The organism is Tistrella bauzanensis (assembly GCF_014636235.1).
Taxonomy (GTDB): Bacteria; Pseudomonadota; Alphaproteobacteria; order Tistrellales; family Tistrellaceae; genus Tistrella; species Tistrella bauzanensis.
In genome coordinates, this window is the sequence record NZ_BMDZ01000025.1 from 1 (window position 1) to 57671 (window position 57671).

Below are 57671 nucleotides of genomic sequence, written 5' to 3' on the forward strand. Positions count from 1 at the left end.
GCATCATCTCCCCCTAACAAAGCTCCACGCGATCGAATCACGCCGGATAAAATGAGGGAAGGATTTTTCCGCAGCCTGCTAGACAGCCGGCGGGCATTCGATGCTGACAAGGGGGCATATGACGGGCTGATCGTGGGCGACTCCTTCACCGCCGACGCGCTGGATCCCGCCAGGATCGGAGAGATTGCCGATGTCTCGCTGTTCAACCACGCTGTCTATAATTCGGCCATGGGGGAGCAGCGCCTGATCCTCAAGGACAAGTTGAGCGATGGCTGGCGGCCCGACCTGGTGATCATCGGGCTTGGACCACTCCTGTTCGTGCGTGATGATGAGCCCACCAATTTCGGGCTGGAATTTCTCGCAGCGCCGCTGGTGCGCCTGGAGGGGATCTGGGCGGCGGTTGCGGCGGGCGATCTGGCGGCGCCGTTTGCGAGCGGTCGGCACCGGTCGACATTGCCCGGTTTGGCGCGGGTGATCATGGGCCGCAAGCCTGCTGCGGGTCGTGGGCTCGATATCGGCCGCGTCGAGGCGGGCTACATCGAGAACCGCTATGATTTCGGCGGCACGTCCGAGGAGCTTCTTGAGGACGGTGAGGTGTTCCGCGGCCAGATCCAGCAGTTTCCGGGGCCGCGCCCGGCGCAGGTCGCCTATCTGGAAGAGACGATCGAACTGGCGCGGGATGCCGGCGCTCGCGTGGTGCTGGTCATTCCCCCGGTCAGTCCGCCGCAGGTCGCGGCAATCGCCGGGATCCCCTATATGACCGCCTTCATGCAGATGGCCCGCGACATGGCGCAGCGATACGACCTGCCCCTGATCCAGGGGTTCGATCCGGCGGTTGTGGCACAGCTGTCGCCGGAGCAGTATTTCGATGCCGAGCACATGTGCGCCGAGGCAGCCCGCAGGTTCTCAACCATTGTCGGTGAGGCCCTGGTGGCTGATGGCATCGTCGCGGCCAAAGCCGATGGTGATGACATGCCCCCCGCTGTCTGCCATCCCAGACCCTGACGCAGCGGATCAGGCCAGACCTGACGAAGCGGATCAGGATCGGGGGATCAATCCGTCAACAGCCGGGCCAGCCCGTCTTCCACCGGCACACGCGCGGTGAAGCCGAACGCGGCCTCCGCGCGGGCAGTTGTCCCCAGGCTCTCGCGGATGTCGCCGGTCCGGGCAGGCCCATGTTCAACAGCATGGGGGTTGCCGGCCAGACGGTTGATGGTGTGAGCCAGATCCAGGATGCTGGTCGGCCGGCCGGTCGCGATATTGGCGACCGTCGCACCGGCGCGGCCGGTGGCCATCGCCCGCAGCAGAGCCGCCACCGCATCGTCGACATGCACGAAATCGCGGATCTGGCCGCCATCGCCGTTCACGGTCAGCGGCAGCCCGGCCTGGGCGCGGCCGATGAACCGGGCGATCACCCCGGCATAGGGCGATCGCGGATCCTGGCGGGGGCCATAGACATTGAAGAAGCGCAGGCCCACGGCATCCAGGCCATGAACCTCGGCGCCGGCCGCCGCATGCAGCTCGCAGCCCAGCTTGTCGGCGCCATAGGGCGATAGCGGCCGTGTGGGCTGGTCTTCATCCACCGGCAGGGTGGTGGCCCGGCCATAGACCGCGGCCGATGATGCATAGACCACTCGGGCGTGGGCGTGGGCTGCGGCATTGAACACCGTGACCGTGCCGCCCAGATTGACCCGATGCACGCCGGCCCAATCGGCATTCGCCCGCTCGACCGAGGCGATCGCCGCCAGATGATAGCAGCCGGTGACCCCGGCCATGGCGGCGGTCACCGCCGCCGCGTCGGTGACGCTGCCGCGGATCAGCTCTACCCCGGCCGGCAGGTTGGCGGCATTGCCGCTCGACAGGTCATCCAGCACCCGTACCTGCTGGCCGCCGGCGAGCAGCGCTTCCGCCAGATGCGATCCGATGAAGCCGGCACCGCCGGTGATCAGCCACGCCGCCATCAGTCCCGCCCAACCTCGGTCTTGCCCGCGCGGGTCTTGAACCGTGCCCGCAACTCGGCCGCCCGGCCCGGCTTCGCCACCTGCCGGCCGCGGGCAATGGCCAGCGCATCGGCGGCGACGTTTTCGGTGATCACCGATCCGGTCGCGATATAGGCACCGTCGCCGATCGTCACCGGTGCCACCAGGCAACTGTCGGAGCCGATGAAGGCATCGCTGCCGATCACCGTCCGCCATTTGCCGAAGCCGTCGTAATTGCAGGTGATGGTGCCGGCGCCGATATTGCTGCGGGCACCGATCGTGGCATCCCCCACATAGGACAGGTGGTTGACCTTGGCACCGGGGCCGATATCGGCCTGCTTGATCTCGACGAAATTGCCGATATGGGCACCTTCGGCCAGAACCGCGCCCGGCCGCAGCCGCGCGAACGGGCCGATGGTGGCGCCATCGGCGATGCGGGCGCCTTCGATGTGGCTGAAGCCGCGGATGATCACGCCGTCGCCGATATGCACGCCCGGCCCGATGATCACGTTCGGCTCGATCAGCACATCACGGCCGATCACGGTATCGGCCGACAGGAACACGGTGTCCGGGGCGACCAGCGTGGCGCCATTCTCCATGGCCGCCAGCCGCAGCCGGGCCTGAAACGCCGCCTCGGCCATGGCAAGTTCGGCGCGCGCGTTCACGCCCAGCACCTCGTCGGCCGAGGCTGCCTCCATCACCACGGCATCCAGCCCATGGGCGCGCGCGATCGCCACTGCGTCGGTCAGGTAGTACTCACCCTTGGCGTTGTCGTTGCCGATCCGGTCCAGGATCGACAGCGCATGCGTGCCATTCAGGCACATCACGCCGGAATTGCAGAGCCCGATCGCCCGTTCCTCGGCGCTCGCCTCCTTGAACTCCACGATCGCCGCCAGCCGGCCCTGCTCATCCAGCTTCAGCCGGCCATAGGCACCCGGATCGGCGGGGCGGAAGCCCAGAACCGCCACGGCGGCACCACTGTCGCGCCGCGCCGCCACCAGCCCTGCCAGGGTTTCGGGGCGGATCAGCGGCGTGTCGCCATACAGGATCACCACGTCGCCGCTGGTGACGGCGTCGTCATCGGCCAGCAGCGCCCGTGCCGCCAGCACCGCATGGGCGGTGCCAAGCTGTTCGGTCTGGGTGTGGATCGACACATCCGGCGCCGCTTGGCTCAGAACCGCCGCCACCGCCTCCGCTCCGGCGCCGACCACCACGCCGATCCGGTCCGGCGACAGGCCGCGGGCGCCATCGATGGCATGCAGCACCATCGGCCGCCCGGCGACCGCGTGCAGCACCTTCGGCATGTCCGATCGCATGCGGGTGCCTTTGCCGGCGGCGAGCACGATGCAGACGGTGCGGGTCATGAGACGGATCACTCCGGTTGGGGGGCGGCGGTATGCGGTCGGGCCACCGATTCGAGCTGATTGACAGTGGCATCCAGCATGGCCTGCTGGGTGAACATGGAACCATAGCGCATCCGCCCGGCGGCACCGAGCGCGATGCCCTGTCCGGGGCTGGCGGCCAGCCGGTCTAGCGCCGCGGCAAGCTCGGTCGCGTCGTCGACGATCACCCCGGTTTCGCCGTCGACCACGGTTTCCACCGACCCGCCCGACCGGCGTGCCACGATCGGCCGCGACAGGGCCATGGCCTCGACCAGCACATGCGGCAGCCCTTCGTAGTCGGAATTCAGCACCACCACATCAGCCGCCGCTATCGCCTGCAAGGCGTGGTCGCGCGCCACGGCGCCGTGAAACCGGATTCGTGCCGCGCCATTGCCGCCACGCGCCAGCGCTTCCAGTGCCCGGCGCTCCGGCCCGTCGCCGACCACATCCAGCGTCCAGCCGGGGCGGTCCGCCACCAGCGACACGATCTCATCGACATGCTTCCATGCGACCAGCCGGCAGACCGTCACCAGCCGCAGGCGACCATGTGTGGGCTGCGGCGCTGCTACGGCCATGCCGTCCGGCAGGTCGATGCCGTTGTGGATGACCACCACCGGCGGCAGTGCCGGATGCCAGCCGGCAACCATGGTCGACAGATAGGCGCTGGGCACGATGATCCGGTCATAGCCGATCAGCGCCCGGCCGCGGGCATGGCGGACCATGCGCGCATAAGGGCTGCGCAGCCGGTCGGTCTGGAAACGGTCGACATCGGCCCGATAGCGGTTCTGATTGCGTAGCCGCTCCCACGCCCAGTCGCCGACGATTTTGGCGACCGTCGGGCGGTGCGCCAGCCGGCGGATCGGCTTCAACTCTTCGAACAGGCCGTTGGCATAGACCAGGTCGGCGGCACGAACCAGCGGCAGCAGCCGCCAGCTTGCCGCCAGCTTGCGGCGCATGACGGTGTGGCGGCGCTCGATCCGCACCAGACGGCCGAAGCTCTCGGTGCTGGAGCCGGCGCCATCGGCCATCGTCGCCACCGTCACCTCATGACCGCGCGCGGCCAGTGCCTGTGCGATCTTGGGGACGTAGGAGGCGGGTCCGCCGATATCGGGCGGATAGATGGCGGTGGTGATCAGAATACGCATGCGGGTCCGCGGTTGGCCGGTCGGCCCATGGCCGGTGGAGGTCCCGGCCTGTGGACGTCTCAGCCGGGCGACAGTGCCGGAAGCGGCGATCGATGGGTGGCCGTTACGCCGGACCATAGCCTGAGCCGGGGCTCTGGCGCCAGCGTCCTTGATGCGCTATCACCATCTCCATGACCGACACCGCGCGACCAACCGAGACTACGGCCCCCGTCACCCCGATCCTACGGGGAGCAACGCTGTTCGTGGGCCAGGCTTATGATCCCGGCGATCCGTTGCTGGCCGGCACCATTGCCTGGGTGGACCGGTTCCACGCCCATTGCCCGGACGGCGTGGTGGGGGTGTTCCAGCGGGTCGACCGGACACTTGCGGCGCTCAATGGGTTCGAAGCGATGTCTGCCGGCCATGGCCGATCCTGGACGACCCTGCGGGCATTCTATTCCGCGGTCTGGCAAGCGCACCGGCGCCATCGATTCGTGCGCGCCTTCGTGTATATGGATGGGCCGTTCGTGCCGTTGCTCTGGCCGCTCGCCAAGCTCCTGGGGTTCAGATTGTATCAATGGCGGGCACATCCGGTGGTGCCGCTCCGTGACCGGATCGCCGCACGCTATCTGGTCGACCGCATCTATACCTCGGTGCCATCAGCGCTGCCGGTCGAGACTCGGCGCCGGGTCCTGGTGGCGACGGGGGTTGACCTGCGGCGCTTCCGGCCCGACCCGATGCGCCGCCCGGATGCGGACTTCATCTTCGTGGGCCGGATTTCGCCGGCGAAGCGGGTGCGTGAGGCGGTGGGCATCATCCGACGGCTGCGCGATGAACACGGGCTGGGTGCCCGGCTGCTGGTGGTGGGCGGTCCGGCGACCGCCCATGACCAGGCCTATATGAACCAGGTGCGTGCTGACGTGGCGGCGGCGGGGTTGGATGACGCCGTCACCCTGCTGGGCGCGCGTCGCCAGGATGAACTTCCGGCACTGCTGGGACGAGCCCGCTTCTATCTAAATGTTGCGCGCACGGCGGTTGATCGCAGCCTGGTCGAGGCGATGCATTGCGGCCTGCCGCCGGTCAACGCCAATCGCAGCGTGCATGAAATGCTCGACGGCCTGATCCCTGCGGGCATGAGCATGCCGGACGCGGACGATGACGCGGTCGTCGCCATGGCCGCCGCCGCCCTGCGCCAGCGGCCCGACGATTATGCGGCGCTGTCTGATATGGTCGCGGACCTTGCCGCCAGGCGCTTCACCCTGGACGCGCTTGTGGCGCGCATCGCCACTGATATCGCGGCCTATGAGGCGCGCTGACCGTTCGCCAGCGCCCGCCCGGCCATGATGGCGAGCGCGAGCGAATAGGCAGACCATGTAGCTGTGAAGGCAATGGCAAGGCCGCTTGCGCCCGCGGCGTCGGTCATCGGCACTGCCAGGGCCAGGAATCCCACACCCAATGCGCCGTTGGCGACTGTGTAGCTGTGCAGCCTGTGCAGGTTAAGCAGCAGAGGCTGCGCCCAGAACAGGCAGATCGCCACGGCCGGCGACGGCAGCAGCAGGGCCAGCAGCAAAGCGGCCGGTGCTGCCTCGGCACCGAATATGGCGGTGATCACAGGTTCTGCCATCAGGCCGACCGCCAGCAGATAGCCGGCGGTCGCGGCAAGCCCGAGGGTCAGGCTGGCGCGCCACAACTCGCCGCCCAGCGCCGTGGTGGTGCCGGCTGCCACCCGGGCCGCCAGATCCTGGAAGGTGATGTTGGTCAGCGCGGTCGCGAAACTCCAGACGATCTGCATCAGGCTCCTTGCCAGCCGATAGGCACCGACCTCGGCATCGCTGCGCATCACCCCCAGAATCAGCAGATCGGCGCTGCGGGTGATGGCATTGATGACATTGGCGAACCAGCCGGCTGCGGCGAACCGGATGAAGCGACGGCTGGTGTCAGCATCGATACGCCAGCCTCCCGGCTCGTTTGCCAGCAGCCGCGAAAGGTGGACCAGCTTCAGCGCCGACAGGATGATGGCGGCCATGCTCGCGTTGATGGCAAGTGTGGTGAGGGTCAGCCATCCTCCGGTCCAGAGCAGGCCGAGCCCCGCCAGTTGCAGCACAGCCGGCGCCGGATTGGCGGCGGCGATCAGGTGATAGCGGTCACGCCTGCGGCACGCGGCGAACCATGCGGACTCAGTGAAGGCAGCGATCAGGCTGGCGGCATAGATCGTCATTGGCACGATCAATCCCGGACCATTGACCATCATGTTCGAGATCATGGGGGCCAATACGACGAGGCCGCCCGCCGCGACCAGCCGCGACGCAGTCTCGATCGCTGTCGCGAGGGCATAGTAGCCGCGGGCGCGGGCACGGTCGTTCTCGATGAATACGGCCAGAGCGTCACTGACCCGGAACCGACAGAGCGTCACCGCCGTGATCCCGGCCGCGGCCACCAGCCCCCAGCGCCCGAACCCGTCGAGGCCGAGCAGGCGGGTCAACAGGACGGTCTGTGTGAATGCGATCAACGCCGCGACGATGGTGCCGCCGAACAGCGTGCCGCTGCGGCGCAGCAGCAGAAACAGGCTGTTCGGTGTATTGTGGCCTCGGGGCACGACGGGCCTAGGCCGTGGCGTGGCGTGTCTCGGCCCGGAAGAAGAACAGGACATCTCTGGATGAGCGGCGGGTATCGAGGCAGAAACCGCGGCCCAGAATGGACGCGATCATCGCCGAGACCGGCGCAGGGCCGGCCTTGTGGGGATGAACCTCGATCAGGATCCGGTCAATCGACGACAGATCCATGGCGGGTACGAGATCGACCTCGCCACCCTCAATATCCATGATCAGATAGCTAGGACGCAAATGCGTCAGGACATCGCTGATCGGCTGCTGTCTCACCGTGACTTTCTCGGCCGACTGTCCGTGATCGACCGTCGTCGACGAGAAGAAATTTGGACTGACATAGAACGTGATGTCGCATTCACTCAGTCCGAGTGGGAAGGGATGGAAGTTTGGCTTCACCCCATTCGCCTCGTAGACCCGCCGGATGTCAGCCTCCAGCTTAGGGTTGGCCTCATAGCTGTGAACGTTCTTGCCACTGCCCAGGATCAGCGCGGCGAGCGTGCTGATCACGCCGAGACCGGTTCCCAGCTCCAGGACGACGTCGTCGGGCTGCAAGGTGGCGGCGAGGAGCGACCGTTCCTCGCGTTCGTACTCGCCCAGCCAGAAGCCGTGGCGCGCATCGGCTGTCATTGCCATGACGTTCATCGGAACGACCATCCGGTCGAGCCGGATCGTGGCCGGGCGGCTGATCCGGCGCCAGACATAGAGCGCATCGCGATTGACGATGCCTGTAAGGCGCTTGAATTCGTTCATCATCGGAGTTGCTGCCCAGTCATCGCGCGAGCTATGTCCGGCATTCACGCCGGATGAAGCGAAAGTGCGATAGCGCCACGTCAAATGCAAGTCGCCATGGTTATGGGGGGCGAAGGCCGCTTCCGATCAACAGCATTGGCCATCCGCCCGCGCGGGCATCTTTGCTGTCAGCAGCAGCGCCCACCATATCAGGGCATAGATCGCCTGTGTGGTGGCATAGCAGACGGCGAGCAGCAGGGGGTTGGCGGTGCCGACAAGTGTGGCTGGAAGGCCGGCGCTCAGGCAGAGCGCCAGAAGGATCAGATTGCGCCGGCCGAAACGCCCGCCTGCGATCACCCAGAACGGCGCCCAGCCTGCAAGAACCTGCACTGACGCCTGGCCCAGAATCAGCACGGCTAATGGCGTGGCAGCGGACGCGAAGCCTGGGCCATAGGCATATCCCAGGAACCATGGTGCCAGATGCAGTGTCGCTGTCACCGATAAGACTGCGACCGCCAGCATCGGCGCCATGACCCGGATGGTGAGACGCAGAAGCCCCTGCCGGTCATGATCGTACAGCCTTGCAAGCCATTCTGGTCGCGCGGCCTTCCAGAAGGGCTCGAACACATCGCCGCCCAGTCGGGCAAGCGTTTTGGCGATGCGATAGACGGCGACGGCTGCCGGGGTTCCCAGCAGTGACAGAATGATGATGTCGATCGATTGATAAAGCGATGTCAGGCCGGCGCCGAGAAAGGACTGAAGCTGCGATGTGTCCTTGCCTTTGTCCTTTGCCGCCGGATCCCGGGCATCCGAGACGAAATTGCACACGGGTGTGCGCCTGAGAACCGTTCGGGCAGTGACCGTGACGGCAAGGTTGCGCACCAGTGCCGCGATCACATAGCCGACGATGGCGCCCCAGGCACCTGCCAGCACTGCGCCGCATAGCGTCGCGGCGATGCCACCGATGCCGCCGGCTACTTCGGCACGGGCCAGCGCCTTGAAGTCGGCGGACAACAAGATGACGCTCTTGGCCAGCCCATAGCCATAGAGCGCGGGCACCGCCAGTCCCGCCAGCGCGATCGCGGCAGCGATCTCGGGGTCGATGAACCAGCCATAGGCCGCGGCTGCGGCCAGCGACAGACCCCAGGCCCCCAACGTCCAGACGGCTTCCGCGCTGCGGGCTTCCCGCTCAAGGCGGCCAAGCGTCAATGTCTCTCCGCTGGCGAACCGGCGTGGCAGCCGGTTCTGATGGATCTCGCCGGACCGGGCCACCGAGGCCGCTTCAATGACGCTGGCAACCGCCAGCGCTGCGGCATAGACGCCGAAGGCATCGATGCCGAGCAGACGAGCGAGTGCCAGCTGCGTGAGCAGGCGCAACATCTGCACTGTGCCGGTCGACCCGGCAAGGAGACCGAGCCGGGCAAGAAAGATACGGCCCGAAAGGCTGGACAAGGGTATCAGGACTCCAGGCAGGGCGGTGCCGACAGGCGTCAGCGGACTTGTTGCGGCGGCAGCGGTCGGCTAAACCATCGCATCGGGTATAAACCCCGCAGCGCCGGCCGGCAATCGGCTGCAACCGGCGTCAGTGCAATGGAAACCGGATCGCTCATGCGCATGCTCATGACCAGCCTGGCCGGAGACGGTCTCAGCGATGCCAGCTCCGGCACGATGGATCGCCAGCGCGACTATGCGCGCGCGGCCGGTGCCGCTGTCGAAATTGTCGCCCTCACCAGCCCGGCTCGTGCCGTGGCAGCCGCCGCCGCCGGCGATGCTGTGGCGGATGCGGCCGGGCGCGTGCGGGTGATACCTGTTGCGGGGGCATCAATGCTGCGGGCGGTGCCAGGGCTGATCCGGGTGGCGCGGGCGCGGGCGGCTGTGTTCCAGCCTGCCCTGATCTATACTCAGGATCCGTTTTTCAGCGGATTGGCGGGGCTGGCGGCAAGCCGTGCGGCACCGGGTGCGGTGCTGCTGGTTGGCAACCATTCGACGATCTTTTCAGGAGACCGCTGGATCGCGGAGAAGCCGGCGCGCAACTGCTTATTGAAGCGGCTGGCGGCCCATGTCTTCCGGCATGCCGATGCGGCGCGGGTGGTCAACGTGGATGAGGCGGCAGCGCTGGCCCTGGCCTGCGATCTTGAGCCGGCACGGATCGACGCCATCCCGATGCCGTTCGCGATCGAGCCCTTCGCCCGCCCGGTCGACTCTGCCGAGCGCATCCGTGCCCGTGCCATGCTGGGTGCGGGACCGGATGATCCGCTGTTGCTGTGGGTGGGGCGGCCGGTGCCGTTCAAGCGATTGCCGGTGGTGATCGATGCCGCCGGCAAGGTGCTGCGGGCGCGACCGGATGCCCGCTTCGCGATGGTCGGCGACCGACGTCTCGCGCGTGAGGATCTTGACGCCATGATCACCGCCACCGGTGCCGCCGACCGGATAACCTGGCTGGATCAGGGGCTGCCCCATGATGCGTTGCCAGCGGTGTTCGCGGCGGCCGATGTGTTCCTGATGGGCTCGCATTACGAGGGATTTGGCGGCGTTCTGGTCGAGGCCGCCGCCGCCGGTCTGCCTGCGGTCTCGACGGCCGCCGATGGACCGCGGGCGGTGATCGAGGACGGTGTCACCGGCTGGCTGGTGCCGGTGGATGATGCGGCGGCGCTGGCGCACAACACGTTGGTTCTGCTGGCTGATCCTGAGATGCGGGTGCGGATGGGGGCCACCGCCCGTGCCCGCGCCCTGGACCGCTTCGGCTATCGGGCCACCCTCGATCGGGTCGTGGAGAGCTGGCAGCGTCAGCTCGCCCTCGGTCACCGCAATCGGAGCTGATGCCATGCGTGTCGTTCATCTGATCACCACCCTGGGCCGCGGCGGCGCCGAAACCCAGTTGCTGATGATGATCCGCCATCAGATCCGCGAGCAGGGCATCGAGGTGCATCTTCGGGTGCTGTATGGATCGATGGCCTTCGAGCCGGCTTTCCGCGAGGCCGGTGTCGCCTCGATCGAACGCCTGTCGGGGGACAGGCTGGACGGCCGCGTGGCATTTCGGCGCCTGCGCCATGAGCTGACGGTCCTGAAGCCGGACGTCCTGCACACCCATCTGATGAAGGCGAATGCGATCGGCGGTCTTGCCGGCTGGCGGGCGCGGGTGCCGGCGGTGGTGGCCCATAAGCATAATGACGAGGAGCACATGCGCCGGCGCCCGGTGGCGCTGGCCCATGACCTGCTGTCACGGCTGACCGACGACGCGGTGGTCTATCTGTCGGACCATGTCGCCCGCTTCTTTCGCGACAAGGGGACATGGCCGCATCCGAACGGCCATGTCGTGCCCTATGGCTTCGAACCCGCGATCTATGGTCGGGCACGTGATCTGCGCGCCGAGCTTGGTCTTCGCGAGGATGACATCCTGTTTGGCACAGTGGCGCGGATCGCGCCGCAAAAGGGTATGGACGTGCTGATCCGCGCCTTCGAGGCCGTGGCCGATCGTGAGACGCGGGCACATCTGGCGATTGTCGGCGGCCCGGGATTCGATGCGGCGCATGTGGCGCTGATCGAAGGGCTGGCCCGGGACAGTCGTCATGCCGGCCGCATCCACTTGACCGGCCAGATCCAGACACCGATGGATGCCTTCGCGGCCCTGGATGTCTTCATGCTCGCCTCGCGCTGGGAGGGCTTCGGCCTTGTCCTGCTGGAAGCGATGGCCGCCGGCTGCACGATCATCGCGACCCGCGTGTCGGCGATCCCCGAGGTCGTGCGCGACGGGGTTGACGGGCAACTGGTGCCTGCGGAAGATCCCGCCGCGCTGGCTGATGCCATGACCGCACTGATCGCGGTCGGTCGGCCTGTGAAGCGCCCCAATGCCGGGCGACTGGCGGATTTTTCGCCCCAAGCCAGTTTTGGGCGCATCCGCGCCCTTTATGACAGCCTGCTGGAGCCCAGACCCCGATGACCGGTGTGCAGTTCGACCGCCCCTTGCGCATTCTTCAGGTCACCGAGGCGGCGCTGGGTGGCGCCGGGCGCAATGTCATCGACCTGTGCGACGGCATGGCGGCACGTGGCCATCATGTGACGCTGGTCTGGTCGGCCGATCGGGCCGACGGGCCGTTTCTGGCCGGCCTGCGCGATCTGGGCGGCCGGGTCGAGGCGATCGAACTGACCATGCGCCGCAACCCGCGGCCGGGCGATTACGGCGACCTGATGGCGCTGCGCCGGATCATTGCCGCGCGCGCGCCGCTGGATGTGCTGCATGCCCATTGCAGCAAGGCGGGGCTGCTGGCGCGGCTTGCGCGGCTGCGCCAGACCGTGAGGTCGGTGGTCTATACCCCCCACGGGCTGGTGACGCTCAACCCCGATCGCGGCCGGCTGGGCCGGATGGTCTATGGGGTGATCGAGCGCGCGGCGGCGCCGCTGGCCGACAAGATCATCGCGGTCTCGGAAGATGAACGGGTGCATGCCCGCGAGGCGCTGAGCATCGACCGCAGGCGTCTGGAGCGGGTGGCCAACGGCATCGCGCCGCTGGAGCCGGTCGGCCGTAACCAGACCCGCCAGGAACTGGGGCTGCCGCAGGACGCGCTGGTGGTGGGCTTCGTGGGCCGGCTGGTGTTCGAAAAGGCGCCGGAACGGCTGCCGGCGCTGGCGGCTGCGGTACGCGAGATGGGCCATGACCCGGTCTGGGCGATCATCGGCGACGGTCCCTATGGCGACGATGTCAAGGCCGAGGCGCGACGTCTGGGGCTGGACCGGATGCTGTGGCTGGGCGTGCAGGATGGCGCCCGCGCCATGGCCGGTTTCGACATTCTGGCGATGCCCAGCCGCAAGGAAGGCCTGCCCTATACGCTGATCGAGGCGCTGTACCGCCATCTGCCGACGGTGGCCATGGATGTCGGCGGCGCGCGTGAACTTTATGGCGATGGCCGCGCCGGGCTGGTGACGCCGCCGGGCGACATCCAGGCCATGGCGACAGCCATTGCCGGCCTGCTGGCCGACGAGGCCGCCCGCGCAGCGATGGCCGAGGCGGCGGGGCGGCTCGCCCGCGACTATTCGGTGGACATGATGGTGGAGCGCACGCTGGGCGTCTATGCGCGTGCGCTCGCCGGCGGCTGATCACAGACCGGTCTTCACCATCACATGGCGCACGGTGGTGTAATCCTCCAGCGCATACATGCTCATATCCTTGCCATAGCCCGACTGCTTCACGCCGCCATGGGGCATTTCATTGGCCAGCATGAAGTGGCAGTTCACCCAGGTGCAGCCATAGCGCAGCCGCGCCGCCGTGGCCATGGCGGTGCTGATATCCTTCGACCAGACCGACGAGGCCAGCCCGTAATCGCTGTCATTGGCCCAGTTGACCGCGTCGTCGACATCGCTGAACCGGGTGACCGACACGACCGGGCCGAACACCTCGCGGCGGACGATCTCGTCGTCCTGGCGGGCGCCGGCCACAACGGTCGGCTCATAGAAGAAGCCGTTTCCTGCCGCCTGACGGCCCCCGGTCGTGATCTCGATATGCTCAAGCTCGCTGGCGCGTTCCACGAAGGACGACACGCGGGCGCGCTGGCGGGCGGAAATCAGCGGGCCGATATCGTTCAGACTGTCGTCGTCCTGGCCGAAATTCAGCGTCTTCACCGCGCCCGACAGGTCGGCGACCAGCTTGTCGTAGATCTTCGGGCCGGCATAGATCCGGCAGGCGGCGGTGCAGTCCTGGCCGGCATTGTAATAGCCGAAGATCTTCACGCCCTCGACCACCGCCGCCAGATCGGCATCGTCGAATACGATCACCGGTGCCTTGCCGCCCAGTTCCAGATGGGTGCGCTTCACCGACCGCGCGGCGGCGGTCAGCACCTTCTTGCCGGTGGCGATGTCGCCGGTCAGCGAGACCATCGCGACTTTTGGGTGGTCGATCAGCCGCTGGCCGACCGTCTCGCCGCGGCCGACCACGACATTGACCACGCCTTCGGGGAAGATCTCGGCGATGATGCCGGCCAGCTTCAGCATGGTCAGCGGCGTCTGTTCCGATGGCTTGATCACCACGGTGTTGCCGCCGGCCAGTGCCGGCGCCAGCTTCCACGCGGCCATCATCAGCGGATAGTTCCAGGGCGCGATCGAGGCGACGACCCCCACCGGATCACGCCGGATCATCGAGGTATGGCCGGCCAGATATTCACCGGCCACCGCGCCATGCATGCAGCGCGCGGCGCCGGCGAAGAACCGGAAGCAGTCGACGATCGCCGGGATCTCGTCGGCCAGCACCGCGTGGCGGGGCTTGCCGCAATTCAGCGCCTCCAATGCGGCGAAGCCTTCGGCCTCGCGCTCGATCCGGTCGGCGAGGCGCAGCAGCAGGATCGAGCGTTCGGCCGGCGTGGTGCGCGACCAGTGGCTGAAGGCGGTCTCGGCCGCGGTCACCGCCTGATCGATCTGGTCGGGCGATGCCTCGGGCAGCTCCAGGATGGTCGCTTCCGTCCTGGGGTTCAGGATGACCTCGGCCGTCTCGGTGCCGGCAACGAAGTCCGGGCCGATCAGCATCCGCGTATCCATGGGGGCTGTATTGTCCATCAGAAGGTGTCTCCTATTTCCCGGAGCCTTCGACCGCCTCGCCGCCACGGGTGAGGTAATAGGCGGCAAGGATCGGCAGGAAGGTGGCGATGATCACCAGCACGGCCACGACATTGGTCACCGGCCGCTGACGGGGGCGAACCAGTTCCTGCAACATCCAGATCGGCAGGGTCGATTGCTGGCCGGCGGTGAAGGTGGTGACGATCACCTCGTCGAACGACAGCGCGAAGGCCAGCATGCCGCCGGCGAGCAGGGCGGTTGCGGTGTTCGGCAGGATGACGTGAAAGAAGGTCTGGAAGGCATTGCCGCCCAGATCCATCGACGCCTCGATCAGCGACGGGTTCAGCCGGCGCAGCCGGGCGACGGCGTTGTTGTAGACCACGACGATGCAGAAGGTGGCGTGGCCCAGCACGATCGTCCAGAACGAGAACGGGATGTCGGCGACCCCGAAGGCGGTGCGCAGCGCCATGCCGGTGACGATGCCGGGCAGCGCGATCGGCAGGATCAGCAGCAGGGTCACCGGCTCGCGCCCGAAGAACCGGAACCGCGACAGCGCGCCGGCGGCGAGCGTGCCCAGCACCAGCGCCGCGACGGTGGCGATGGCCGCGACTTGCAACGACAGACCCAGCGCATCGCGGATGTCCTGCCGTTCCCAGGCCACCGCGAACCATTTCAGCGTCAGCCCCGGCGGCGGAAAGGCATAGGACCGTTCCTCGGTGGTGAAGGCATAGAGGATGATGAAACCCAGCGGCAGATGCATGAACAGGATGCCGAAGCCGGCGCCCAGCTTCAGCGGCAACGACGCCCGATTGGGATCGGATCGTTTCGGGTCAGACCGCATCGAAGGCCCCCACACGCTTGGCGACCGTCAGGAAGATCACCATCACCACGATCGGCACCACCGCGAAGGCGGCGGCCAGCGGCAGATTGCCGGCAACCCCCTGCTGCATATAGACCGCCTGTCCCAGCACCAGCGCCGAGGTGCCGATGACCTGCGGCACGATGTAATCGCCAAGCGTCAGCGAGAAGGTGAAGATGGCACCCGCCACCACCCCCGGCATCGCCAGCGGCAGCACCACGGTGCGGAAGGTCTGGCCCGGCCGCGCGCCCAGATCGGAGGATGCCTCCAGCATGCTGGCCGGCACCCGTTCCAGCGCCGCCTGGATCGGCAGGATCATGAACGGCAGCCACAGATACAGAAACACCAGCACCATGCCGGTATAGCTGACCGACAGCGACGGCCCACCGACCAGCGGCAGCGACAGCCAGGCATCGATCACACCGCCCAGCCCCAGCCGGGCCGCGACCCAGCCGATGGCGCCTTCCTTGGCCAGCAGCAGCTTCCAGGCATAGAGCTTGACCAGATAGCTGGACCAGAGCGGCATCATCACCGCCAGATAGAACAGCGCCTTGGCGCGGCCCCGGGCATAGCGGGCGGCATACCATGCGACTGGAAAGCCGATCACGGCGGCCAGCAGCGTGACCACGGTCGCAAGCCCCACCGTGCGCAGCACGATGTCGAGATTGGCCGGGCGCAGCAATTCGCCGAACGTCTTCAGGGTCGGCTGATAGATGATCGTGCCCGCGAACTCGTCGATCGAGAACAGGCTGTGGGCCAGCAGGGTGAACAGGGCGCCCAGATAGATGATGCCCAGCCACAACAGCGGCGGGATCAGCAGGCAGGCGAGCAGCAGCCCGCGCCGGCGAAGGATGATGTCCGACAGCCGCCGGGCGATGCCGTGCCGCCCGGGCGGGGGTGGCAGCGCGCGCCGGTCGATGGCGGCCGCGGTCATGCCTCCTCCATCGCGCCAAGGGCGCCGGCCGGAAACACCAGGCGCACGGCGCTGCCCTCAGGCGGGATGCCGGCCGAGGCGGGCACCGAGACCGAGATCGGGGCACCGGCCGCGCTGCGGACGGTCAGCCGGCGCATCGCACCCTGATACAGCGCATCGGCCAGCACGCCATCCAGGTGCAGATGGCCGTCGGGCACGGCGGCGCCGGCCGCCAGCAGCGCGATCTTTTCAGGACGCAGCGAGGCAAGCCGCGCCGGCGCGCCGGCGGCCGCGGCAAGTGCCGGGTCGAGGACGTTGGCGCCGCCCACGAAGCCGGCGACAAACCGGGTGCGCGGGCGTTCATACACGGCTTCGGGCGTGTCGACCTGCACGATCCGGCCCTGGTTGAACACGGCCACCCGGTCGGCCATCGACAGGGCCTCGCCCTGATCGTGGGTGACGAACACGAAGGTCAGGCCCAAACGGCGTTGGAGGGCCTTCAGCTCCACCTGCATCTCTTCACGCAGCTTCAGGTCCAGCGCGCCCAGCGGTTCATCCAGCAGCAGCACCCGTGGCTCCAGCACCAGGGCGCGGGCCAACGCCACCCGCTGGCGCTGGCCGCCCGACAATTGCGCCGGCTTGCGGTCGCCGAAGCCGTCGAGCCGCACCAGCGCCAGGGCGGCATCGGCGCGCTCGCCGCGCTGGCGGCGGTCCATACCACGCATCCGCAGACCATAGGCGACGTTGTCGCGCACGCTCAGATGCGGGAACAGGGCATAGTCCTGAAACACGGTATTTACCGCGCGGGCATAGGGGGGCACGCCGTCGACGGTGTCGCCGAAGATCTCGATATGGCCGGTGGTCGGCTGCTCGAAACCGGCGATCAGCCGCAGGCAGGTGGTCTTGCCCGAGCCCGACGGCCCCAGCATCGCGAAGAATTCGCCGGCGATGATGTCGAGGTCGACCGCATCCACCGCCCGGACCGCGCCGAAATGGCGCGACACGGCGGTGAAACGCACGGCCGGCATGGCCGGTGCTGCGGCGGTGGCGACCGCGCTGTCCGGGATCAATGGCATCGTCAGCATCAGCCGTTCACGGATGGACGGAGAAGGATGGGGCAGGGATGTGGGGCATGCGCAGCCGGAGACGGGTGCACACGCCCGACGATGGCCCGGTCAGCGGCCGCCCAGCACCGCGATATAGTCCGACACCCAGCGGTAATAGGGCACGCAGCCCTCGGCCTGGCTTTCGCATTTCGACACAGGGGTGCGCCAGAAGCTGATCCGCTCGAAATTGCCCATGCCGTTGGTGGCGCAGCCCTCGTCGCCCAGCAGCGCATTACCGGTGCAGGCCGCCGGCACCGACGGCACCGATCCGAACCATGCAGCAAGATCGCCCTGAACCTTGGGGGCCAGCGAATGCTCCATCCACAGATAGGCGCAAGTGGGATGGGCCGCGTCGGCATGCATCATGGTGGTGTCGGCCCAGCCCGTGGCGCCTTCCTCGGGGATGGTCGAGGCGATCGGCTTGCCCTGCCCCTTCAGAAGATTGACCTGGAACGGCCATGACGATGACGCGACGACGCCCTCATTGGTGAAATCGTCGATCTGAACCATGGCGTCGTGCCAATAGCGCTGGACGATCTTGCGCTGGCCGCGCAGCAGGTCGAGTGCCGCCTTATACTGCACCTCGGTCAGCTCATACGGATCCTTGATGCCCAGATCCGGCTGATGAGCCATCAGATAGAGCGCCGCGTCGGCGATATAGATCGGCCCGTCGAAGGCCTGGATGCGGCCCTTGTTGGATTTGCCGTCGGGCAGGGTGGTTTCCTCGAACACCACCTTCCACGACGTCGGCGCCTCGTTGAAGACCTCGGTCGAATACATCAGCACGTTGGAGCCCCATTGATAGGGCGTGCCGTAATGGACCCCGTCGACCGTATGCCAGGGCGCGCTCTTCAGCCGGTCGTCGACCGTGTTCCAGCTCGGGATCAGGTCGGTGTTGATCGGCTGGACCTTCTTGCCGGCGATCAGGCGCAGGCTGGCATCGCCCGACGCGGTCACCAGATCGAAGCCGCCCTCGTTCATCAGCGCCACCATCTCGTCGGATGTGCCGGCGGTCTTGATGGTGACCTTGCAGCCGGTCGCGGCCTCGAAGCCGCTGACCCAGTCGTAATCCTTGTCGGTTTCACCGCGTTCGATATAGCCGGGCCAGGCGACGATATCGACCTGCCCCTCGCCCGCGCCGAGCGCCGTCATCATGCCGGCGGCGGCGGCGCCACCGGCCCCCGCCAACTGGCCCGCGACCAATGCGGTGCCGACGGCACCGGCGACCAAAGCCTTGATGCGCATGGTTGTCTCCCTCAAGGTCTGTGCCGGCCGCACAGGTGGGGCTTTCAGCCCTCGAACCCGTCTCCCTGCGGCCCATGTCCCTGAGGGTCAGTGTGCGCGTGGCCGGCGACCCTGCGCCACACCAAAGCATCGAAGGTTGGCTATCGGAAAAACCGATGGGCTCTGCGCGGTCGCTCAGCGCGGCCCCAGGATCTCGTCATTATGCTCGCCCAGCCGTGGCGCGCGGTTGCGGATGCCGGGGCGTTCCCCGCCCAGCGACACTGGCAGACCAACCACGTCCAAGTCGGTATCCGGAATGCGCGCGACCAGATCGAGGGCTGCCAACTGGGCATCGGCCGCGATTTCGGCCAGCGAATGGATCGGCGAACAGGGAATACCCACGGCTTCAAGGCGCGCCGCCCATTCGGCCTTGCCGCGGGTGCGCATGATCGCCTCCAGCTCGGGCAGCAGGGTCGCCTTGTTGGCCACCCGCAATCCGTTGGTGGCATAGCGCGGATCGTCCGCCCAGTCGGGTCGGCCGACCTCGCGGGCGAGCTTGGCGAACAGCCGGTCATTGGCGGCCGCGACCACGATCTCGCCGTCGGATGTCGGCAGCGACTGGAAAACCACGACATTGGGGTTGCCGCTGGCATGACGTTGCGGCTGGCGGCCGGTGACCTTGAAGGCGGCGAAATAGATCGCGAGCCAGCCCATGGCGGTTTCCAGCAGCGACACGTCGACCGTGATGCCCCGGCCGGTGGTGCCGCGCTGAAGCAGAGCCGCCAGGCAACCCAGCGCCGCCCAGACCCCTGTGCCCAGATCCAGCACCTGCATACCCACCCGCGAGGGCGGGCCTTCGGGTGTGCCGTTGACGCTGAAGATGCCGGCGAATGCCTGGATGATCGGTTCATAGCCCGGCTTCAGGCGCATCGGCCCCGTGGCGCCGAATGCCCAGAGCGAGCAATAGATCAGGCGTGGATTGAGCGCGGCGAGGCTGTCGGCGTCGAGGCCGATCTGTTCCATCATGCCCGGGCGCATGTTCTGGACCAGGATATCGGCGTCGGCCAGCAGATCCCGCAATCTGGCAAGGCCGGCCGGATCCTTCAGATCCAGCGTGATGCCGCGCTTGTTGCGGTTCATGGCGTGGAAGGTGACGGCGGTGTCGCCGGCGAACGGAGGGCCCCAGCCGCGGGCATCGTCGCCGCCATCGGGCCGTTCCACCTTGATCACGTCGGCGCCGAGGGACGCCAGGATTTCGCCGGCATGGGGGCCGGCGAGATTCTGGGCGATCTCGATCACCTTGATACCGTTGAGGGGCAGCATGACGGTTGGGGTCTCCTTCAGCGGCCGGTGAATGCGGGGGCGCGGCGTTCCACGAAATGGGCGACGCCCTCGCGGAAATCCTCGGTGGCGAAACACTTCACCTGTTCGGTGTCGGCAAGGTGGGTGGCGGTCGCCAGATCCTGGAACAGGCCGGCATAGAGCTGGCGCTTGATGATCCGCATCGACCGGGGCGATGACAGCTCGGCCAGTTCGGCGGTGATCGTATGGACCGCCTCGACGAAGCCCAAGGCGGGCAGGGCGCGCACCAGCCCCAGCGCCGCCGCCTCGCGGCCGGTCAGCACCCGGCCCGACAGCAGCAGGTCGGCGGCGGCCATCGGCCCGATCAGCCGGGGCAGGATCCAGGCGCTGCCATGTTCGGCGATCAGCCCACGCCTGGCGAAGGCGGTGGTCAGCTTGGCGTCCTCGACCATATAGCGCAGGTCGCAATACAGCGTGATGCACAGGCCGACACCGGCGGCGGCGCCGTTGATCGCGGCCACGATCGGCTTCGGCACGTCGAGCAGCCAGGAATAGCGCTGGCCGAAATTCTCAAGGGTAAAGTCGCGCGCGGCGGCCGGGGCGGGCTTGTCCTCGCCGGGGGCCGCCGGGGTCAACCGGCCCATATCGGCACCGGCGCAGAAGCCGCGGCCGGCGCCGGTGACCATGATCGCGCGCACCACCTCGTCGGCGACCGCCCGATCCATGGCGGCGCGGAACCCGGTCTCCATGCCCGGCGTCCAGGCGTTCATCTTGTCGGGCCGGTTCAGGGTGATGGTGGCAACCCGTCCGGTCACCGCATACAGCACCGCCTGTGCATCCGACATCCTGCATCCTCCCTCAACGCGTCGCTGGTTCTGTCCGTTTTTGGGATAACAGGGTGGCAGGGCCTGTGGAAGACGGTTCATCCATCTGGAATTCAGATACACATACATGGATTTGAACAAGCGCGCGGCGCGACTGATTTCCATGGATCTGAAAAAACATCCAGATATGTGGAAAAACAAAACACATCTGCGAAACGGTCGCCGCTCCTCCGGGCTTCTGACTATACTTCCGGCGCTGAAAGGCGGGAGGAACGCCGGGGCATGCTGTCCCGCAGCCGGAGCAAGAACAGGCGGAACCCCAGGGTATCTGCCGAGGAAAACGGGCAGGTACAACCATGTCGACCGCACGCAAGGGAGACGTTCACGTCTCGACCCACGGCCATGTCACGGTTCTCGAAATCAGGCGGCCGCCAAACAATTTCTTCGACCTGGAGCTGATCGGCGATCTGTCCTCGCTGGTCGAGGGGTTGGACGATGATGTCGACTGCCGCGCGATCGTGCTGGCATCCGAGGGCAAGGCATTCTGCGCCGGCGCGGATTTCCAGCGCCGGCCGGCGGAACTCGCCGGTGCGCTTGAGGATCGCAACCCGCTCTATTCCGAGGCGGTGCGCCTGTTCCGAAACCGCAAGCCGATCGTGGCGGCGGTGCAGGGGCCGGCGATCGGGGGTGGTTTCGGCTTGTCGCTGGTGGCGGATTTCCGGGTGGCCGCACCTGAAGCGCGCTTCGGTGCCAATTTCGTCAAGCTCGGCATCCATCCGGGCTTCGGCCTGACCCACACCCTGCCGCGACTGGTGGGTGTGCAGAAGGCCAACTGGATGTTCATGACCGGCCGTCGGCTGACGGGTGAGGAGGCGGCGGCGATCGGTCTGGTCGATCTGTTGGTGCCCGCCGAACGCCTGCGCGACGCAGCGATGGCACTGGCTCAGGAGATCGCCGAGGGCGCTCCCCTGGCCGTGCAGTCGACCCGCGCGACACTCCGGCGCGGCCTCGCCGATGCGGTCCAGGCCCAGACCGATCATGAATTCGTCGAACAGAAATGGCTGGCCCGGACCGAGGACCACCGCGAGGGCATTCTTGCCGTGTCGGAGCGCCGCGCGGGCCGTTTCGTGGCCCGCTGACCGGCAGGGCCGATGCACAGGACGGACGGTCCGGATATCCAGGCGACACCAAGATCGCGGGCCGGGCCGGCATGGGACATCAGAAACATCAGACGGGAGGAGAAGACGGATGATCAATCGCCGCAATTTCGTGAAGCTCGCCGCCGCCGGCGCTGCCGTCGGCACCTTCGGAGCCCCCTGGATCGCCCGCGCGGCCAAGCCGATCACGTTCAAACTGGCCGATTCGCTGCCCACCACCCATTACTCGATGCCGATCATCAAGCATTGGATCGCCCAGATCGAAGACGGCACGCAGGGTCGGGTCAAGTTCGAGCACTATCCGGCCGAACAATTGGCCAGCGCCCGCGACCTGCTCGACGCGGTTCAGACCCGCATCGCCGATATCGCCTATATCCCGTCCCAGTACTTCTCCGAGAAGCTGCCGATGGCGACAGTGGGCAGCCTGCCGATCCCCGAGATCAAGGCCGACATCTATGCCCTGGAAGCGGCCTATTACGAGATCGGCCTTGGGATTCTGGACGAGGTCGAGTTCAAGGATGCCGGCATCCGCGCGCTCAGGGCCTCATCGACCGAGGCGTACAACCTGCATATGGTCGACCGCAAGATCGTCACCCTCGACGATCTGTCGGGCCAGAAGATCCGGGTTGGCGGCAATGTTCAGCAGCAGGCGATCACGGCGCTCGGCGGCATCCCGGTGACCGTCACCCCGCCCGAAATCTACAATGCGATGCAGAACGGCACGCTCAACGGCACCGTCTTTCACATTCCCAGCATTCATTCCTACAAGCTGAACGATCTGGTGCGCTACAGCACCGACAATCTCAATCTGGGTGTGTTCAACAGCTATTACGCGATGAACCGCGACCTCTGGGACGATCTGCCCCCCGATATCCAGGCGGTCTTCGACCGCGCCGGCCGCGATCTGATCAGGTTCGAGGGGGATACCATCGCGCGTGCCTCCAACACCTGGCGGGCGGATTTCCGCAAACAAGGCATCGATGTCTATGACCTCGACCCGGCGGTGATCGACGAGGCGGCGCGGCGGTTGACCCCGATCCGCCAGAAATGGGTCGATCTCTACCAGAACCGCAACCTGCCGGCGCAGCGCGTGGTCGATGCCTGGGTCACCGCCCTCAAGACCCATGCCGCGGCCTGAGGAGACGATGTCTTGGAGACGCTCGACCGCCTGATCGGCCGGCTGGAAGCCGTGTTCGAATATGTCGCCGTGGCCTTGCTCGCGGTCATGATGCTGCTGATCGCCATGGATGCCGGCGGCCGCTATCTCTTCGCGTCCCCGGTCTTCGGCACCCATGAATTCGTCGAGACCTATCTGATGGTGGGGGTGGTGTTCCTCGGCATCGCCCAGCTTCAGGCAAAGCGCGGCCATGTGGCGGTCGAGTTCGTCTCCAGGCATTTTCCGGCCGGTATCCGCCGGCTGCTGGAGGCGCTGTTCCTGGCGTTGACGCTGTTCGCCGTGTCTCTGATCGCCTGGATGGCGGTGGAACAGATCTGGACCAACATCATCCGCGACCGGGTGATCGCGACACCGTTTCCGTTCACGCAGGTGCCGATGCCGGTCTATCCGTCATGGGTGCTGCTGGCGGCGGGCGTGATCCTGCTCTGGCTGCGCATGGCGCTGCAATTGCTGCGCTGTCTGCTGGACCCCGAGCCGCCGCGCGCGTCGAGCGACGTCGTCCACTGACCCTCGCGGAGACCTTGAAGTCATGTTCGACGTCGCTTTTCCGATCGTGCTGTTCCTGGTCACCCTGGTGCTGGGCATGCCGATCGGCTTCTCGCTGATCGTGGCCGGCGCCACGGGCGTGTGGATGAATGCCGGCTGGATGCCGCTGCTGGGTATTCTGCGCGCGGAACCCTATCGTCACGCCTCGTCCTTTCTGCTCACCACCATTCCGCTGTTCATCCTGATGGCGGAACTGCTGGCCCGGGGCACGGTGGTGCAGGCGATGTTCCGCTGCGCCTATGCCTTTGTCGGCCATCTGCGCGGCGGTCTGGCGCTTGCCGCCGTTGGTGCCAATGCCGGCTTCGCGGCGCTCAGCGGCTCCAGCACCGCCGCTGCCGCCGCCATGGCGCGGATCTCGGTGCCCGAGATGCGCCGCTTCGGTTATGACGACCGGCTGTCGCTGGGCACGGTGGCGATCGCCGGCACGCTGGCGATCATGATCCCGCCCAGCCTGGGGCTGATCATCTATGGCATCCTGACCGAAAGCTCGATCGGGCGGCTGTTCGTGGCCGGCATCGTGCCCGGGCTGCTGTCGGCCCTGGGTTTCGTGGTCTCGATCATGATCTGGGTGCGGCGCGACCCGTCGATCGCGCCGCAGGTGATGCGCACCGCCTGGCCGGAACGCCTGCGCAGCCTGACCGCGATCGGGCCGGCCATGCTGCTGGTGATCTTCGTCGCGGGCTCGATCTATTCCGGCGCCGCGACGCCGACCGAGGCCGCGGCCATCGGCGCGCTGGCGGCGCTGGTGATCAGCATCACCCTCGGCGGCCTGCGCCGCGCCGAGATGCTGGCCGCCTTCCGGTCGTCGATCCGCAGCACGGCGCTGATCTTCACCATCATCATCGGCGCCATGATCTTCGGCAAATATCTGGCCATCACAAGGCTGCCGCAGGATCTGCTGGCGGTGATCGTGGCGCTCGACGTGCCCGGATGGGTGATCATCGCCATCCTGGTCGTGATCTATCTGATCATGGGCTGCTTTCTCGACCAGCTTGCTGTGATGCTGCTGACCCTGCCGCTGACCTTCCCGCTGGTGATGGGGCTTGGCTATGATCCGATCTGGTGGGGCATCGTGCTGACCAAGACGTCGGAGATCGGCATGGTGACGCCCCCTCTGGGCCTGAACAGTTTCGTGGTGTCGGCCTCGGCGAATGCGCCGCTTGAAAAGACATTCGCCGGCGTGTGGCGGCTGCTGATCGGCGACCTGATCGTGCTGTTGCTGCTGCTGCTGTTCCCTGCCATCTCGCTCGTCCTGCCCGGCTGGTGGTACGGTCCGTGACATCACGCTTGATGCCAGGAGGAGACAGGTCATGTCGACGGCCGCGATCAAGACCGCCCGGCGGGTGTTCGAGGTGCTGGAATATTTCGACGAGGTGCGCCGCCCGCTGACCCTGCGTGAGGTCGCGACCCATTTCGGCTATCCGGTATCCAGCACCGCCGCCCTGCTCAAGAGCCTGCTGCAACTGGGCTATGTTGATTTCAACCGGCCGACCCGCACCTATATGCCGACCATGCGCATCGCCATGCTCGGCGAGTGGGTGCAGGCCTCGCTGTTCGGCGAGGGGCGCATCCTCAGGCTGATGCAGCACCTGAAGGACACGACCGGCGAGATGGTCAGCCTGGGCACCCAGTCCGACATCTATATGCAGTATGTCCATGTTCTGTATTCCGAAGAGGGGCTGCAATACCGCATCCGGCCGGGCAGCGTGCGCTCGATGACCCGGTCAGGCTTCGGCTGGCTGCTGTTCAGCGCCATGCCCGATGCCGAGATCGACAAGCTGCTGCGGCGGGTGAACATCGACGAAGACGATCCCGGACGCCGGATGACGTTCGATGAGCTGATGGTGCAGGTCAACGAGGTGCGCCGGCTTGGCCATGTCTATTCCCGCCACACCGTCACCCGTGGCGCCGGGGTGATCGGCATGCTGCTGCCGGCGCAGAGCTATGGCCGGCGCTTCACCATCGGTGTCGGCGGGCCGGTGGAGCGGCTGGAGGAAAAGCACGACATGATCCTGGCCACGATGCGCGAGGCGATTCCGCGCTTTCTGCCGGCGTAAGCCCGCCGTTCAGCGCCGGCCGGCCGGCCGGGTCGCCGCAACCGACACGAAGCCCGCGGCGGCGGCCGATAGCGGCGATCCGCGCCGCCAGGCGGTGGCCACCTGGATCGCCGGCAGATCTTCGACCACGCCGCGCGCCTCGATCTTGTCGCCTTCCAATGACCAGGGGCGATAGGTGAGATCGGGCAGGATGGCGACGCCGGTGCCGGTCGCCACCAGGCTGCGCACCGCCTCGACCGATCGGGTGCGGAAGGCGACCGGCGGGCGGATGCCCAGCCGGCGCCAGACCACTTCCGATGCCTCGGCGATCTCGTCGATGGTCAACAGCACATGGGGCTCGGTCGCCAGATCGCGCAGGCTGACGCGTTCGCCCGCTGCCGCCGGATGGCCCAGCGGCAGCCACACCCGATAGGGCGAGATGTCGACCACTTCGATCTGAAGCGCCGAGCTGCCGCGACCGGGGGCCAACACCATCACAGCCACATCCAGTTCGCCGCCGACCAGCAGATGTTCCAGATAGTCGCCATTGTCCTCGACCGTCTGGACGTCGACATCGGGAAAGGCGCGGCGGAAGCGGGCCAGAAGATCGGCCAGCACATAGCCTGCCACCAGCGGCGTCACCCCCAGGGCCAGCCGTCCGGCCAGGGCCTGGGCCTCGCCGCGGATCGCGCGCCGGGCATCGGCGACATCGGCCAGGATGCGGCGGGCATGGGCCAGGAACTGATGGCCCTTCAAGGTGGGGGCGACGCCACGGGCATGGCGTTCCACCAGCGGAAAGCCCAGATCGATCTCCAGTCCGCGCAGTGCCTCGGTGACGGTGGATTGCGAGATCGACAGCGCCTGTGCCGCCGATGAAATGCTGCCGCGTTCGGCAACGGCCACGAAGTATTGAAGCTGACGCAGCGAAAAGGCCAAGGGCATGTCTCCGCAGCCGGGGCGGGCGTTCGGTCCCATGGGGGCGGCATCATGATGAAGCCTCGCCGGCGCCACCGCAATTCGCGCGAATGCCATCAGGGCGATTGAATTCAGCGCCAGCAGGTTCTACAGCTTGGATGATATGCCCCTGAATATCTGCCCCCCTGTCGGAAGTGTGAGCGGTGATGGCCGAGACAATGCTGCCCGGGAACGATGTCGCCGCCGATCGGCCAGAGGCGCCCGAGGCGCCGCCGGTCCGGCCCGGCTCGATCTTTCAGGGCGATCTGCCCCTGGCGCAGAAGCTCGACCGGGCGCGGATGGAACTGCTGGACCTGTCGGCGCGCAACCGGTTGCTGAACCTGCCGCGCGGTGCCGGCCGGTCGCGCAATATCGAGGTGACGGACGAGGTCTCGACCGAAATTTTCCGGCTGCTGGTCACCGAGGGGCGCCGCTTCACCTTTCTGCCCGGTCGCGAGGCAGTGCCCGTGGATGGCGGCCAGAGTGATCAGGCAGCCGGTGACGACACGCCCGGCGAGGACACGCCCGGCGAGGGCACACCGCCGATGCTGGCGCAGCCCGATGACGAGCCGCTCGACGCGCGCGGTGTCGCCGCTCGCCACGCCGATACCCGGCTTCAGACCCGGCTGAGTTCCGAGGGGCTGCAACGCCGGCTGCTGGATCTGTATCTGGATGCCCGCACGCTGGAAGAGGAACAGGGCGTCAATATCCTGTATCTGGCGCTGGGCGTACTGACCTGGGTCGACCCCGGCAGCCGCGACACTCCGCGCCGGGCACCGCTGATTCTGGTGCCGGTGCAACTGGAGCGCGCCTCGGCCGCCGACCGTTTCCGACTGCTCGCCCGGCCCGAGGAGATCGCCACCAACCTGTCGCTGGAAGCCTTTCTGGACCGGCAGCACGCCATCCGCCTGCCGGGGCTGGAGGGGGGCGAGGATCCGGATATCGCCGGTTATATGGCCGCGGTCGCCGAGGCGGTGGCGGCGAAATCCGCGGCCGGATGGTCGGTCGATCCCGACGCCATCACGCTGGGCTTCTTCTCGTTCTCGAAATTTCTGATGTATCGCGATCTCGATCCCGAGATCTGGCCGGCGGACAGCCGGCTGACCGACCGGCCGTTGATCCGCGGCCTGCTGGAAGACGGGTTCGGGGCCGCCGACGAGGGCTATGACGACGACGTGCCGGTCGACCCGCTGATCCCGCCGGCTGATTTTCTGCACATCGTGGATTGCGACAGCTCGCAGACCCTGGCGGTGCACGAGGTGCGGCGCGGCCGCGACCTGGTGATCCAGGGGCCGCCCGGCACCGGCAAGTCGCAGACCATCGCCAATGTCGTGGCCTCGGCCATCTTCGATGGCAAGACCGTGCTGTTCGTGGCCGAGAAGATGGCGGCGCTGGAGGTGGTGAAGCGCCGGCTGGATCATGCGGGCGTCGGCGATATCTGCCTGGAACTGCACAGCAACAAGGCCAGCAAGCGGCAGGTGCTGGATGAATTGAAGCGGAGCTGGGATCTGGGCAGCCCGCGCATCGGCGATGACGCCGCCCTGATCGACCGGTTGACCGAGGCCCGCGACACGCTGAACGCCCACGCCGAGCGGCTGCACCGGCCATTGCCGCCGACCGGCCTGACCCCCTATCGGGTGATCGGCGAGTTGGTGCGGCTGCGGGCCTCGGGCATTGGTGCGGTCGATTTCGATCTGGACGGGCTGGCGCCGGACTGGACGGCGGCCGATCGCGAAACCCGCATGGCGATGCTGCGGGATCTGGGCGACCGGCTGGCGGCGCTGGGGCCGCCCGGCGACCATCCCTGGCGCGGCATCGGGCTCGACATGGTGACGCCGATGGATGTCGAGCGCCGCATCGCCGAGATCACCCGGCTGCGTGCCGGGTTCGCGGCCCAACGCGACGAGGCGGCGGAACTGGCAGCCCGGCTGGAAACCGACCCGCCGGCCAGCCTGGATGCCGCCGGTTTCCTGCTGGCCCGCGCCGGCCGGCTGGCCGCCGCCCCCGATATCGAGCCGGCGGCGATGCTGCGGCCGGTTTGGTCGCAGCAGGCCGAGGCCATCCGGGCTCTGGTCGAGACCGGCGCCCGCCATCTGGTTCAGGCACAGGCCGTGCGGCCGATGGTGACCACCGAGGCACTGATCATGCCGCTGGCCGATCTGCGCGCCGCCCGCGACCGGCTTCGGGCACTGCCCGCCGGCTTCGGCCCGGCTGCCCGCGCGCGTATGCGGCGGGTGGCGGGTGGGCTGTCGGCGCTGATTCAGGCGGCCGAGCGGCTGGCCGGCCATCTGGGCGTGGCGGCACCGCAGAGCCTGACCGGGATGGAGGCGTTGCGCCGCCAAGGCGAGGCGGTCGCCGATGCCCCGGACGTACCGGCGGCGGTGCTGGGGGCCGTGGCCTGGGACGACCGGACGGCGGATCTGACCGATCTGGTCGAGGCGGTGCGCGGCTATCACGATGCCCGTGCGGCCAGCGCGCCGCTGTTCGGCGACATCGCCTGGGGCACCGATCTGGCGCCGGCGCGTCAGGCGCTGGCCGATGGCGGCACCGGCATGTTCAAGGCGTTCAGCGGCGACTGGCGTCGCGCCAACCGGCTGGTGACCTCGGTGCTGACGGGGCCGCGGCCCGAGGCCCTGCCCGATCTGCTGGCGGCGCTGGACCGGGTGATCGCCGGTCGGGCGGCGGCGGCGCGGGCGGTTGCCGGCGACGATCTGGGCCGTGCCGCCTTCGGCCCGCTGTGGCGGTGCGAACGCAGCGATCCGGCGCCGCTTGAGGCAGTGCTTGCCTGGGTGCGCGGCCCGGCATCGGCGCCCGAGACCCGGCGCATCACAGCCGCCTGTGCCGACCGGGTGCTGGCGGGCGAACTGGCCCGGCGGCTGGCGCTGGCCGTGGCGGGTCTGCGCCTGGATCTGGCCGGGCTGCATGACGATCTGGGCCGTGCCGCCGAGGCGGTGACCGGCACCGATCTTGGCGCCGAACGGGTGGTGCTGGTTCAACTGGGGCCGCGCCTGTCGCCCTTGCTGGCGGCGGATGCGGTGGCCGAAGCGGCGTTGCGCGCGGCCCCGGACGGCAATGACGCGCGGGTGGCGGCGCTGACCGCGCTGATCGATCTGCGCGACCTGGAAGGGGAACTGGCGGAAGGCTCCGCCCTTGGCCGCGATGCCTTTGGCCGCCTGTGGCCGGGCGATGGCGATGGCGGCGCGCAGCCGCCGGCGCCCGACCGAACGCTGCCCGACCGAACGCTGCCCGACCGAACGCTGGGCGCCCGGACACTGGTCGACTGGACACTGGTCGACTGGCGGCAACTGGCCCGGGCCGTGGACTGGATGGCGGACAACCCGGATCTGCGGGATCTGGCGGCCCGCACTCCCGATCGCATCGGGTTGCACCGGCGGGCGGCGGCACTGGTCGATGCCGGGCCGGGGCTGGTGGACGACACAGTGGGGCTGTGGGCGCGGCTGGCCTTCGATCCGCGGCCGGTCTTTGGTGATGCGGCGATCCCCGATCTGCCGCTGGATGTGCTGATCGCCCATGCCGATGGCTGGATCGGCGCCCCTGAGGGGTTGAGTGCCTGGACAGCTCTTGTGGCCGCGACCGCGCGGGCGCGGGCGGCCGGGCTGGACCCGCTGGTCGATCGGCTGAACGACGGCCGGCTGGACCGGGCGGGCGTGATTGCGGCCTTCGAGATGGCGGTTCATGAAGCAGTGCTGGCGGTGATGCTGGCCGCCGATCCGGCACTCGGCCGGTTCGATGGCACCGAGCATGACGGCCGGGTCGAACGCTTCGCCGCCCTCGACACGGCCCGGATCGAGCTGGCCCGCGCCGAGGTGCGCGCCGAGCATGCCCGGCGCCGGCCGCGCACCACCGGCGCCGGCGCCGGGCCGCTTGGCGTGCTGCGCGGCGAGATTTCCAAGAAGCGCCGGCATCTGCCGATCCGCCAGTTGATGAGCGCCGCAGGCCCTGCCGTCCAGGCGCTGAAGCCGGTGTTCATGATGAGCCCGCTGTCGGTGGCCCAGTTCCTTGAACCGGGGCGGGTGACCTTCGATCTGCTGGTGATCGACGAGGCCAGCCAGATCCAGCCGGTGGATGCGCTGGGCGCCATTGCCCGCTGCCGGCAGATCGTGGTGGTGGGCGATGAACGCCAGTTGCCGCCGACCCGGTTCTTTGCCCGGATGACCGCCGATGGCGTCGAGGATGACGAGGATGACGAGACCACCCGCGTCGCCGATATCGAAAGCATTCTCGGCCTGTGCGCCGCGCGCGGCCTGCCCCAGCGGATGCTGCGCTGGCATTACCGCAGCCGCCATCAATCGCTGATCGCGGTATCGAATCGCGAATTCTATCAGGACCGGCTGTTTGTGGTGCCAAGCCCCTATACCGCCGATGCCGGGGTGGGGCTCGGCTTCACCTATGTGCCGGATGGCGTGTTCGAACGCGGCGGCAGCGGCACCAATCCGGTCGAGGCGCGGGCGGTGGCGCGGGCGGTGATCGACCACGCCCTCACCTGCCCGGGGCAGTCGCTGGGCGTTGCCACCTTCTCGGTCCGCCAGCGTCGTGCGATCCTGGACGAGCTTGAGGCCCTGCGCCGCGTCCACCCCGAGGCGGAAGGGTTTTTCCAGGCCCATGAGGCCGAGCCGTTCTTCGTGAAGAACCTGGAGAACGTCCAGGGCGACGAGCGCGACCAGATCTTCATCTCGGTCGGCTATGCCCGTAACGCGCAGGGCCATATGGCGATGAACTTCGGCCCGCTTGGCGCCGAGGGTGGCGAGCGGCGGTTGAACGTGCTGATCAGCCGCGCCAAGCGCCGGTGCATGGTGTTCGCGTCGATCACCGACGAGGATATCGACCTGGAACGGGCGCGCGGCCGTGGTGTCGTGGCATTCAAGCTTTTCATGAACTATGCCCGCACCGGCAGTCTGGGCTTCGCGCGCCAGACCGGCCGCGCGCCCGACAGCGTGTTTGAGGCCGAGGTGGCGCGGGCGCTGCGCGCGCGCGGCCATACCGTGCATGAACAGGTGGGGCTGGCCGGGTTCTTCATCGATCTGGCGGTGGTCGATCCGGAACGCCCGGGCCGCTATCTGCTGGGGATCGAATGCGATGGCGCTGCCTATCACAGCGCCCGGTCGGCCCGCGATCGAGACCGGCTGCGGCAGGCGGTGCTGGAGGATCACGGCTGGATCATCCACCGGATCTGGAGCACCGACTGGTTCAACCGCCCCGATACCCGGCTCGCGGCGGTGGAACAGGCGATCCGCCGCGCCCATGACGTGCTGGAGCAGCGACTGACCGGCGGCACGGCATCCGCCAGCCGCGCGGTGCCGGTCGATATCGTCACCATCGAGGGCGAGGTGGTCGATCAGATCGGGCTGGAGCCGATGGCGGCGGCAGCCGTCGCGGCCGCCGGGGATGATGGCGCGGCGCCGGATGACGCGGCGGTGGTGCCCTATGTCGAGGCGTCGCCGGTGGTGCCCGACGATCTTGCGGCGAGCGACCTGCCATCGGCGCCACCGGCGCGGCTGGCGGATCTGGTGGTGACGGTGGTCAAGGTCGAAGGCCCGGTCCATGTCGACGAGGTGACCTTGCGGCTGCGGGAAGCCTGGGGTCTGGGCCGGTCGGGCGCACGCATTCAGGCGGCCGTGCGCACCGCCGCGCGGCTGGCGGTCAGGCGGGGCGAGATCATCGATACCGACGGCTTCCTCAGCGTTCCGGGCAGGCCCCTGCGGCTGCGCGACCGGAGCGCCGTCGGTTCGTCGTCACTGCGCAAGCCCGACATGCTGCCCCCGGCCGAGATCGCCCACGGCATCCTGCGGGTCATCACCGATAATCTGGGTGCTGCGCCGGCGGAACTTCACCGCGAGCTGGGCCGGATGCTGGGCTTCAAGGCGGTCAGCGCCGGATTGCGGGCGCTGATCGATGCCGAAACCGCGCGGCTGGTGGCGGCGGGCGTGCTGATCACGCGTGACGGGCAGGTGACGCTGGCGCCACCTGCCATTCACGACGACGGTCCGGACGTGCCCGACCCGTCAGATCCCGACCCGTCAGATCCCGACCCGTCAGATCCCGACCCGTCAGATCAGGCCTCGATCCCCGCGAAGCCGGCGTCAGGGTAACGGGCGCCGGCGACGGCGCCGGGCGCGAACATCTCGTCCAGCGCCGCCACGTCTGCGGCGGCAAGCTGAAGGGTCGCGGCACCGGCATTGCCTGCCAGATGATGGCGGCGGGTGGTGCCGGGGATCGGGATCACATGCGGCTGGCGGGCGAGGATCCAGGCGAGCGCGGTTTCAGCGGCGGTCAGGCCCCGGGCAGCGCCAAACGCGGCCAGCGCCTGGGCCAGCTTCAGATTGGCATCGAGTGCCGCACCCTGGAAACGCGGATTGGCGCGGCGGAAATCACCCTCGGCCAGATCGTCGGCGGTCTTGACCGTGGCGGTCAGGAAGGCGCGGCCCAGCGGCGAATAGGCGACGAAGGCGGTGCCCAGTTCGGCCGCGACCGGCAGGGTGGTCGCTTCGGGATCGCGGCTCCACAGCGAATATTCGCTTTGAAGGGCTGCGATCGGGTGCACCGCATGGGCGCGGCGCAGGCTGTCGGCGCTCACTTCCGACAGGCCCAGCATCCGGACCTTGCCGGCCTGCACCAGAGCGGCCATGGCGCCCACCACGTCTTCGATCGGCACGGCAGGGTCGCGGCGGTGGCAATAATAGAGGTCGATCACCTCCACCCCCAGCCGGCGCAGCGAGGCATCGCAGGCGGCCCGGATATAGGCGGGGCTGTTGTCGATCCGCCGCTCATAGCTGCCCGATTGGCGCACGATGCCGAATTTGGTGGCGATCAGCGGCCGGTCCGCGGGCTTGAGCCCGGCCAGGAACCGCCCCAGCAGTTCCTCATTGGCGCCGATGCCATAGGTGTCTGCCGTGTCGAGCATGTCGATGCCAAGGTCGCATGCGGCCGCCAGGGTCGCCAGCGCCTCGTCCTGGTCGGCGGGGCCATAGAATTCCGACATGCCCATGCAGCCGAGGCCGATGGGAAAGATGGCGGGGCCACCTCCGCCGAGCGCGCGGCGCGGCACATCGACCGGTGCCAGGCGGGTGGGGGCGGTGATGCGGATCTGGTCGGATCTGGTCATGGATCTGGTGTCCTTGTGCTGGCGGCGGTCGTTCTGGCCACGACCCACAGATGGGACAGCCCCCTTGATGAGATAACCGTGTCGGACCGGGATGAACTCATGAGATGATCTCAGCAATGATCATCGACCGCACCGACCTGACCGCCATCTCCGCCTTTGCCGCCGTCGCCCGCCATCGCAGCTTCCGGCGGGCAGCGGATGAACTTGGCGTGTCGTCTTCGGCACTCAGCCATCTGCTGCGCGGGTTGGAGGCGCGGCTGGGCGTGCGGCTGCTGAACCGGACCACCCGCAGCGTATCGCCGACCGAGGCCGGCGAACGGCTGCTGGCACGGGTGGCGCCGGCGCTGGAGACGATCGGCGAGGGGCTGGGTGAGGCGCGGGCTGCCGCACAGCGGCCGGGAGGACGGCTGCGGCTGAACGTGGCCCATCCGGCGGCGCATACCGTGCTGGCGCCCCTGTTCGGGGCATTCCGGATTGCCTGCCCCGATGTGCATCTTGAGATCGTGGTCGATGACGGGCTGGTCGATGTGGTGGCCGACGGCTTCGATGCCGGCATCCGGCTGGGTGAGCGGTTGGCTCAGGACATGGTGGCGGTGCCGCTGGGGCCGCCGGTACGCTCGGCGGTGGTGGTGTCGCCCGGTCATCTGGCCCGGGCGGGCCGGCCAGCCGTGCCGGGCGATCTGGCCGGCCGCGACTGCATCCGCTATCGCTTCCCATCGGGACGCCATTACGCCTGGGAGTTCGAAAAGGATGGCCGCGAGGTCAGCGTCGATGTCGACGGCCCGATGACCCTGGGCGACCAGTTCCTGATCCTGGCCGCCGCCCGCGCCGGCATCGGCTTCGGCTATGTCTTCGAGGCCATGGCCGAAGCCGACCTTGCCGCCGGCCGGCTGGTGCGGGTGCTCGACGACTGGTGCCCGCCCTTTCCCGGCTTCTTCCTGTACCACCCCACCGCGCGTGCGATGCCGCCGGCATTGCGGGCCTTCATCGATCTGACGCGACGGGGCGGCAGACAGCGGCCGGGCTGATATTGCTGGCCGGCTGGCCGGCTGGCAGGCTAGCGCGCGCCGCCGCCGCGGACCACCGCACCGACCGTGCGGCCCAGAATCACCAGATCCAGCCAGACCGACCAGTTCCGGATATAGAAACTGTCCAGGGCCTGCTGTGCGTCGAGATCACCGTCGGAGCGGACCGAGACCTGCCACAGACCAGTGATGCCGGGGCGCACGCTGCCGCGCAGCCGCCGGAAGGGCTCGTCGAAGGCGGCCAGATGATAGGCGGGGAAGGGCCGGGGGCCGACGACGCTCATCTCGCCGGTCAGCACGTTCAGCAGTTGTGGCAATTCGTCCATGCTGGTCCGGCGCAGGATGTCGCCCACCACCGGCAGCACCCGTGGATCGCGTTTCAGTTTATAGAACCGGCGCCACTCCTCGGCGGCGGCGGGGTCGGCTTCCAGATGGGCGGCCAGACGGGCATCGGCGTCGCGATACATGGTGCGCAGCTTCAGCACCCGGATGGTGCGGCCCGATTTGCCGCCACGTTCCTGAACGAAGAAGGCGGGCCCCGGGTCGGCGATCTTCACCGCCAGCGCCGCAAGCCCGATGATCGGCAGTGCCGGGATCAGCGCCAGAACCGCGATGATATGATCGAGCACCCGCTTGGTGTGGCGCTTGCGCGGCTCCAGCATGCCGCGGCTGATCTCGATGCCGATCCGGCCGCCAAGCTCGCGGGTGCGGGTGGACAGGCTGGGCAGGCCGTCGACTTCCAGCCTGAGCAGCACGCGCGGGAAATCCAGCGACCAGGTCAGCGCCGGCGCCTGATCGAGCGCCGACGGTGCCAGACAGACGATGGCAGTGTCGATACCCTGCGCACGCGCGCGGGCAACCGTCATCTGCGGCAGGCCGGCATCGTCCCCGGCATCCGTCCCGGTCACGGATGATGCCTGATCCTCCAGGCGCACCGCCGGAATGAAGCCCAGCGCCGGATCGGACCGCAGCCGCACCGACAGGTCGCGCACCGCGTGGCCGCTGCCATACAGCGCCACCTTGCGACCCCAGCGGCCAGCGCGGATCAGCCGGCCGATCATCAGCGCCTCGGTGATCGGCAGGACAACCAGCGCCAGAAGCCAGGCGATGGCGGCCAGGCCTCGCGACCATTCATGGCCCTGAAGCACGTAATCCCATGACGCCAGCAACAGGAAGCCGATCACCGTGGTGAGGCTGCGTCGTCGCAGCCGGTCGGGCGCCGGCAGGCCGTCGCCGGGATAGAGCCCGGCCGCAAGCCAGGCGAGCGGCATCAGCATCAGGGCGATCGCCACGCCCCGATAGATCTCGGTGGTGATGATCACCGGCAGCAGATCGGCAAGCGCCAGACGCAGGCCCAGGGCGATCGCCAGCAGAATCTGCAGCATGATCAGATCGGTCAGGGCCAGCGCGACACCGGCGATCCGGCGGCTGTCCTTGTGCCGGCGGGCCTTGGTGCCGTCTTCCGGAACGGCGGCGGTGCCCAGGGGGGCTGCCTGATCGGTCATAGTCTGCTCCGCCATCTGCTGATCCCTGGCGTCTTCCGGCATTCTGATCCTCCGTCCGGCCACCATCGCGGCGCCATATTGCGCTGACCATCGCCCGCCGCCAACCCCCGGATCTTGAAGCGGTGGTGGTGTCATGTCGTGACGTGCCCGGGTTCGGCCGCAGCACGGGAACCAAACCCCTGAACAGGTGGTTGTGACCTCGCTGTGACCGGGCATTCTGACCCGAAGTTGTAATGGCTCGATCACAGCGCCGACGCGCGGGTCGTGCTAAACAGCAGCCAACGCCCGGGTGACCAGTCCCGGGGGGCATGATCCGGCAGGGCGACCGTGCGAGATAATTTCAAGTTGAAAAATCGTGCTACAGCTAGCCAAATGACTGAACAGGCCAGTTGGACGGACGGTACGATGTCGACGCTGCGCAGTGTGCCGCAAGACCGCGGGGCGGTCGCGGGACGATGGATGGCGAAGGGCAGCGGCCCACACGGTCGGACGGGGGAAACCAGTCCCATGTTGGAAATGCATCGCGTGCGGCTTTTCGCCCGGGCGGGCGGCGTTGGTGGCAGTGCCCGGCCGGGCCTGGGCGCAATCGTGGTCCTTGGCGGGCCCGACGACATGTCGGCGCTGGCCGAAGGACTGGACGAACCGGCAACCACTATCGCGGCGGTGATGCCGTCGCTGAAGGCCGATGCGCAGATCGAAATGTGGCGCGACGGCATCCGCCAGCCGGTCGACGGCACCGGATTGCTGGCGGCGGCCCATGTTCTGCTGGGGCGCGACGGCCGTGGCCCGATGCGTTTCGAGGTGGATGGCAGCGTGGTGCCGGTGGTGCGCGAGGCCGATGGCCGGCTGCGTTATCGGGCATCGCTGTCGCGTGATCTGGTGGGGGATTTCGGCGGCGCCGAGCTGCTGGACGCGATGGGTGTGCCAAGCGGCCGGGTCGCCGACGGCCTGCCATTCGGTCTGGCCTCGGCCGGCCGCACGACCTTGTTGCTGCCGATCGCCGACGCCGCCACCTTGCGGGCCCTGCGTCCCGCCTTCACGCCGCTTGCCGGCTGGAGCGCCGGCCACGGGGCGGCGTCGGTGCTGGCCTATGCCCCCACCGATGGCGGCGTCGATTTCGCGGCACGGCTGTTCGATCCGCTGGCCGGCCGGACCGAGGAAGCACCCGGCCCCACCGTTGTCGCGGCCCTGGTTGGCGCGCTGGCCCGCAGTGGCGCCGAGGCCCGGCTGCGGCCCGTGGTGGTTTCGGAAGGCCGGCTTCAGGGCCCGGCGGTACGCCTGTATGGTCGCGCCGAACCGGTGATTTCAGACGTCGCGGCGGGTGGCCGCACCGGTACCCGGCCGGGTGCCAAGGCCCACCCTTGTCTGAAGGTCTGGGTGGGCGGCGACGTTCGTCATATGGGCTTCACGGCTATCGATCGGGCACCGCAGCTTGCCACCTCCCGGGAGATCGGCGAGGACTGGCGTCTGGGCGCCTGATCTGCAATCACTGCATCGCATCCCTTGCACGTCACCCGGTGGTTACCGATAGTACCGAACCGGGACAGGAACCACGGGTGCGGGCTGACCGGCTTCGCCACGGGGTTGGGAGCGGTGCAGGGATGGCATGATGTCGGATCGGAAGTTTGCTGCGCAGGGGCCGGGTGTGCGGGGGCCGGGTGTGCGGGGGACGCGTGCGCTGGGCTTGGCCCGGCGGCTGGCGCATCGGTGCGCGCTGCTGGCGGTTATGGTGGCCATGCTGGCCCCGGCGGGCCTGCCCGGCACTGCCGCACGGGCCTGGACACCGCCGCAAGGCTATGCGACGGCGGCTCATGCCTGGGAAGCCGGCGATTATGCGACCGCCCGTCCGCTGTTCGAACGTCTGGCCCGGGCCGGTGATGCCCGCGCGGCGTTTTATGCCGGGGTGATGGCCGAACAGGGCCAGGGCGCCGCCGCCGACCCGGTGGCGGCGACCGAATGGTACCGGGAGGCGGCGGCGGCCGGCCATGTCCGTGCCGCCTTCAATCTGGCGCGGCTGCTGGAAGACGGGGTGCCGCCGGCTCTGGCGGCCGATCCGGCGCAGGCCGCCCGCTCTTACGCGCAGGCGGCGGCGGGCGGGATCGTTGCCGCCGATACGGCACTGGCGCTGATGCAGCTGAACGGCCGGGCCGGCCCGGTGGATGCGCCGGCGGCTCAGGCGCGGTTGCGGCGGGCGGCCGCGACCGGCGATGGTGCTGCCGATCATGCGCTGGCGCTGCGCGCGCTGGCCGGCGACCCGCCGGATATGGTCGAGGCCCTGGCGCGGGCGCGGCGCGCATCGTTGCGCGGCCATCAGCCGGCCGGCGCGCTGGTCGACAGGCTGAACGCCGCAGCCGATCCGGCGCTGAGTGCCGCAGCCGATGCCCGCATGGCGACCCTGGACGAGCCGGCCGGCAACTGAGGCCCATACACGTCACTCGCGTGTTATCGCCGACGCTGACCGCGCCGTTGTGGTCTGCTAGGCTTGGCGATGACGGACCGGAAAAGGCGCAGCCATGCGAGCCGGTCGTGGGACGGGCTTGATGGCGGGATGGGTATGGCGGCTGTTGACGGTACATCTGAAGTTCTGATCATCGAAGATGACGCCCTGCTGGCGCGCCTGTATGTCGAACAGCTGCGCATGGCCGGCATCGCCGCGACCGCCGTCGGCACCGCAGCGGCGGCGTTCGAACGGATGACCCATACCGTGCCGGCGCTGGTGCTGCTGGACCTGACGCTGCCCGACGCCAACGGGCTGGACATTCTGGCCGATCTGCGCCATCGGGGCCGGGGCTGCGACGTGGTGGTGGTGACGGCGCACGGATCGGTGAATGTGGCGGTCGAGGCGATGCGCGCCGGCGCCCATGATTTCCTGGTCAAGCCATTCGCGCCTGAGCGGCTGGTGGTGACGGTGCGCAATGCCCTGGCGCTGGGCACGCTGGCGCGGCTGGTCGACCGCATCGGCGAACGGGCGTCTTATTGCGGCATGATCGGCCGGTCGCTGGTGATGCAGGGGGTCTATCGGATCATCGAGGGCGCGTCCCAGAGCCGGGCATCGGTGTTCATCACCGGTGAAAGCGGCACCGGCAAGGAACTGGCGGCCGAGGCCCTGCACACCCGCAGTCCGCGTGCGGCGGGGCCGTTCGTGGCCCTGAACTGCGCCGCCATCCCGCGCGATCTGATGGAAAGCGAGATCTTCGGCCATGTCCGCGGTGCCTTTACCGGTGCGCATGCCGATCGCGAGGGTGCTGCGATGCGGGCTCATGGCGGCACGCTGTTCCTCGACGAAGTCTGCGAGATGGACCTGGCCCTGCAGGGCAAGCTGTTGCGTTTTCTGCAGACCGGCAGTGTCCAGAAGGTCGGCTCGGGCACGACGGAGCGGGTTGATATCCGCGTCGTTTCCGCCACGAACCGCGACCCGTTGACGGAAGTGGATGCCGGGCGGTTCCGCGAGGATCTGTATTACCGCCTGCATGTGGTGCCGATCCATCTGCCGCCATTGCGGGAGCGTGGCGACGACGTGCTGCTGATCGCGCGGCATCTGCTGGGCGAACTGACCACACTTGAGGGCAAGCGGTTCAAGGGCATCGAACCTGCGGCAGAAGCGGCGCTGATGGCCTATCGGTGGCCGGGCAATATCCGCCAGCTCTATAACGTGCTGCACGGCGCCATCGTGCTGAACGACGGCGAGATGCTGACCCTGGACATGTTGCCGGCGGTGGTGCGCGAGGCTGAAAGCCAGGCCGTGGCACCCGCCGCAGCGGCCGGTCCACGCGGCCCCGCGGCGCCGGCCGCGATGGAGCCGCCACCGCTGCTGGATTTCGAACCGATCGACGATGACGACGACGAGGCGAGCGGGCTGCTCGCCGGCAGCGGCACCCGCATCATACCGCTCTGGCAGGTGGAACGTGCGGCGATCGAGCGCGCGATCCGGATCTGCGACGGCAATGTACCGCGGGCGGCGGCGCTGCTGGGGATCAGCGCCTCCACCATCTATCGCAAGCGTCAGAGCTGGGCGGCAGCCGATATCGACGGAACCAGCGTCGAGTTGTAGACACCGTGCAGGATGCGGGCGCCGTCAGGATGCGGGCGGCCTCAGCCGCCGCGCAGGCCGTTGAGGCAGCGCGGCCGGCCAAGCGGTGCGCCGCTGGCGCGGGCAAAGTCGTATGCGGTGCGCATCGCGGCTGCGGCCGCGACCAGGATTTCGGTCGCCAGCATTGCCGTGCCGCCACCGGCGAGGAGAACATCCGTCGGGATCTCTGGAAAGGGCGTCAGCACCGGGGCTGATGGTGTCGGGGCGATCGGGCCTCCGAACGGGTCGCGGGTCTGGGCCGGCAGGCAGATGACATGGGCGATTTCCGCGAACAGCGTGCAGGCCAGTTCGGTCAGGCCCGGCGCATCACGGTGGCCGGTCAACGGCTGATCGAGCATCAGGTCGACCCGGCGGCGGCCGCTCGCGGCCATCGCGTCGGCAGCCTCACGAATGGGGTTGGCAGCGGCATTGGCACTGGCACGGTCGCCGGCCGTGACGTGGGTGGCCGTGACGTGGGTGGCCGAGGCGCCGGCGGATGCCTGTTCCAGCACCGCCATCAGCCCGGCGGTATCGATCCGGTCGGCGGCTGCGTGCAGCATGCGGACCATGGTGCGCGGCGACACGCCCGGATCCTCGACCGTCGGCAGTGGCCGACCGGGGGCACCGTTGCCGAGTGCCGCCATGCGCGCGCCGATGGCAACCAGCCCGGCGATCAGCCCCAGTGCCGACAGGGTGGGGGCGACGCCATGTTCGGCCGGCAGCGACAGCTGCCAGCAGGCGTCGGCGCCGATCGTCTCGTGGATCTGGCCGCTGGCCGACAGGTCCAGCACCGCGACCGACCGGGCACCGCCCTGGCGGAGCAGGTGCGGCATCGCCCTGGCGTCGACCGCCTCGCCGGCTTCGGGCACGAGGATCGCCATGTCGATCGGCAGGTATGGCCGGGCGCCGTCGGCCAGTGGCCGCACCAGAACGTCGATGCCATAGCACAGCCGCCAGATATCGGCGGCGACCGACACGGCCGGCATCAGGGCGGCGGCGGCGCTGATCGCGACGCGGCCATGGATGCCGGCGCCGACGGCGGCCGGCAATGGCGCGCGCACCGGCGACACCAGACCGGCACCCAGCCGCACGGCTTCGCCCAGGCGGGCCAGATCTGTCTGGGTCATGGTCTCTCCCGGCCGCGGCATTGGCGGCACGTTGGTGGGTGCCGCGGCCGGCGTCAGGCGGCGGGTGATGATCCGCCCGCAATCATCCAACACGCGCACGCGATCGGTGGACAGGGTTGCGATGTCGCCGGGCCGCAGGATCACGGCCGATTGCAGAGTGCCGGTCAACAGGCGGTCGTCGCTGGCGATGAAGCCGGTATGGTCACCGGCCGCCAGCGTCAGGCCCGATGCGCCCCGGGCGACGAACATCCGGCGCGGGTCGTCGTCCATCAGAAGGGTGAAGGACATGTCGCCGCCCACCCGGTCCAGCAGGCGGCGCAAGGCCAGATCGGGCCCGACATTGTCCTCGATGTCGCGCAACAGCCGGTTCAGCGCGCTGCCCGGTTCAGGGCGGCGGCGGCGGGCGATGTTTCCACAGCCGAAGCCCAGGCCCGCCAGTGCCGCTGCCGGCCCCACGACGCCCAGGGTGGCCGCCCCCAGCCGCAACAGGCGGGCATCGGGCGGCAGGCAGGCACCCGTCGCTGCCCCACCCCCCGCCGTCCCCTCGGACGGCATGCCACCGGTCTGTGCCGGGCCGGGCGGGGCGATCAACGGCGGCCGCATACCCGGTACCCCGGCTGCCGCCGGGCCGATGGCGGCGAGGCCGGCGGCAGCCTCACGGGTTGCAAGCATACGGGTGTCGCGCCGGGTCGTGCGGGTCGGGTCCAGCTGATCCAGTGCAGAATGCAAACGGTCGCCAACCGGTTTGCCATTCAGAATGCCGATCAATGCGCTCATCTGCCGCTTTGCCTCAACTCTTGCCAGACCGGAACGGTCGGTTCGGAGGCTTCGTGGCAAGGCTCGTGCCAAACGCATCGATCTCTATGGGGCGATATCCGCCGTCGAATTCACCCGCCGGTATAATCGACACGCCAAAGCGTGTTGCCGGTGTCATCGGCGATCAGCAGCGCGCCATCGGGGGTAACCGCGACCCCGGCCGGCCGGCCCCATACCGAGGCCGCCGAACCGCCGGTGCCACCGCCGGTCCGGAAGCCCGAGGCAAAGACTTCATAGGCCTCGCCATCGGGCCGTCCATCGGCGGTGAAGGGAACGAAGGCGACCAGATAGCCCCGCGGATCTGCCGCATTCCAAGACCCGCGCAGGGCGATGAAGGCGCCACCCCTGTATCGTTCCGGGAATGTTGTGCCATCGTAGAACGTCAATCCGATCGGTGCGGAAGGCGCGTGGAATCGCAAATCGGGAGCAATCAGCCCGTCGAGCCGGCCCTGGGCGCGGTCTTCATAGCCCGGCTGGGCAATCGCCCGGCCGTCGGCGCCCGCCCAGCCATAGGGCCAGCCATAGAATCCGCCCTCCGTCACCCGGGCCAGGTAATCGGGCACCAGCGCGTCGCCAAGGCCGTCACGTTCGTTGACCACGGTCCACAGCGCGCCGGTCTTCGGATGGATCGCCAGACCGACCGGGTTGCGCAGGCCGGTGGCGAAGCTGGTGCCGGCGGCGCCCGGGCGGTCGAAGCGCTGGATGGTGGCGCGGGGTTCGGGCTCGATGCCGATATTGCCGCGCGACCCGATCGAGACCCAGAAACCCTCGGTCTCGGGATCGAGCGCCAGCCCGCGGGTTGAATGGCCACTGGCGCTGCCCAGCGCGTCGGGCGGGGTCATCGCCTCGGGCTCGGCCGTGATCCGCCGGTCGCCCGGCTGATAGGCGTATCGCCAGACCCCGCGGGTATCGGCTACCCACAGCGCGCCCTCGCGCAGGCCCAGACCATAGGGCGTCGACAGGCCGTCGACCAGAGTCTCGCGGATGTCCGCGTGACCGTCATCATCGGTGTCGCGCAACAGGGTGATCTGCCCGGCCCGGCTTTCGGCCAGCAGCACATCGCCATTGGGCGCCACCAGCAACTGGCGGGGATGGCTGAGGTCGCTGGCGAACAGGGTGGCGCGGAAGCCGTCGGGCAGGCGCGGTGCCGCACCCTCGGGCCGGCTGATCCGATCGGGCGAATTTGCCGGGCTCGGGGCATCGCCGGGCGCGGGCAGGGCTGTCGGATCGACCATCAGCCGCGTGCCCGGGGCCGGATCGTCGGCTGGCGGTGTGGTCAGGGCGTCGGCGGCAAGTGCCGCGACGGGGGCGGCGGTCAGCAGCAGCGTGGTCAGAACCCGGCGCAGCGTCGCCATCCGCGCGGGTGACTGGATGAACAACGGGTTGGCGGTCATGACAGGCAGCGTCTCCGTGATCGGCCCCGGCCGGGCAGTGCCCCTGGCCCGGTGCCGATCACGGGCCGGAACCCTGGATCGCCCCCCCCGGGGGTCGCCTCAGCCGGCGGCGGCATAGCGGGCGAGGCCCGCATCGAGGTCGGCAATCAGATCCGCCGGATCCTCAAGGCCGGCATGGATGCGCAGCAGGGGCCCGCGATCCTCCCAGTTGCCGCGGGTGGCGGTGCGTGCCCGGCGCGGATCGACCGGCAGCACCAGGCTTTCATATCCGCCCCACGAGAAGCCCATCTTGAACAGGACCATGTCGTCGACCATCGCCGCGATGCGGGTCCGGGGCACCGGCCGGTCGTCGGGCCGCACCAGTTCAATGGCGAACAGGCCGCTCGCCCCCTTGAAGTCGCGCAGGAACGCGTCGTGGCCGGGGCAATCGGGCAGGGCGGGATGCAGAACCCGGCTGACCATATCGTGGCCGGCCAGATGACGGGCAAGGGTGAGGCCGGTTTCCTGATGGCGCGCCATGCGCACCGACAGGGTGCGCAGGCCGCGCAGGGCCAGATAGCAGTCGTCGGGGCCGGGCGGCGCGCCGATCTCGCTCGCCGCCTTGCGGATGAAGGGGAAGGCGTCCTCCGTCGCCGACAGAACGCCCAGCATGGCATCTGAATGGCCGACCAGATATTTGGTTCCCGCCTCCATCACCACATCGACGCCCATCGCCAGCGGCTTCAGGTACAGCGGCGTCGCCCAGGAATTGTCCAGCGCGGTGCGCATCCCGGCCGCGCGGGCGGCGGCGATCATCGCCGGCAGGTCTGGGACCTCGAAGGTCAGCGAGCCGGGCGCCTCCAGCATCAGCAGCCTGGTGTTCGGCCGGAACAGCGTGGCGATATCGGCGCCGAGCATCGGGTCGGCATAGGTGACCTCCACCCCATAGCGGCCCAGGAACTGATCGGCCAATGCACGGGTGGGCTCATAGACGTTGTCGAGCAGCACCACATGATCGCCGGCGCGGGTGAAGGCCGCCAGCACCGCCATCAGCGCGGTCTTGCCCGAGGCCAGCGCCACGCCGCGATGCCCGCCCGCCAGGCTGGCATAGGCATCTTCCAGCGCATGGGTGATGGGTGTGCCATAGCGGCCATAATAGACCCCGCGCGTGGGGTCGGCCGAGGCCGCGACCATTGCCTCAAGTGTGGGGAACAGCACGGTCGATGCATGGTGGACCGGCGGGTTGACGATGCCGTGATTGGCAAAGGGATCGCGCCCGACGTGAACGATGCGGGTGTCTTCCCCGAACCGGCCGCCGGCGCCGTCATGGCCGTCGTCGGCGCTTGCCGGTGCGGGCTGTGGCTTGGGGGTATCGGACATGGGGCGGGGCTCCGGAAACAATTGTGGTCGCGACATGGCCGGTGTCGTCCGGCACGCGCGCCGGCGCTGGCGATGCAGCACCGTGGACGGGTGACGCATTTCAGCGCGATCGCGGCCGGGTTGCAACCCGGACTGCGTCCGCCAGGCAACCACAGGGGCGCACGCTTGCATGACGATTGACCGGTGTGCTACGAACGTTCAGGGGAAGATGTGGGAAAGCTGGTTGGCGTCCGGGGGGGCGCCACCCGCGGGTCCGGCCGGGAGCACATGCGGTCGACCGTTTTCCACTCGAAACAAGGCATGCCGGACCTGCCACCATACCGATCCTGGCTGGGGCCATGATACGGGGTGGACACCCTGGAACAGGCTGGCGTGCAGATGAGGGGCTTCGCGATACTCATGTCGATCAAGACCTTTGTGGCAGCACTCGCCGCGACCGTCGCTCTGGGCGCGCTCAGCGCACCCGCCAATGCCGGCGCGATACTCGACACGATCAAGAAGAACGACACGCTGCGCTGCGGCGTGAACACCGGCCTGCCGGGCTTCTCGGCGCCGGACAGCACCGGCCGCTGGAGCGGCATGGATGCCGATTTCTGCCGTGCTGTCGCCGCGACCATTCTGGGCGACGGAGAGAAGGTCCAGTTCGTGCCGCTGTCGGCGCAGGCGCGGTTCACGGCGTTGCAGTCGGGTGAAATCGATCTGCTGTCGCGCAACAGCACCAACACGCTGACCCGTGATGCGTCGCTGGGCCTGCATTTTGTCGGCACCTGGTTCTATGACGGTCAGGGCTTCCTGGTCACCAAGGCGGCCGGCGTCGACAGCGCCACCCAGCTCGACGGCGCCACAGTCTGCGTCCAGTCCGGGACCACGACCGAACTGAACCTGACCGATTATTTCCGCGCCAACGGCATGAGCCTGCAGCCGGTGGTGTTCGAGGGCTTCGAGGAGTCGTACAAGGCTTATTTCTCGGGCCGTTGCGATGCCTATACCACGGATATCTCCGGTCTGGCGGCGCTGCGTTCGGTGAACGCGCAGAACCCCGAAGACCATCTGATCCTGCCGGAAGCGATTTCCAAGGAGCCGCTGGCGCCGGCCGTGCGCCGTGGTGACGACGAATACTTCGCCATCGTGAAGTGGGTGCGCAACGCGCTGATCGAGGCCGAGGAATATGGCGTCAGCTCGGAGAACGTCGACGAGCAGAAGGCCTCGTCGGAAAATCCGGTGATCCGCCGCATGCTCGGCACCTCGCCCGGCATGGGCCAGACGCTGGGCCTGGACGATGAATGGGCCTATCGCCCGATCAAGCAGATCGGCAATTACGGCGAGATCTTCGCCCGCAATGTCGGCCCCGGCAGCCCGCTGAAGCTGGAACGCGGTCTGAACGCGCAGTGGAACAAGGGTGGCGTTCTCTACGCCGACCCGATCCGCTGACGGCCCGATCGGCTGACGGTCTGAGCGCAGACGCCGGTATCCGGAAGGTTGAGGGGGCGGTGATCATCGATCACGCCCCCTCGATCGTCTGACGGGCCGGCGGGCTGCCCGGAACGCCTTCAGACCTGAACCTCTTCGGAGCAGGCACGCGTCGCCATTGCGGCAGCAGACCGGTCCGCACGGCGTGCGTCTGCGACGCGCGAAGGGCTTTTCCAGTCAATGACAAATGGCAACCGCCGGCCGGGCTCCTCCGCCCCGGTCGCTGTACGACCCAGCCGTTCGTTCCTGAACGATGCCGGTGTGCGCGCGGTGTTGTTCCAGATCCTGGCCATGGCGATGGTGATTGCCGTCGGCTGGTTCCTGGTCGACAACACCCTCTATAATCTCGCCAGCCGCAATATCCAGACCGGGTTCGACTATCTGACCCGCGAGTCCGGCTTTGCGATCGGCGAGACGCTCATTCCCTACAGCGCCACCAGCACCTATGCCACGGCGCTGTGGGTGGGTGTGCTCAACACGCTCAAGGTCTCGCTGATCGGCATCGTGTTCGCCACGCTGATCGGCGTGGTGATCGGCGTTGCGCGCCTGTCCAGCAACTGGCTGCTGGCCCGGCTGGCCACGATCTATGTCGAGTCGCTGCGCAACGTGCCGGTGCTGCTCCAGCTGTTCTTCTGGTACGGGCTGATCACCGAGGTGCTGCCCTCGCCGCGTCAGGCGATGCAGCCGATCGAGGGCGTCTTCCTCAGCAATCGCGGCTTCAAGATGCCGGTGCCGGCCGATCATCCGGGCTGGTGGGCGGCGCTGGTGGCGTTTCTGGTCGCCGCGGTGATCGTGCGTGTGCTGATGATCCGCGCCAACCGCATTCAGGAGCGCACCGGCGAACGGCCGCGCACCCTGCTGCCGGGCCTGGGCCTGCTGATCGGGCTGCCGCTGGTGGCCTGGGCGGTGTTCGGTGCGCCGACCACGCTCGACACGCCGGCGCTGAAGGGCTTCAATTTCGTGGGCGGCCTGTCGGTCTCGCCGGAATTCGCGGCGCTGACCCTGGGGCTCACCCTTTATACCGCGGCCTTCATCGCCGAAACCGTCCGCTCGGGTATTCAGGCGGTCGGCAAGGGCCAGTGGGAGGCGGCTGCGGCGCTGGGCCTGAAGCCCGGGGTCACCATGCGGCTGATCATTCTGCCGCAGGCACTGCGCGTGATCGTGCCCCCCACCACCAGTCAGTTTCTGAACCTGACCAAGAACAGCTCGCTCGCGGTTGCGATCGGCTATCCCGACATCGTATCGGTGGCCAACACGACCCTGAACCAGACCGGCCAGGCAATCGAGAACATCGCGCTGATCATGCTGGCCTATCTGACCGTCAGCCTGACGATCTCGGCATTCATGAACTGGTACAACAAGCGCATCGCGCTGGTGGAGCGGTAGGCCGATGACAGCTGACACCATACCGGACAAGAAAATCGCGGCCGAACGGCCGCCCGCCGCCACCATCGGTCCCATCGCCTGGATCCGGGCCAATCTGTTCAACACCTGGTACAACGCGCTGCTGACGGTGCTGATCCTGTGGGGGCTCATCTCATGGGTGCCGCCGCTGGTGAACTGGGCGTTCATCGACGCCGTCTGGGGCCGCGTCAGCCCGGATGTGTGCAGGGCGGCCGAAGGCGCCTGCTGGGCCTTCATCCGCGAGAAATACCGGCTGATCCTGTTCGGCACCTATCCTTACGAGCAGCAGTGGCGGCCTTTCGTGTCGATCCTGCTGTTCGTGACCCTGGTTGGCGTCAGCGGCTATCGCCGGCTGTGGAGCCGGGTGCTGGTCTATATCTGGGCCGCCGTGATGCTGGCGATCTGCACGCTGATGTGGGGTGGCGTTCTGGGCCTGCCGCTGGTCGAGACCCGGCTGTGGGGCGGGTTGATGATCACGCTGGTGCTGGCGGTGTTCGGCTGCGGCGTGGCGTTTCCGATCGCGGTGCTGCTGGCACTTGGCCGGCGGTCGAACCTGCCGATCATCCGGGCGATTTCGGTGACCTATGTCGAGCTGATCCGCGGCGTGCCGCTGGTGACGCTGCTGTTCATGGCATCGGTGATGATCCCGCTGTTCCTGCCGGAAGGCATGAACATCAACAAGCTGCTGCGCGCGCAGATCGCGATCATCATGTTCGCCGCCGCCTATCTGGCCGAAGTGGTCCGTGGCGGTCTTCAGGCGATCCCGAAGGGGCAATATGAGGCGGCGGACGCGCTGGGCCTGGGCTACTGGCAGAAGATGCGGCTGATCATTCTGCCGCAGGCGCTGAAGATCAGCATTCCGTCGACGGTGAATTCGTTCCTGTCGACCCTGAAGGACACCTCGCTGGTCGTGATCATCGGCATCTTCGATCTGATGCTGGCGACGCGGGCGGCGTTGAACGATGCGCCGTGGCGGACCTATTTCGCCGAGGCCTATGTCTTTGCAGCGCTGATCTATTTCGTCATCTGCTTCTCGATCTCGCGGTACAGCCAATGGCTGGAGCGTTATCTCGGCCGCAGCGCCCATCGCTGAGAAGGGCCCATCGCTGAGAAGGGTATGTCATCATGACCATGACCACCGAACACACGGAAGCCCAGGCCCAGCGCATGGCATCCGCCGCTGGCGTCGAAACCATCATCGGCATGGACGGCGTCAACAAGTGGTTCGGCCAGTTCCACGTGCTGAAGGACATCAATCTGCACGTGGCGCGCGGCGAGCGCATCGTGATCTGCGGACCGTCAGGGTCGGGCAAGTCGACCATGATCCGCTGCATCAACCGCCTGGAAGAGCACCAGAAGGGCAGCATCGTCGTCAACGGCGTCGAATTGTCTAATGACGTCAAAGCGGTGGAGAACATCCGCCGCGAAGTCGGCATGGTGTTTCAGCACTTCAACCTGTTCCCGCATCTGACGGTGCTGGAAAACCTCACGCTCGCCCCGCTCTGGGTGCACAAGGTGCCGCGCCGGCAGGCCGAAGCCACGGCCATGTCCTATCTTGAACGGGTGCGGATCCCCGATCAGGCGAAGAAATATCCCGGCCAGTTGTCGGGTGGCCAGCAGCAGCGCGTGGCCATCGCCCGGTCGCTGTGCACCAACCCCAAGGTGATGCTGTTCGACGAGCCCACCTCGGCGCTGGACCCCGAGATGATCAAGGAAGTGCTCGATGTGATGATCGAGCTGGCGGAAACCGGCATGACCATGCTCTGCGTCACCCATGAAATGGGCTTTGCCCGCACGGTCGCCGACCGGGTGATCTTCATGGATCAGGGCGAGATCGTCGAAGAGAACGTACCGGAGGAATTCTTCCTCAACCCGCAGAACGAACGCACCCGCGCCTTCCTGGGCCAGATCCTGCATCACTGACCGTTCCCGCTCCGGTTCGCGATCCGGTCTTGGCCGTCATCATCATGCCCGGCGTCCTTTCAAAAGGGGCGCCGGGTTCTTTTATGGCACGCGGCCGGTTCTCGTCTGTCAGCGATGCTTGATCCGGCACCGGCCTTCAGGCGATACTGCCGTCATGCGCGCTTTGGTTGATATACAGCCGGCTGAGCCCGGCCGCGATGCCGATGCCCTGGCGATTCCGCCCGGCGTCGGCCGCTTCACCCGGCATCGGTTCCGCCCCGATGCCGGACCGCTGCTTCACGGCCTGCCGCATCTGCATCTGCAATGCTGGCCGGGCGGCAATCCGGCAGGCCGGGTGCTGCTGCTGACCCATGGCACCGGCTATTGCGGCGCGACCCTGGAACCGGTGGCCCTGCGGTTACAGGGGCTGGCGCGTGAGGTGTGGAGCTTCGACCGGCGTGGCCACGGCCTGTCGGGGCGCACCCCCGGCGATTACGGCTTCCTGGCCTTTACCCGTGATCTGATCGCGCTGGCCGATGCCCGTGGCTGGCGGGACATCGACGTGGTGGCGCATTCGGCCGGATCGACCGACGTTCTGCTGGCGGCGGCCTTGCGGCCCGACATCTTCCGGCGGATCGTATCGATCGAGCCGACGGTTTCCGATCCCGGTGCGCCGATCGATCCGGCGCCCGGTGCCGAGCCATCGCCCGACGGGCTGGCATTCGGACGTGCGCTGGTGGAATCCGCCGGGCGGAGGCGGGCACGTTTCGCCGACCGTGCCGCCGCTCATGCCCGGTTCTCCACCCGCCCACCCTTCGACGTGGTGTTGCCTGATGCGCTGGATCTGTATCTGAACTGGGGTTTCCGGCGCGCTGGCGATGAACTGATCCTGGCCTGCGAACCCGCGACCGAGGCCGATATCCTGGGACCGATCGCCTGCGCCATGGGCGGCATCGACAGCGGCGATCCGGCCGGCGACCCGTTCCGGCTGCTGACCAGTCAGGCGGTGCCGGTGATGGTGGCGCGCACCGCCCGCTCGCATCCGGTGTTCCAGGAGATGGCGGCGATCGCCGCCCGCCACATGCCTGGCACCCGCGGCTTCGTCACCCTCGACAGCGCCCATCTGGCGCCGATGGAGGCACCGGACCAGGTTGCGGACCTGGCCCGGTCATTTCTCTATGCCTGATGCCATTTCATCTGGACCTGATGCCGGTTCAGCCCGCGAGCAGGGCCGCCAGCCGTTCGCCGGCGATCAGGGCCGCGCCCATATCCCAGCCGCCGCCGGCATCGGCGACGAACAGGCCGGGCTTACCCGCAATCGCCCGGGCATCGACCGGGGCGTCGGGGGTCTGGCCGGCGATACGCCACATACGGGTCAGCAACTGGCCGGCGGTATCGGGCAGGGCCGCCGTCACCCGCGCTGCCGCGGCGGTGATCTGGTCGGCGCCGAGCGGCGCCACCGGCGCGGCGGCGGCGGCGGCGGCACCGGCCGCGGATGCGGCCACCGAGCCGTCCATATGCAGGGCGGCAAGCCAGCCGCCATCGGGCGTGCCCCGCAGCACCACGCGGCCATCCTCGGCGATCACCACATCCGTCGGCCGGGTGCGGGCGCCATCGGGGGTGATGCGGTCGGGGCGCAGCTTCATGCGCAGCGAAACAGCCGGCGTGACGGCGACGCTCACCCCCAGCCACGATGCCACCTCGCCCCGGGCCGGGCCGGCGGTAACCGCCATCAACCGGCCGGCAATGCCATATCCGGGCGCGCAGGTAACCCGATATCCGGCCTCGGTTTCACTGGCGCTGGTGGCGGCGACGCCTTCGCGCAGGTCTACGCCGCGTTCGCGCGCGCGGCGGCTGAGGGTTTCGGCGAAGCTGCCCGGGGTCAGCGTGCCAAGCCCGTCGGGCAGAGTGTCTGCGGCACCGGTCGGGCTGGTCGCCGGCGCGACCAGGGCGGCGGTGTCCTCTTCCCCCAGCAGGCGGGCCAGTGCGGCGCGGCCCTCGGTGCCGATCAGCCCGCAGATACCGTCCAGATCGCGACCGGCGCCGGCCGTGGCCTCCAGCACCGTCACCCGGAAGGCGCGGCGTCGGAGGTCGATTGCCGCCGCCAGTCCGGCGACGCCGCCGCCCACGATCACGACATCGCAGTCCACCAGGCGGCTCATGCCACGGTCTCCGTCATCATGGGCAATCCGCCGCGGGCTGCTGCTGCCAGCATGCCCAGCGGCACAGGTGTCGACGGGGCCTCCGCCTGAGCGGTGCCCAGCCCCGCCAGCGGCAGGGCACCCAGGGCCGCGATCAATTCGGCCAGCACGGCGGCGCGGGCAAGGCCGCCTGCGCGCGACATGTCGACCCCCAGAATAGCAGCGGCGCGGGTCAGCCGGTCCAGCCGGTGACGGGCCGATACCTGCTTCAGATGGCCAAGGGTCAGGCCGCTCGACGGATCGATCAGCGCGTCGTCATCCTGCGCCATCACCCAGCCGGTGGGATAGGGATGGTCGACCGCGATCTCGGCGCCGGTGCGGCGGTCATGGGATAGAAGCGGCGTCATCCGGGCCAGCTCGATCCGGGCCTCGGCGATGCCCAGATCGGATGCGACCGCCAGACCTGCCGCCGCCCCCAGCCGGTCGGCAACCGCCGGACGCGGATGGGGGCCGGCTTCGCCCGCGACATACAGCCCCGGCCGCTCCGGCACCCGGCCGTCCGCATCCAGTTGCGGCGTGAACCCGCGCCGGTCGGCGTCGAAGGTCAGCCCGACGCCGGCCGAGGCCAGCAGTCGGTAATCGGCGACCATGCCATGGCCGACACCCACGGTGTCGCAGGCGATGTCGCGCACCTCGCCGCGGGCATCGGTGGCGATCAGCCGCTCGACCCGGTCGATGCCCTCGACCCGCAGGCGGGTGATGCCGGTCAGCACCGGCACGTCGCGGCCGACCAGTCGCAGCCAGCGGCTGAGCCCGGTGCCCGGACGGCCGCTATCGGCGCCGATCGGGCCACGGCGCCAGGGATCGGGATCGAGGTCGATGACCGCGGTCAGCCGGCGGCCGGCACGGACCAGCCGGTCGGCCACTTCATAAAGGCCGGGACCGCCGCCGATCAGCACCGGGCGCAGGCCAAGCGGGGTGTCCCCGGCTTTTTCCGGCGCACGATACAAGGTGCCCAGATCGAACACCCCCGCCAGATGGCTGCCGGGCAGCGGGATCGGGCGGGTTTCGGCGCCGGTGGCCAGCACCAGCCGGTCGAATCCCAGGCGCTTGATGCCGTCGCGACCCGACAGCAGCAGGCTGTTATCCTCGATCGCCCAGGCGACATGACCGGTGATCAGCTTAACCGCCGCACGCAAACGTGCCGCCCGCCCGCGAAATCTGAGGAAATCGACATCGCCTGCGGGCGATGTGGGGTCGGCTTCCGACGCGGCGACGAAGGCCCGGCCACCCCAGTCTTCGCCGGGGGCCACCACCACAGGCTGCAGGCCATGGGCAAGCAGCTTTTCCGTGGCGGCAAGGCCGGCGGGGCCTGCGCCCACCACCACGACGCGCCGGCCGGCGCCGGTGGACGGATGATGCGTTCGGCCTGTTCCGGTAAGCGGCGTGCCGCCGGGCGGTGTCGCCATGGCGTCTGGCATCGTGTCCGACCCTGATATCATGTCCGGCCCCGATGTCATGTCCGGGCTGGCGGTTGTGCTGGAATCCAGGCTCATGTCGGGGCCTCCCCGGCGGGGCCTGGCACGATGTTGGAAAGATCGGCGCCGTTGCCGGCCCCGATGCCCGACAGATCGCCGGCATTGCGGCTGCGATCGCTGCCGACGCGGCCGGCCGGCATGGGCTTGCGTTCCTGCCGGAACACCCCGAACCCGCCACGCTGATAGGTCTGCATCGCCTTCGGATGGTCCAGGTTGGAGCAGCAGGCCCAGAGCCGGGTGGGGCGATAGCTCCAGGCGATATCCACCACCTGATCGAGCAGAAAGCCCCGGAAGCTGAGCCCGACATATTCCGGCATCAGCCCGTGATAGGCGATCTCGATCGCCTCGTCCTCGGCCCGGCGGTCGAGTTCGGCGAAGCCCGCCGGCACGCCGGCGACATAGAGCACGAAGATCTCGATCTGCTCGTCGGACAGGATATCGGCGATGGCGGCATCGTCCAGGCCCAGCCGTTCCGGGCGCAGCGCCGTCGCCTGCGCCCCCTCGTGCAGATAGCGATAGAAATGCACCGGCATGTTCCACGCACGCAGCAGCGCATACTGGCCGGCTGGCATCTTGCTGCGGCCATGACGGTCCGGCGGGGACGTCATCTCGAAATAGGTGACGACAAGCTCTGTCATCGGCGCTTTCTCCACGCGCGGTGGCGACCATCGCCCCGCGACCCCGTCAGGCAGGCCGGTCCATGCCACCCGGGCATGGCCATGGCCAATGTATCGGACGCCCGGGTGAGGGGCACCAGGATATGGGGCACCAGGATGTGGAACACCAGGATCTCGGCCAGCCGGGACGGCAAGGCCGATTGCCACACAACGACCGGCCAACGGCCGGGCAGGCCCGGTCGCCGGATACCGGCGTCGACGCGAACGGGGGACGCGACTGATCCCGCCGCACCCGGGGGTGCTGCGGCAGGGGCGGCGCTGCGGCAGAAACCCCGGCCGGACACAAGGCCGGACCAGGGCGTGAAAGCGGCCGCGACAGCAGGCCCGGCCGCTATGCACAAGGCGGTGATCACCGTTCGATGGGCAGGCTCTCGTCCGATCCCCAATCAGCCCACGATCCGTCATAGACCGGCACGTCGCGCTTGCCCAGCATGTACATGGCCAGCGCGAACATGCCTGCCGTGACGCCGGAGCCGCACATGGCGATCGCCGGTTTCGACAGATCGATACCGGCGGCGGTCAGGCGCGCCTCCATCCGGTCGGCATCGAGCACCGCGCCGGACATGGGATCGAGGAATTCAGGATAGGGCAGGTTGATGGCGCCCGGCACATGACCCGCCCGCACGCCGGGCCGCGGCTCCGGCGCCTCGCCGGCGAAACGGTCTGCCGGGCGCATGTCGACCAGCTGGGCGCGGCCGTCGGCCAGCGCCCGTGCCACCTGGTGACGGTCCTTCACCAGCAGATTGTTGACCCGGGCGGTGAAATGCCGCTCACGCGGCGGCTCGGGGCGTTCCTCCACCACCGGCCGGCCCTCGGCCAGCCATTTCGGCAGGCCGCCATCCAGGATCGCGACATCGTCATGGCCGAACACGCGGAACATCCACCACACCCGCGCGGCACTGCGCAGGCCGACGCTGTCATAGATCACGATGCGCACGCCGTCACCCAGGCCCAGCCGGCGCACCCGCGACGAGAACTTCTCAGGGGGCGGCAGCATATGCGGCAGATGGCTGGTGGTATCGGCGATTTCGTCGATGTCGAAGAACACGGCACCTGGAATGCGCAGCTGTGCATGTTCGGTCCGGGGATCGCGGCCTTCCTGCGGAAAGAACCAGGACGCGTCGACGACGCGCACATCCGGCGCATCAAGATGGTCGGCAAGCCAGGCGGTGCTGACCAGGGCGTCGGGCTTGGCGTAGGGCATCGGGGGCTGCGTCCTCCGTGTTCGTTGCGGGCGGGTCCGGGCCGCCTCTCACCGCGCATGATACCCAACCCGCGCCCGCGCTGCCACAGCCGCTGGCCGGTGAATGGTGCGAATGCGCGAGTTTACCGCAGATGCGCACGGTTTCGCATCTGCCATGACGCCTCTTGCCCGGCATCAGGCCCGTCTTCCCTCCCGTGAGGTAGCACCTTCCCTCCCGTGAGGTCGCACTTGTCCGTCCCGTGAGGCCACACCCTTTACGGACCGGCGACGCTCCGGCATGCTGCACGTCAGACGTTCATGACAGTGGCCGGAGGGCGCCCCGATGACCGATACCGCCGCGGCGGCGCCACCGCTGAAGAGCCGGTCGGCCCCCTTGCACACGCTGCCTTTCGGGCCGGGCGACCCGGTGCCGTGGTTCCAGGGCGATTGCGCCGGCAACCCGCATTTCGCCTTCTCGACCGTGGCCGGTCGCTGGTCGGTGCTGATGCTGGCGGGCGCGGCCGCGGTGCCGGTGGTGTCGCGGGCGGTGTCGGCGCTGGCCGATGCGGCTCTGCTGTTCGACGGCATCACCCGGACCTGTTTCTTCGTCACGCTGGATGCGGCCGACCGCGTGGCGGGTAGCGATGGCCAGCCGGCGCGGCTGCCGCTGGGCCGGCCGGGTTTCTATGCCTTTGCCGACCGCGATGGCGAAATCAGCCGCCGCTATCGGGCGATCGATCCGGCGGCGTCGCCGTCTGCCGGCGCGCCGGTGGCCTATCGCCCTTATTGGCTGCTGCTCGACCCGACCTTGCGGGTCTTTGCCGCCGGCGGGCTCGACGACATGCAGCACCTGCTGGGTCTGGTGGCGCAGCTACCATCGCCGGCCGGGCATGCCGGGCTGGTGGCCGATGGCGGACAGATCGCCGACAGCCTGGCCGGGGGGCAGACCGGGCAGAGCCCGACCGGGGCGCAGACCGGGCAGAGCCCGACCGGGGCCACGGCGGATGCCGGCCCCTGGGCGCCGGTTCTGATGGTGCCAAGGGTGTTCGAGCCCGGCTTCTGCCAGCGGCTGATCGCGCATTATCAGGCGACCGGCGGCGAGGAGAGCGGCTTCATGCGCGAGATCGACGGCCGCACGGTCGAGATGCGCGATTACGGCCACAAGCGTCGCGCCGACTGCCTGATCGAGGATGAAACCCTGCGCGCCGGCATCCGCGCGCGGATCGAACGGCGGCTGCTGTCGGAACTGGTCAGGGCCTTCCAGTATCGCGCCACGCGGATCGAGCGCTATATCGTCGCCTGCTATGACGGCGACGGCGATGGCGGCTATTTCCGCCCGCATCGCGACAACACCACCCGTGGCACCGCCCATCGCCGGTTCGCGGTCACCATCAACCTGAACACCGATGCCTATCAGGGCGGCGCGCTGCGCTTTCCGGAATTCGGTGACCGGTGCTATGTGGCGCCGACCGGTGGTGCCGTGGTGTTTTCCTGCAGCCTGCTGCACGAGGCACTGCCGGTGACCCGTGGCCGCCGCTTCGCCTGTCTGCCCTTTCTGTATGATGACGAGGGGGCGCGCATCCGCGAGCGCAACGCGGAATTCCTCGACGATCCGACGCTGGTCGCGGTGGCGCGCGGCGCCGGCGCCGCCGGCTGATCAGCCGGCGAAGGCCACCACCACCCGGCGGTTCTGGCGGCCCTTCTTCTCGATCTTCATCACCTCGACCGGGCCGATTTCGCCGGTGCGGGCGACATGGGTGCCGCCGCAGGGTTGCAGATCGACATGGGCCGGCATCGCCTGATCGCCGTCAGCGTCGCCGTTGCCGCCGCCGATCCGGATCAGCCGCACCCGGCCGGCGCCGCGCGGCGGCTGCACCGACATGGTCTTCACAAGCTGCGGTGCCGCATCCAGCCCGGCATCGCTGATCCAGTCGGCGGTGACCGTGTGATCGGCGGCGATCAATGTGTTCAGTGCCTCGGTGATCGCCTGCTTGTCGAGATTGGCCTCGGGCCAGTCGAAATCCAGCCGTGCCCGCTCGGCGCCGACCTGGCCACCGGTGACCGGCGCGGTGATGATCGCCGACAACAGATGCAGGCAGGTATGCAGGCGCATATGAGCGTGCCGCCGGTCCCAGTCGAGCGCCGCGGTCAGGCGCAGACCCGGCGGCGGCGGTGCCTCGGCGCCCTCCGCGGCCAGCCGGTGGGCGATGGTATCGGGGGCCGGGCCCTTGACCGCTTCGGTCACCACCCAAACCCGCCCGTCTTCGGCGATCAGCCGGCCACTGTCGCCGGGCTGGCCGCCGCCGGTCGGATAGAATACCGTCCGGTCCAGGATGATGGCGCCGTCATCGGTTGCCGCCAGCACGGTCGCGGCGCAGTCGCGGGCATAGGGCTCGGCGCGGAAGACGGTCTCGGTTGCGGGCAGGCTGTCGCTGGGCATGGGGGTGAAGGCTCCGGGTTCCTCTGAACAGATCCCG

Annotated in this window: 45 protein-coding genes; 21 read left to right on the forward strand and 24 right to left on the reverse strand. The window is 68.4% G+C overall.

Annotated elements, in window-relative coordinates; translation table 11 throughout:
- The first annotated feature begins 132 nt into the window (after positions 1-132).
- Positions 133-1005: an SGNH/GDSL hydrolase family protein gene (locus IEW15_RS11700; protein WP_188578035.1), complete on the forward strand. Its 873-nt coding sequence runs from the start codon at positions 133-135 to the stop codon at positions 1003-1005.
- 47 nt (positions 1006-1052) lie between these two features.
- Here IEW15_RS11700 and IEW15_RS11705 read toward each other — a convergent pair whose 3' ends face one another.
- From IEW15_RS11705 to IEW15_RS11715, 3 genes are read right to left on the reverse strand one after another with little or no spacing between them, the layout of a single operon-like run.
- Positions 1053-1961, reverse strand: coding sequence for an NAD-dependent epimerase/dehydratase family protein (locus IEW15_RS11705; protein WP_188578037.1), 909 nt, complete (start codon positions 1959-1961; stop codon positions 1053-1055).
- Positions 1961-3343 (reverse strand): bifunctional UDP-N-acetylglucosamine diphosphorylase/glucosamine-1-phosphate N-acetyltransferase GlmU, encoded by a 1383-nt coding sequence (glmU, locus tag IEW15_RS11710; protein ID WP_188578039.1) that lies wholly within the window; start codon positions 3341-3343, stop codon positions 1961-1963. Before glmU ends, IEW15_RS11705 begins: the two co-directional genes overlap by 1 nt.
- A gap of 8 nt (positions 3344-3351) precedes the next feature.
- Complete coding sequence (locus tag IEW15_RS11715; RefSeq protein ID WP_188578041.1) at positions 3352-4506, reverse strand: glycosyltransferase family 4 protein; 1155 nt, start codon at positions 4504-4506, stop codon at positions 3352-3354.
- A 242-nt stretch (positions 4507-4748) separates the two neighbouring features.
- On the opposite strand from IEW15_RS11715, the gene IEW15_RS11720 reads away from it, so the two are divergent.
- Positions 4749-5801 (forward strand): glycosyltransferase, encoded by a 1053-nt coding sequence (locus IEW15_RS11720; RefSeq protein ID WP_188578043.1) that lies wholly within the window; start codon positions 4749-4751, stop codon positions 5799-5801.
- Here the strand turns inward: IEW15_RS11720 and IEW15_RS11725 are convergent.
- From IEW15_RS11725 to IEW15_RS11735, 3 genes are all read right to left on the reverse strand, one after another.
- Positions 5786-7081: a lipopolysaccharide biosynthesis protein gene (locus IEW15_RS11725; protein ID WP_188578045.1), complete on the reverse strand. Its 1296-nt coding sequence runs from the start codon at positions 7079-7081 to the stop codon at positions 5786-5788. The two genes, IEW15_RS11720 and IEW15_RS11725, sit on opposite strands and share 16 nt — an antisense overlap.
- Positions 7082-7088: 7 nt before the next feature.
- Positions 7089-7844 (reverse strand): FkbM family methyltransferase, encoded by a 756-nt coding sequence (locus IEW15_RS11730; RefSeq protein ID WP_188578047.1) that lies wholly within the window; start codon positions 7842-7844, stop codon positions 7089-7091.
- Between the two features lie 123 nt (positions 7845-7967).
- The gene (locus IEW15_RS11735) at positions 7968-9272 is read right to left on the reverse strand and encodes a lipopolysaccharide biosynthesis protein (RefSeq protein ID WP_188578049.1); all 1305 of its coding nucleotides are present in this window, start codon (positions 9270-9272) and stop codon (positions 7968-7970) included.
- Positions 9273-9434: 162 nt separating this feature from the next.
- Between IEW15_RS11735 and IEW15_RS11740 the strand changes: the two genes are divergently transcribed.
- Genes IEW15_RS11740 through IEW15_RS26345 form a run of 3 tightly spaced genes read left to right on the forward strand, consistent with a single transcriptional unit; the run spans position 9435 to position 12914 of the window.
- Positions 9435-10640, forward strand: coding sequence for a glycosyltransferase family 4 protein (locus tag IEW15_RS11740; RefSeq protein ID WP_188578050.1), 1206 nt, complete (start codon positions 9435-9437; stop codon positions 10638-10640).
- 4 nt (positions 10641-10644) lie between these two features.
- A complete protein-coding gene (locus IEW15_RS11745) occupies positions 10645-11760 on the forward strand; it encodes a glycosyltransferase (RefSeq protein ID WP_188578052.1) in 1116 nt (371 codons plus the stop codon).
- A complete protein-coding gene (locus IEW15_RS26345; protein ID WP_188578055.1) occupies positions 11757-12914 on the forward strand; it encodes a glycosyltransferase in 1158 nt (385 codons plus the stop codon). The genes IEW15_RS11745 and IEW15_RS26345 overlap by 4 nt, the downstream gene beginning before the upstream one ends.
- Here the strand turns inward: IEW15_RS26345 and IEW15_RS11755 are convergent, their stop codons facing one another.
- The 7 genes from IEW15_RS11755 to IEW15_RS11785 form a co-directional block, all read right to left on the reverse strand.
- Positions 12915-14345, reverse strand: a complete 1431-nt coding sequence (locus IEW15_RS11755; protein ID WP_188578127.1) for a gamma-aminobutyraldehyde dehydrogenase — start codon at positions 14343-14345, stop codon at positions 12915-12917.
- A 31-nt stretch (positions 14346-14376) separates the two neighbouring features.
- On the reverse strand, positions 14377-15204 hold the full coding sequence (locus tag IEW15_RS11760) for an ABC transporter permease (RefSeq protein WP_188578056.1): 828 nt from the start codon (positions 15202-15204) through the stop codon (positions 14377-14379).
- On the reverse strand, positions 15194-16156 hold the full coding sequence (locus IEW15_RS11765; protein WP_188578058.1) for an ABC transporter permease: 963 nt from the start codon (positions 16154-16156) through the stop codon (positions 15194-15196). The genes IEW15_RS11760 and IEW15_RS11765 overlap by 11 nt, the downstream gene beginning before the upstream one ends.
- Positions 16153-17163, reverse strand: a complete 1011-nt coding sequence (locus IEW15_RS11770) for an ABC transporter ATP-binding protein (protein WP_188578129.1) — start codon at positions 17161-17163, stop codon at positions 16153-16155. Before IEW15_RS11770 ends, IEW15_RS11765 begins: the two co-directional genes overlap by 4 nt.
- Before the next feature lie 147 nt (positions 17164-17310).
- A complete protein-coding gene (locus IEW15_RS11775) occupies positions 17311-18486 on the reverse strand; it encodes an ABC transporter substrate-binding protein (protein WP_188578060.1) in 1176 nt (391 codons plus the stop codon).
- Between the two features lie 174 nt (positions 18487-18660).
- Positions 18661-19788, reverse strand: a complete 1128-nt coding sequence (locus tag IEW15_RS11780; protein WP_188578062.1) for a CaiB/BaiF CoA transferase family protein — start codon at positions 19786-19788, stop codon at positions 18661-18663.
- A gap of 17 nt (positions 19789-19805) precedes the next feature.
- Entirely contained in the window at positions 19806-20612 is an 807-nt protein-coding gene (locus IEW15_RS11785) for an enoyl-CoA hydratase-related protein (RefSeq protein ID WP_188578064.1), read from the reverse strand.
- Positions 20613-20947: 335 nt separating this feature from the next.
- Here IEW15_RS11785 and IEW15_RS11790 point away from each other — a divergent pair, with 335 nt between their 5' ends.
- From IEW15_RS11790 to IEW15_RS11810, 5 genes are all read left to right on the forward strand, one after another.
- Entirely contained in the window at positions 20948-21730 is a 783-nt protein-coding gene (locus IEW15_RS11790) for an enoyl-CoA hydratase/isomerase family protein (protein ID WP_188578067.1), read from the forward strand.
- Positions 21731-21839: 109 nt separating this feature from the next.
- The gene (locus IEW15_RS11795; protein ID WP_188578069.1) at positions 21840-22886 is read left to right on the forward strand and encodes a substrate-binding domain-containing protein; all 1047 of its coding nucleotides are present in this window, start codon (positions 21840-21842) and stop codon (positions 22884-22886) included.
- Positions 22887-22898: 12 nt separating this feature from the next.
- The gene (locus IEW15_RS11800; protein ID WP_188578070.1) at positions 22899-23432 is read left to right on the forward strand and encodes a TRAP transporter small permease; all 534 of its coding nucleotides are present in this window, start codon (positions 22899-22901) and stop codon (positions 23430-23432) included.
- A 22-nt stretch (positions 23433-23454) separates the two neighbouring features.
- Positions 23455-24750, forward strand: coding sequence for a TRAP transporter large permease (locus IEW15_RS11805; RefSeq protein ID WP_188578071.1), 1296 nt, complete (start codon positions 23455-23457; stop codon positions 24748-24750).
- Positions 24751-24781: 31 nt separating this feature from the next.
- On the forward strand, positions 24782-25528 hold the full coding sequence (locus IEW15_RS11810) for an IclR family transcriptional regulator (protein ID WP_188578073.1): 747 nt from the start codon (positions 24782-24784) through the stop codon (positions 25526-25528).
- A gap of 9 nt (positions 25529-25537) precedes the next feature.
- Here the strand turns inward: IEW15_RS11810 and IEW15_RS11815 are convergent, their stop codons facing one another.
- Positions 25538-26443 (reverse strand): LysR family transcriptional regulator, encoded by a 906-nt coding sequence (locus IEW15_RS11815; protein ID WP_188578075.1) that lies wholly within the window; start codon positions 26441-26443, stop codon positions 25538-25540.
- A 185-nt stretch (positions 26444-26628) separates the two neighbouring features.
- On the opposite strand from IEW15_RS11815, the gene IEW15_RS11820 reads away from it, so the two are divergent.
- Positions 26629-32571, forward strand: coding sequence for a DUF3320 domain-containing protein (locus tag IEW15_RS11820; protein ID WP_229708032.1), 5943 nt, complete (start codon positions 26629-26631; stop codon positions 32569-32571).
- Here the strand turns inward: IEW15_RS11820 and IEW15_RS11825 are convergent.
- The gene (locus IEW15_RS11825) at positions 32535-33527 is read right to left on the reverse strand and encodes an aldo/keto reductase (RefSeq protein ID WP_322111495.1); all 993 of its coding nucleotides are present in this window, start codon (positions 33525-33527) and stop codon (positions 32535-32537) included. The genes IEW15_RS11820 and IEW15_RS11825 overlap by 37 nt on opposite strands.
- Positions 33528-33688: 161 nt before the next feature.
- Here IEW15_RS11825 and IEW15_RS11830 point away from each other — a divergent pair, with 161 nt between their 5' ends.
- Positions 33689-34612: a LysR family transcriptional regulator gene (locus tag IEW15_RS11830; protein ID WP_229708033.1), complete on the forward strand. Its 924-nt coding sequence runs from the start codon at positions 33689-33691 to the stop codon at positions 34610-34612.
- A 29-nt stretch (positions 34613-34641) separates the two neighbouring features.
- Here the strand turns inward: IEW15_RS11830 and IEW15_RS11835 are convergent, their stop codons facing one another.
- Positions 34642-36129, reverse strand: a complete 1488-nt coding sequence (locus IEW15_RS11835) for an exopolysaccharide biosynthesis polyprenyl glycosylphosphotransferase (protein ID WP_188578079.1) — start codon at positions 36127-36129, stop codon at positions 34642-34644.
- Positions 36130-36639: 510 nt separating this feature from the next.
- Between IEW15_RS11835 and IEW15_RS11840 the strand changes: the two genes are divergently transcribed.
- From IEW15_RS11840 to IEW15_RS11850, 3 genes are all read left to right on the forward strand, one after another.
- Positions 36640-37593 carry a PhzF family phenazine biosynthesis protein gene (locus tag IEW15_RS11840; RefSeq protein ID WP_188578081.1) on the forward strand — a complete coding sequence of 318 codons (954 nt, stop codon included), beginning with the start codon at positions 36640-36642 and terminating at the stop codon, positions 37591-37593.
- 181 nt (positions 37594-37774) lie between these two features.
- A complete protein-coding gene (locus IEW15_RS11845) occupies positions 37775-38533 on the forward strand; it encodes a sel1 repeat family protein (RefSeq protein ID WP_188578082.1) in 759 nt (252 codons plus the stop codon).
- A 135-nt stretch (positions 38534-38668) separates the two neighbouring features.
- Positions 38669-40165 (forward strand): sigma-54-dependent transcriptional regulator, encoded by a 1497-nt coding sequence (locus IEW15_RS11850; RefSeq protein ID WP_188578084.1) that lies wholly within the window; start codon positions 38669-38671, stop codon positions 40163-40165.
- 41 nt (positions 40166-40206) lie between these two features.
- Here the strand turns inward: IEW15_RS11850 and IEW15_RS11855 are convergent, their stop codons facing one another.
- The 3 genes from IEW15_RS11855 to metC form a co-directional block, all read right to left on the reverse strand.
- A complete protein-coding gene (locus IEW15_RS11855) occupies positions 40207-42087 on the reverse strand; it encodes a hypothetical protein (protein ID WP_188578087.1) in 1881 nt (626 codons plus the stop codon).
- A 110-nt stretch (positions 42088-42197) separates the two neighbouring features.
- On the reverse strand, positions 42198-43520 hold the full coding sequence (locus IEW15_RS11860; protein WP_188578088.1) for a PQQ-dependent sugar dehydrogenase: 1323 nt from the start codon (positions 43518-43520) through the stop codon (positions 42198-42200).
- A gap of 99 nt (positions 43521-43619) precedes the next feature.
- Positions 43620-44879, reverse strand: a complete 1260-nt coding sequence (gene metC, locus IEW15_RS11865; RefSeq protein WP_188578090.1) for a cystathionine beta-lyase — start codon at positions 44877-44879, stop codon at positions 43620-43622.
- 399 nt (positions 44880-45278) lie between these two features.
- On the opposite strand from metC, the gene IEW15_RS11870 reads away from it, so the two are divergent.
- The 5 genes from IEW15_RS11870 (at position 45279) to IEW15_RS11890 (ending at position 50841) form a co-directional block, all read left to right on the forward strand.
- Positions 45279-46310: an amino acid ABC transporter substrate-binding protein gene (locus tag IEW15_RS11870; RefSeq protein ID WP_188578092.1), complete on the forward strand. Its 1032-nt coding sequence runs from the start codon at positions 45279-45281 to the stop codon at positions 46308-46310.
- A 219-nt stretch (positions 46311-46529) separates the two neighbouring features.
- Positions 46530-47735 (forward strand): amino acid ABC transporter permease, encoded by a 1206-nt coding sequence (locus IEW15_RS11875; protein WP_188578094.1) that lies wholly within the window; start codon positions 46530-46532, stop codon positions 47733-47735.
- Between the two features lie 4 nt (positions 47736-47739).
- The gene (locus tag IEW15_RS11880) at positions 47740-48846 is read left to right on the forward strand and encodes an amino acid ABC transporter permease (RefSeq protein WP_188578095.1); all 1107 of its coding nucleotides are present in this window, start codon (positions 47740-47742) and stop codon (positions 48844-48846) included.
- A gap of 74 nt (positions 48847-48920) precedes the next feature.
- Complete coding sequence (locus tag IEW15_RS11885; RefSeq protein WP_188578135.1) at positions 48921-49676, forward strand: amino acid ABC transporter ATP-binding protein; 756 nt, start codon at positions 48921-48923, stop codon at positions 49674-49676.
- A gap of 154 nt (positions 49677-49830) precedes the next feature.
- On the forward strand, positions 49831-50841 hold the full coding sequence (locus IEW15_RS11890; protein WP_188578096.1) for an alpha/beta fold hydrolase: 1011 nt from the start codon (positions 49831-49833) through the stop codon (positions 50839-50841).
- Positions 50842-50869: 28 nt separating this feature from the next.
- Here IEW15_RS11890 and IEW15_RS11895 read toward each other — a convergent pair whose 3' ends face one another.
- From IEW15_RS11895 to sseA, 4 genes are all read right to left on the reverse strand, one after another.
- The gene (locus IEW15_RS11895; RefSeq protein ID WP_188578097.1) at positions 50870-51817 is read right to left on the reverse strand and encodes an FAD-dependent oxidoreductase; all 948 of its coding nucleotides are present in this window, start codon (positions 51815-51817) and stop codon (positions 50870-50872) included.
- Positions 51814-53265 carry an FAD-dependent oxidoreductase gene (locus tag IEW15_RS11900; protein WP_188578100.1) on the reverse strand — a complete coding sequence of 484 codons (1452 nt, stop codon included), beginning with the start codon at positions 53263-53265 and terminating at the stop codon, positions 51814-51816. Before IEW15_RS11900 ends, IEW15_RS11895 begins: the two co-directional genes overlap by 4 nt.
- 83 nt (positions 53266-53348) lie before the next feature.
- Positions 53349-53972, reverse strand: coding sequence for an N-acetyltransferase (locus tag IEW15_RS11905; RefSeq protein ID WP_188578102.1), 624 nt, complete (start codon positions 53970-53972; stop codon positions 53349-53351).
- Between the two features lie 388 nt (positions 53973-54360).
- Positions 54361-55215, reverse strand: coding sequence for a 3-mercaptopyruvate sulfurtransferase (sseA, locus tag IEW15_RS11910; RefSeq protein ID WP_188578104.1), 855 nt, complete (start codon positions 55213-55215; stop codon positions 54361-54363).
- A gap of 322 nt (positions 55216-55537) precedes the next feature.
- On the opposite strand from sseA, the gene IEW15_RS11915 reads away from it, so the two are divergent.
- Positions 55538-56851, forward strand: a complete 1314-nt coding sequence (locus IEW15_RS11915) for a 2OG-Fe(II) oxygenase family protein (RefSeq protein WP_188578106.1) — start codon at positions 55538-55540, stop codon at positions 56849-56851.
- Here the strand turns inward: IEW15_RS11915 and IEW15_RS11920 are convergent, their stop codons facing one another.
- Positions 56852-57634 carry an alanyl-tRNA editing protein gene (locus IEW15_RS11920; protein ID WP_188578108.1) on the reverse strand — a complete coding sequence of 261 codons (783 nt, stop codon included), beginning with the start codon at positions 57632-57634 and terminating at the stop codon, positions 56852-56854.
- Between the last annotated feature and the right edge of the window lie 37 nt (positions 57635-57671).

What these genes read in the sequence shown, in the direction of transcription:
- IEW15_RS11820 (WP_229708032.1), top strand. Translation starts at nt 26,629, where the DNA reads ATGGCCGAGACAATGCTGCCCGGGAACGATGTCGCCGCCGATCGGCCA.
- IEW15_RS11835 (WP_188578079.1), bottom strand. Translation starts at nt 36,129, where the DNA reads ATGGCGGAGCAGACTATGACCGATCAGGCAGCCCCCCTGGGCACCGCC.
- sseA (WP_188578104.1), bottom strand. Translation starts at nt 55,215, where the DNA reads ATGCCCTACGCCAAGCCCGACGCCCTGGTCAGCACCGCCTGGCTTGCC.
- IEW15_RS11920 (WP_188578108.1), bottom strand. Translation starts at nt 57,634, where the DNA reads ATGCCCAGCGACAGCCTGCCCGCAACCGAGACCGTCTTCCGCGCCGAG.
- IEW15_RS11740 (WP_188578050.1), top strand. Translation starts at nt 9,435, where the DNA reads ATGCTCATGACCAGCCTGGCCGGAGACGGTCTCAGCGATGCCAGCTCC.
- IEW15_RS26345 (WP_188578055.1), top strand. Translation starts at nt 11,757, where the DNA reads ATGACCGGTGTGCAGTTCGACCGCCCCTTGCGCATTCTTCAGGTCACC.
- IEW15_RS11870 (WP_188578092.1), top strand. Translation starts at nt 45,279, where the DNA reads ATGTCGATCAAGACCTTTGTGGCAGCACTCGCCGCGACCGTCGCTCTG.
- IEW15_RS11790 (WP_188578067.1), top strand. Translation starts at nt 20,948, where the DNA reads ATGTCGACCGCACGCAAGGGAGACGTTCACGTCTCGACCCACGGCCAT.
- IEW15_RS11795 (WP_188578069.1), top strand. Translation starts at nt 21,840, where the DNA reads ATGATCAATCGCCGCAATTTCGTGAAGCTCGCCGCCGCCGGCGCTGCC.
- IEW15_RS11760 (WP_188578056.1), bottom strand. Translation starts at nt 15,204, where the DNA reads ATGCGGTCTGACCCGAAACGATCCGATCCCAATCGGGCGTCGTTGCCG.
- IEW15_RS11885 (WP_188578135.1), top strand. Translation starts at nt 48,921, where the DNA reads ATGGCATCCGCCGCTGGCGTCGAAACCATCATCGGCATGGACGGCGTC.
- IEW15_RS11875 (WP_188578094.1), top strand. Translation starts at nt 46,530, where the DNA reads ATGACAAATGGCAACCGCCGGCCGGGCTCCTCCGCCCCGGTCGCTGTA.
- IEW15_RS11770 (WP_188578129.1), bottom strand. Translation starts at nt 17,163, where the DNA reads ATGCCGGCCGTGCGTTTCACCGCCGTGTCGCGCCATTTCGGCGCGGTC.
- IEW15_RS11775 (WP_188578060.1), bottom strand. Translation starts at nt 18,486, where the DNA reads ATGCGCATCAAGGCTTTGGTCGCCGGTGCCGTCGGCACCGCATTGGTC.
- IEW15_RS11905 (WP_188578102.1), bottom strand. Translation starts at nt 53,972, where the DNA reads ATGACAGAGCTTGTCGTCACCTATTTCGAGATGACGTCCCCGCCGGAC.
- IEW15_RS11715 (WP_188578041.1), bottom strand. Translation starts at nt 4,506, where the DNA reads ATGCGTATTCTGATCACCACCGCCATCTATCCGCCCGATATCGGCGGA.
- IEW15_RS11915 (WP_188578106.1), top strand. Translation starts at nt 55,538, where the DNA reads ATGACCGATACCGCCGCGGCGGCGCCACCGCTGAAGAGCCGGTCGGCC.
- IEW15_RS11900 (WP_188578100.1), bottom strand. Translation starts at nt 53,265, where the DNA reads ATGGCGACACCGCCCGGCGGCACGCCGCTTACCGGAACAGGCCGAACG.
- metC (WP_188578090.1), bottom strand. Translation starts at nt 44,879, where the DNA reads ATGTCCGATACCCCCAAGCCACAGCCCGCACCGGCAAGCGCCGACGAC.
- IEW15_RS11810 (WP_188578073.1), top strand. Translation starts at nt 24,782, where the DNA reads ATGTCGACGGCCGCGATCAAGACCGCCCGGCGGGTGTTCGAGGTGCTG.
- IEW15_RS11880 (WP_188578095.1), top strand. Translation starts at nt 47,740, where the DNA reads ATGACAGCTGACACCATACCGGACAAGAAAATCGCGGCCGAACGGCCG.
- IEW15_RS11805 (WP_188578071.1), top strand. Translation starts at nt 23,455, where the DNA reads ATGTTCGACGTCGCTTTTCCGATCGTGCTGTTCCTGGTCACCCTGGTG.
- IEW15_RS11890 (WP_188578096.1), top strand. Translation starts at nt 49,831, where the DNA reads ATGCGCGCTTTGGTTGATATACAGCCGGCTGAGCCCGGCCGCGATGCC.
- IEW15_RS11855 (WP_188578087.1), bottom strand. Translation starts at nt 42,087, where the DNA reads ATGAGCGCATTGATCGGCATTCTGAATGGCAAACCGGTTGGCGACCGT.
- glmU (WP_188578039.1), bottom strand. Translation starts at nt 3,343, where the DNA reads ATGACCCGCACCGTCTGCATCGTGCTCGCCGCCGGCAAAGGCACCCGC.
- IEW15_RS11780 (WP_188578062.1), bottom strand. Translation starts at nt 19,788, where the DNA reads ATGCTGCCCCTCAACGGTATCAAGGTGATCGAGATCGCCCAGAATCTC.
- IEW15_RS11765 (WP_188578058.1), bottom strand. Translation starts at nt 16,156, where the DNA reads ATGACCGCGGCCGCCATCGACCGGCGCGCGCTGCCACCCCCGCCCGGG.
- IEW15_RS11860 (WP_188578088.1), bottom strand. Translation starts at nt 43,520, where the DNA reads ATGACCGCCAACCCGTTGTTCATCCAGTCACCCGCGCGGATGGCGACG.
- IEW15_RS11730 (WP_188578047.1), bottom strand. Translation starts at nt 7,844, where the DNA reads ATGATGAACGAATTCAAGCGCCTTACAGGCATCGTCAATCGCGATGCG.
- IEW15_RS11705 (WP_188578037.1), bottom strand. Translation starts at nt 1,961, where the DNA reads ATGGCGGCGTGGCTGATCACCGGCGGTGCCGGCTTCATCGGATCGCAT.
- IEW15_RS11895 (WP_188578097.1), bottom strand. Translation starts at nt 51,817, where the DNA reads ATGAGCCGCCTGGTGGACTGCGATGTCGTGATCGTGGGCGGCGGCGTC.
- IEW15_RS11755 (WP_188578127.1), bottom strand. Translation starts at nt 14,345, where the DNA reads ATGGATACGCGGATGCTGATCGGCCCGGACTTCGTTGCCGGCACCGAG.
- IEW15_RS11745 (WP_188578052.1), top strand. Translation starts at nt 10,645, where the DNA reads ATGCGTGTCGTTCATCTGATCACCACCCTGGGCCGCGGCGGCGCCGAA.
- IEW15_RS11785 (WP_188578064.1), bottom strand. Translation starts at nt 20,612, where the DNA reads ATGTCGGATGCACAGGCGGTGCTGTATGCGGTGACCGGACGGGTTGCC.
- IEW15_RS11830 (WP_229708033.1), top strand. Translation starts at nt 33,689, where the DNA reads ATGATCTCAGCAATGATCATCGACCGCACCGACCTGACCGCCATCTCC.
- IEW15_RS11850 (WP_188578084.1), top strand. Translation starts at nt 38,669, where the DNA reads ATGGCGGCTGTTGACGGTACATCTGAAGTTCTGATCATCGAAGATGAC.